Source organism: Roseateles sp. (assembly GCF_965229315.1).
Lineage (GTDB): Bacteria > Pseudomonadota > Gammaproteobacteria > Burkholderiales > Burkholderiaceae_C > Pelomonas.
On record NZ_CBDDJA010000002.1, the window covers coordinates 110493 to 167073 of the forward strand.

Consider the following 56581-nt stretch of genomic DNA (forward strand, 5'->3'; position numbering starts at 1 on the left):
TCAGCACGAGGTGGTCGGCCTGCAGTGCCAGGTGCAGTTCGTGCAGCACGCTGACGACGCTGTGGCCGGCCGCCACGCGCTCGCGCACCAGTGCCATCCATTCGGCCTGGTGCGGCGGGTCCAGGTGGGCCAGCGGCTCGTCCATCAGCGTCAGCGGCGCCTGCACGGCGAGTGCCCGGGCGAGCAGCACGCGCTGGCGTTCGCCGCCGGACAGCGAGCCCAGGCGGCGTTCGCGCCAGGCCCAGCTCTGCGTCGCCTCCATCGCCACCCGTGCGGCGTCGTGGTCGGCCGCAGTGGGCGGCACGAGCCAGGGGCGGTGCGGCAGGCGGCCCAGCAGCACCACGTCCAGCGCGGTCAGGTCGTCGGCGCCGGTCTCCTGCTGGCCCATCCAGGCGAGCTGGCGGGCACGTTCGCGCGGCGGCCATGCGTGCAGCGGCCGGCCGGCCAGCGTCGTCTCGCCGTCGCAGCGCTGCAGGCCGGCGATGGCGCGCAGCAGCGTGGACTTGCCCGCGCCGTTGGGGCCGACGATGGCCGTCCAGCGGCCCTGCGCAATGCTCAGGTCGATGTCGCGGATGAGGTCGCGCCCGTCGATGCGCACGCGCGTGATGCGGGCGTACAGCGCAGTCATGTCGGTTGCTTTCGCATGAATCCTGCGGGCCGAGCGCCGGGCCGCTCCCAAGCCGGTCCGCGCTGGCGATGGGCTTGCGGCTCCATGCCGCAAGCATCGCCACCCCCTCGAGGGACCGACCGGGCATGCGCGCGTGCAGCGCCGCAGGGCTGGGCGAGGGGCCTCATTTCCGGGGCGCTCCGCGGCGGTGCATCAGCACCAGCAGGTACACCCCGCCGACCAGCGCGGTGACCAGCCCCACCGGCAGCTCCTGTGGCCGGATGACGGCGCGGGCGATCACGTCCGCCGCCAGCAGCAGCGCGCCGCCGGCCGCGGCCGACAGCACGATCAGCCAGCCGTGCAGCGTGGCGCACACGGCACGCACGAGGTGGGGGGCGACGAGGCCGACGAAGGCGACGATGCCCGTCTGCGCCACGGCCGCGCCCACCGCGAGGGCGAACGCGAAGACGAGCAGCAGCCGCACGGTGGGCAGGCGCACGCCCAGCGACGCGGCGGTGGACTCGCCCAGCGTCAGTGCATCCAGCGCCGGGCTGGCCAGCAGGCCGACCAGCGCCGCCGCCACGCCGCAGGCCGCCATCACGGTCACGCTGCGCCAGCCCAGCAGCCCGGTGTTGCCGAGCAGGAAGGCCTGCATGGCGCGCAGGATGTCCGGCGACCACAGCGTGGCCAGGTTGGTCAGCGCGTTCAGCACCACGCCGACGACCACGCCCGCCAGCAGCAGCCGCAGCGTCTGCTCCACGCCGCGCGCGAGCACGAGCGTGAGGCTCACGCCGGCCAGCGTGCCGATGAAGGCCACGCCGGTCAGGCCCAGGTGCGTCAGCAGCGAGGCGTTGTGCGCGGCCGTGCCCGTCAGCGCAAGCGTGACGGCCACCGCCAGCTGCGCGCCGGACGCGCTGCCCAGCAGGTAGGGGTCGGCCAGCGGGTTGCGGAACAGGCCCTGCGAGATGGCGCCGGCCATGCCCAGCAGCGCGCCGGCCCACCACGCGCCGAGGGAGCGGGGCAGGCGGATCTCCCACAGGATCAGGCCCATGCCTTCGTCGCCGAGGTGGGCCCAGCCCGTGCTGCCGGTGGCCACGCCGGCGACGATGCCGAGCACACCGACGCCCAGCAGCAGCGCGAGCAGCAGGCCGGGGCGCAGGTTCACGGGGCCGCCTTCTCGCGCAGGCACTTGGCCATGATCTGCGCGGCCTCGGCCATGCGCGGGCCCGGGCGGGCGAGGATGTCGCCTTCCTCGGGCTTGAAGATGCAGATGCGGCCGCGCCGGACGGCGTCGATGCTGTGCCAGCCGGGGCGCTCGGTCAGGCCTTGCGCGCCGCGTGCACCGACCATGATGAGCGCCGGGTTGGCCTTGACGACGAACTCGGGGTTGATCTTGGGAAAGGGCCCGAGGTCGGGCGGAATGATGTTGCCCGCACCCAGCCGCGTCAGCGTCTCGCCCATGAAGGAGACCGTGCCGGCCGCGTACAGGCCGGGCGCGACCTCGTAGTACACGCGCAGGCCGCGCGCCTGGGCCGGTACGCTGGCGGCCGCGGCGGCGACGCCGGCCTCGATGTAGCGCCACACGCGCTGGGCGTCCGGCACGCCCAGCGCCAGGCCGATGGTGTCCAGCACGCGCTGCACGTCGCGGTAGCTGCGCGGCTCCAGCGCGATGACCTTCATGCCCAGCCCGCGCAGCCGGTCGGCCACGCGCGAGGACACGGCCACGAACACGACATCGGGCTTGAGCGACGCGATCAGCTCGACATTGGTGTCGTCCATGCCGCCCAGCTTGGGCAGCGCGTTCACGCTGGCGGGGAAGTTGGAATACCGGTCGACGCCGACCAGGCGCGCGCAGGCGCCCAGCTCGCAGACGGTCTCTGTCAGCGACGGCAGCAGGCTGACGATGCGCTGCGGCGGTGCGGCCAGCGTGGTCGTGTGGCCCAGGTCGTCCCTGATGTCGATGGCCCGGGCGGGCAGCGTGCAGGCGAGCAGCAGCGACAGGAACAAATGCTTAAGCATCGGAGGCTTCCTCGATGGTCCGGGTCCAGGGCTGGCCCGCGACCATCAGTGTCAGCTGGCCACAGCGGCGGGCCACGTCCTGGTTCAGCCGGCCGAGTTCGTCCACATAGTCGCGCACCTCGCGGCCCAGCGGCGAGATGCCCCAGCCGACCTCGTTGGACACGAAGACGACGGTGGACGAGAGCTCCGGCAGCAGCGCCAGCAGCGCGTCGCGTTCGGCGAGCCAGCCGGCCTCGTCGGGCGCGCCGTCCATGGGCATCAGCCAGTTCGTGAGCCACAGCGTCAGGCAGTCGACGATGACCAGCGTGCCGGCGTCGTCGACTTCTTGAAGGGCCGCGCTCAGGCGCAGCGGGGCTTCGAGCGTGTCGAAGCCCGCCGGCCGCGTGGCGCGGTGGTGGGCGATGCGCGCACGCATCTCGTCGTCGGCGGCCAGCGCGGTGGCGATGACCACCACGCGGCCGCCGCCGGCCTGCCAGCGCAGCGCCAGCCGCTCGGCCTGGCGCGACTTGCCGCTGCGCTGGCCGCCGACGATGAGGTCGTGCAAGCTCATCCTCTGCAGCTTAGAGCTGGGGGGACCAGCGCAGCGACACCAGCACCGTGCGCGGCGCGGACGCGTAGCCGTAGGCCGTCGTGTAGTCGCGGTCGAACGCGTTGTCGACGTTGAGCTGCATCTTCAGCTCGCGGCTGATCTTGTACTGCGCGCTCAGGTTCATCAGGCCGTAGCCGCCCAGCTTGCGGGTGTTGGCCGCGTTGTCGAAGCGCGCGCCCGACCACTGCACGCCGGCGCCCAGCAGCCAGTCGCCCAGCTCGGTGTCGGCGTTGACCGTGCCCAGCCGCTTGGCGCGGCGGGCCAGCAGCAGGCCGGTGTTGACGTCCTTGGGCGCCTGCAGGTCCAGCGTGGCCTTCAGGTTGACCATCGCGACCTTGGTGCCGCCGGCCAGGGTCAGGCCTTGCAGGCGTGCCAGCGCGACGTTCTGGTAGCAGCCGAAGCCATAACTGCAGGGGCCGGCGGCGCCGAAGATGATCAGGTTGCTGACGCGGTTGCGGTAGGCGGTGGCCGAGATCTCGTTGTCGCCCGCGGCGTACTTCAGGCCGAACTCGACGTTGTGGCCGTTCTCGGCCTCCAGCAGCGGCGTGCCGGGCTTGCTCAGCGGGCCGTAGAGGGACGCCTGCTGGTAGACCGTCGGCGCGCGGAAGGCGTTGCCGATGGAGCCGACGACACGCAGGCCGGGCGCCACTTCATAACCAGCCAACAGCGTGCCGGTGTCGACGCCGCCGAACTGGCTGTCGTCGTCGTGGCGGGCGTGGGCCTGGAAGCCGAACGCGCCGGCGTTCAGGATGTAGCCCGCGCCGACCGCGTTGCGGCTGCGCTTGCCGATCTTGTCGGTGGCGACCAGGCTGCTGTTCTCCAGCTTGTCCTCGTCGCGCTCGCCGGTGAAGGTGATCTGCTGGCCCTGCGCGAGCTGGTAGTAGCCGCTCAGCGCCAGGTTCTTGATGCGCGTGATGGTCAGGTAAGGCGACGGCGTCGTCTCGTAGCGGTCGCGCGATTCGCCGTAGCTCAGCTGCGTCTGCAGCGCGGGCGACCACTGCGCGGTCCAGGACAGGCGCGCGGCGTCGGTGTCCTGCAGCGTGTGGTCGTCGACCAGCGGCTTGCTCTTGGACGCGTCGTACTGGCCGTTGACGTGGCTGCGGATCGCGACGACCTCGGCGCGGTGGCCCTCGGCCAGCTGCGCGCCCAGGCGCGCGCTCGCCTCGTAGCGGCGGTAGCCGTCGCGGTCGGGCACGTAGCCGAAGGCGTTGTCCAGCGTCGTCGCGTTGAAGCCATCGCTGCGGTCGACACCGGCGGACAGCGCGTAGTCGAAGATGCCGGCGCTGCCGTAGACGGCGGCGTCGGCCTTGCGCGTGCCGAGGTTGCCGGCGGCCACGCCCAGGTCCAGCGCGGTCTTGCTGCCGCCCTTGCGGGTGAAGATCTGCACCACGCCGCCGACGGCGTCGGAGCCGTAGATGGCGCTGGCCGGGCCCTTCAGCACTTCGACGCGCTCGATCTGGCCGAGGGGGATGCCCTGCCAGCTCGCGCCGCCGGTGGACTGCGAGTCCACGCGCACGCCGTCGACCAGCACCAGCGTGTGGCGCGTCTCGGCGCCGCGCAGGTACAGCGACGTGGTCGAGGCCGGGCCGCCGTTGCGGACCATCTCGGCGCAGCCGTTGTTGCGCAGTAGGTCGCCGAGGCTGGCGGAGGCCTGGCGCTCGATGTCGGCGCGGGTGATGACGGTCAGGTCGGCCAGCACGTCGGCCAGGCGCTGCGGTGTGCGGGTGGCGGTGGTGACGACGGTGTCGAGCTTGTTCAGCGCCTGGGCGTGCGCGGATGCGGCCACGGCCAGGGTGGACAGTGCGAAAAGGACGGACGCGGGCCGACTGGCCGCGAGCAGGGTGTGGGACATGGAAATCAGACGCGAACGAACACTCAGCCGCGCTGACCCCCGCAGCAAGGCTGAAAAACGGCTGCTGCGTTATTGCGCGCGGCAGCCCCGTCGTTGGCCGGTATCCGGGCTGGCGAACCGCTGCTTGACGCCTTCCCAGTGCAGGCACCAGTGGCTTGTGGTCAAACAGAGAGGCCGTGAGGCCTCGTTCGCTTACCGTTGCGGGGACAGCTCAGGTTAGGTTCGCCACGGTGTGGGCCGCCCTCCTGATTCCCGTTGAACTGCACCCGGCTTGAGACCGGGCGCGAGCACCAACGGCGCGGATTCTATCGGCCGGTTGCGGAGGCCGCTTGGGCCGGTTTGGCCGGCTTGTGCGCGCGGGCCATGTGCGGGCGCCGGGGCGGCGCGGTCGTCGCGGTGGCGCTGGCGGCCGTGGCGGGCGGTGGCAGGCGTTGCAGGCCGACGGCAGCGGTGCGTTGGGCGCGCGCCTCGGCCTCGCTGGCGCGGCGGGCCTGCGCGAGGGCCGTGGCCTGCCGGGCCTCGGCGAGATGGCGTTCGCGGGCGGCCTTGCTGTCGGCCGCGCCGGGCTGGTCGTAGTCGACGCTGCTGGCCGCGCCCACGCCGGGGCAGGGCGAGTCGCGCAGGTCGCGGCCGTCCGGGCCGCAGCGGTAGACCTGGGCGCGCTTGACCTGCGTCTGCGCCGGCGCGGCCGGGGCGGCGAGCGCGGACAGGGCAACGACCAGGGCCGGCAGCAGGGGTTTCATGAGGCTGGAGTGTCCTGCGGCGGCTGCGGTTTGGGGGGCTTGGGGCGCGGCGGCTTGGCGTGAATTTTGGCCAAGGCCTTGTCCATCTCGCCGCGCAGCATCAGCTCGACGGCCCCGTAACTCTTCTCGATGCAGTCCTCCACCGCCTGGCGTTCGGCCAGCGGCGGGCGGCGCAGCACGTAGCCGGCCACCTCGTCGCGGTGCCCCGGGTGGCCGATGCCCAGCCGCAGCCGCCAGAAGTCGGCGCTGCCGAGCTGGGCCTGCATGTCCTTGAGCCCGTTGTGGCCGCCGTTGCCGCCGCCCTTCTTGAACTTCATCTCGCCGGGCGGCAGGTCCAGCTCGTCGTGGATGGCCAGGATCTCGTCCGGCGCGATCTTGAAGAAGCGCGCCAGCGCCGCCACCGATTTGCCGGAGAGGTTCATGTAGGTCATGGGCTGCAGCAGCCAGATCGGGCCGCTGGCACCCGGGGCGTTGTTGGCCCGCGCGACGAGGCCGTGGTAGGCCTTGTCCGGCGCCAGGCTGACCTTGAGGCCGCGCGCCAGGCCGTCAATCCACCAGAAGCCGGCGTTGTGGCGGGTGTCTTCGTATTCGGAGCCTGGGTTGCCCAGGCCGACAAGCAAACGGATCATGGCGTCATCCTAGGTCCTGTCGGGGTCCCGCCGGGTGCCGGAAGCCATGGTCGGCCAGCAATCCGCCAGCTACATTGCGGCGGGACACTGCACCACCGCTCCAGGAGTGAACTCGAACATGAAGAACAAGGATTCCAAGCGCAGCACGTCGACAGGCAAGGCCAGGACCTGGGTGCTGGTCGTCATCGTCGTCATCGGCGTGGCGCTGGCCGGCTGGTGGTGGAAGGGCCGCAGCAGCGAGGGGGCCGGCGGCCCGGCGGGTGCGGCCTCGGCGGCGTCGGGCGCCGGAGGCGGTGCCGGCCGCCCGGGTGGTGCCGGCGGTGCCGCTGGCGGCGGCCGCTTCGGCCGCACCGGTGCGCAGCCGGTGTCCGTCGCGGCCGTGCAGCGTCGCGACCTGCCGGTCGCGGTGGATGCCATCGGCAGCATCGCGGCGGCCAACACGGCCGTGGTGCGCGCCAAGGTCAGCGGCGAGCTGAAGGCCATCTACTTCAAGGAAGGCCAGCCGGTGAAGGCGGGCCAGGTGCTGGCGCTGATCGACCCGCGCGCCTTCGAGATCGCGCGCGACCAGGCCGCTGCGGCGCTCGCCCGCGACCAGGCGCAACTGGAGAACGCCCGCGCCGACCTGGTCCGCTACCAGGACCTGGTCGCCAAGGAAGCCGCGCCGCGCCAGCAGCTGGACACGCAGCAGGCGCTGGTGCGCCAGCTTGAGGCGACGCTGCTGTCCGACAAGGCGACGCTGGACAACGCCCGGCTGCAGCTGTCGTACACCAAGGTCACCGCACCGATCTCGGGCCAGGCCGGCCTGAAGCAGGCCGACCTCGGCAACAGCGTGACGCCCAGCGACGTCAACGGCCTGCTGACCATCGCGCAGACACAGCCCGCGGCCGTCGTCTTCGCCGTGCCCGATGCGCGGCTGGCGCGCATCCGCCAGCAGCTGGCTGACAAGCAGCCGCTGGCCGTGCAGGCCTGGGACCGCGAGCACAAGCAGATGCTGGCCCAGGGCCGCGTGGACAGCACCGACAACGCCATCGACGCCAGCACCGGCACCATCAAGGTGAAGGCGCTGTTCCCGAACAAGGACAACGCGCTGTTCTCCAACCAGTTCGTCAACGTGCGCCTGCAGCTGGACACGCTGAAGAACGTGCTCGTCGTGCCCACCGCGGCCGTGCAGCGTGGTTCGCCCGGCACCTTCGTCTACGTGGCCGCCGATGGCCAGGTCGCGCTGCGTCGCGTGCAGGTGCTTGCCGTGGATGGCGAGTCGACGGGCGTGCAGGGTGATCTGAAGGTTGGCGACCAGGTCGTCACCGATGGCGCTGACCGCCTGCGCGACGGTGGCAAGGCCGAGGTCATCAAGGCGCCGGCCGGCGGCGCCTCGGGCGCGGCCGGGGGCGACGGCGGCCGCCGCAACTGGATGGAGCGCGTGCCGCCGGAGATGGTGGACAAGCTCAAGGCCATGAGCCCCGAGGACCGCCGTGCGTGGATACAGCAGCATGCAGGCTCCGCGCCGGCTTCTGCATCCGCACCGGCCCAGCGCGAGGCCCGACCACCCGCCTACCCCGGCTCGGCGCCGGCCGCCCCGCTGCTCGGCGCCGCGCCGGGCGCCGCTTCGGGCGCACATGCCGAGGGCGAGCGCCCGCGCTGGATGGACCGCGTGCCGCCCGAGATGGTCGACAAGCTCAAGGCCATGAGCGACGAGGAGCGCCGCGCCTGGTTCCAGCAGCGCCGCGCCGCGTCCGCAGCCGCTGGCGGCCAGTGAGGCCCGCTCGATGAACCCGTCACGCCTCTTCATCGAGCGGCCGGTCGCGACCTCGCTGCTGATGCTGGCCATCGTGCTGGCCGGCGCGCTGGCCTACCGGCTGCTGCCGGTGTCGGCCCTGCCCGAGGTCGACTACCCGACCATGCAGGTCACGACGCTGTACCCCGGTGCGAGCCCGGACGTGATGACGTCCTCCGTCACCGCGCCGCTGGAGCGCCAGTTCGGCCAGATGCCGGGCCTGTCGCAGATGTCGTCCACCAGCTCGGGCGGCGCGTCGGTCATCACGCTGCGCTTCGACCTCAGCGTCACGCTGGACGTGGCCGAGCAGGAGGTGCAGGCGGCCATCAACGCCGGCAGCAACCTGCTGCCCACCGACCTGCCCATGCCGCCGGTCTACAGCAAGGTCAACCCGGCCGATGCGCCGGTGCTGACCATCGCCGTCAGCTCCACGACGCTGCCCGTGCCGCGCGTGCACGACCTCGTGGAAAGCCGGCTGGCGCAGAAGATCTCGCAGGTGCCGGGCGTGGGCATGGTGGCCATCGCCGGCGGCCGGCGGCCGGCCGTGCGCATCCAGGCCAACCCGGGCGCGCTGGCCACGCTGGGCCTGTCCATCGACGACGTGCGCACGGCCATCTCGGCCGCCAACGTCAACCAGTCCAAGGGCAGCTTCGACGGCCCGCTGCGCGCGTCCACGCTGGACGCCAACGACCAGTTGCGCAGTGCCGCCGAGTACGCCAGCCTCGTCATCGCCTACAAGAACGGCAACGCCGTGCGGCTCAAGGACGTGGCCCAGATCGTGGACGACGCCGAGAACCTGCGCCTGGCGGCCTGGGCCGGCCAGGCGGGCCAGGCGTCCACGTCGGCCGTCATCCTGAACGTGCAGCGCCAGCCGGGTGCTAACGTCATCGAGACGGTGGACCGCGTGCGCGCGGTGCTGCCGCAACTGCAGGCCAGCCTGCCGGCGTCGCTGGAGGTGCAGATCCTGTCGGACCGCACGACGACCATCCGCGCGTCGGTGACCGACGTGCAGCACGAGCTGCTGTTTGCTGTTGTGCTGGTCATCGGCGTCATCTTCGTGTTCCTGCGCAGCGTGCCGGCCACCGTCATCCCGGCCGTCGCGGTGCCGGTGTCGCTGGTGGGCACCTTCGGCGTCATGTACATGGCGGGGTTCTCGATCAACAACCTGACGCTGATGGCGCTGGTGATCTCCACGGGCTTCGTCGTCGACGACGCCATCGTCATGATCGAGAACATTGCCCGGCACCTCGAAGAGGGGCAGGGCCATGTCGGCGCCGCCGATGTGACGGGCGCGGAGGCGGGCGGTGGCAAGGTCACGCCCTTGCAGGCGGCGCTGGACGGCTCCCAGCAGATCGGCTTCACCATCATCTCGCTGACGGTGTCGCTGATCGCCGTGCTGATCCCGCTGCTGTTCATGGGCGACGTGGTGGGGCGCCTGTTCCACGAGTTCGCGATCACGCTGGCCGTGTCCATCCTGATCTCGGCCTTCGTGTCGCTGACGCTGACGCCCATGATGTGCGCGCGGCTGCTCAAGCATGAACGCGAGGAGGACCACGGCCGGCTGTGGCACCGCGTCGGCAAGGCCTTCGACGACACCATCGCCGCCTACGGCCGCATGCTGGACTGGGTGCTGGACCGCTCGGCCGCGACGCTGGTCGTCTTCCTGGCGACGCTGGTGCTGACCGGTGTGCTGTACCTGCTGGTGCCCAAGGGCTTCTTCCCGGTGCAGGACACGGGGCAGATCCAGGGCATCACGGAGGCGGCGCAGTCCACCTCGTTCGCCGCGATGGCCGAGCACCAGCAGCGCATCGCCGAGCGCGTGTTGAAGGACCCGGCCGTGCAGAGCGTGTCGTCCTTCATCGGCGTGGACGGCGGCAACACGACGCTGAACCAGGGGCGGCTGCAGATCACGCTCAAGCCCAAGGACGAGCGCGGCGAGAGCGCCGCGGCCATTTCGCGCCGGCTGACCGACGCGGTGGCCGAGGAGCCCGGCATCGCGCTGTTCCTGCAGCCGGTGCAGGACCTGACCATCGAGGACCGCATCGCCAAGACCCAGTACCAGTTCACGCTGAGTTCACCCGACGCGGCCGAGCTGAGCCGCTCGACGACGGCCGTGCTGGAGCGGCTGCACGACGTGAAGTCCATCGCCGACGTGGCCAGCGACCAGCAGGAAAAGGGCTTGCAGGCCTACGTGGACATCGACCGCGACGCGGCCGGGCGGCTGGGCGTCAGCGTGGCCGCCATCGACAGCGCGCTGTACAGCGCCTTCGGCCAGCGTCTCATCTCGACCATCTTCACGCAGAGCAACCAGTACCGCGTCGTGCTGGAGGTGGCGCCCGGCTACCGCCAGGGCCTGGACGGGCTGCAGCGGCTGTATGTGCCCGGCGCGAACAACACGCAGGTGCCGCTGAGCTCGGTCGCGCGCTTCAGCGAGCGGCTGTCGCCGCTGGCCGTCAATCACGTCGCGCAGTTCCCGGCCGCGACCATCTCGTTCAACCTCGCGCCCGGTGCGTCGCTGGGCGAGGCGGTCAAGGGCATCCGCGCCGAGGTCGATGCGCTGCAGCTGCCGCTGAGCGTGGAGACGCGCTTCGAGGGCGCGGCGCTGGCCTTCCAGGCCTCGCTCAGCAGCACGCTGCTGCTGATCCTGGCGGCCATCGTGACGATGTACATCGTGCTGGGCGTGCTCTACGAGAGCACCATCCACCCGCTGACCATCCTGTCCACGCTGCCGTCCGCGGGACTGGGCGCGCTGCTGGCGCTGCTGGCCTTCCGGCTGGATCTGGACATCATCGCCATCATCGGCATCGTGCTGCTGATCGGCATCGTCAAGAAGAACGCGATCATGATGATCGACTTCGCGCTGGAGGCCGAACGTGACCACGGCAAGTCGCCGCGCGAGGCCATCCACGAGGCCTGCCTGCTGCGCTTCCGCCCCATCCTGATGACCACGATGGCCGCGCTGCTGGGCGCGCTGCCGCTGATGCTGGGCACGGGCGTGGGCAGCGAGCTGCGCCACCCGCTGGGCGTCGTCATGGTGGGCGGCCTCATCGTCAGCCAGTTGCTCACGCTGTTCACCACGCCGGTCATCTACCTGGGCTTCAGCTCGATGGCCGCGCGGCTCAGGCGCCACCGCAACAAGGGTGACGGCAAGCCCGAGGCGGAGGCGGCGGCGTGAACCTGTCGCGCGTCTTCATCGAGCGCCCCATCGGCACGGCGCTGATCACCTGCGGCATCGCGCTGGCCGGCGCCATCGCCTACCTGCTGCTGCCCATCGCGCCGCTGCCGCAGGTCGAGTTCCCGACCATCTCGGTCAGCGCGTCGCTGCCCGGCGCCAGCCCCGACACGATGGCGGCCACCGTCGCCACGCCGCTGGAGCGCACGCTGGGCAGCATCGCCGGCGTCACCGAGATCACCTCGTCGTCGTCGCTGGGCAGCTCGCGCGTGACGCTGCAGTTCGACCTCAGCCGCGACATCGACGGCGCCGCCCGCGACGTGCAGGCTGGCATCAACGCGTCGCGCGCGCTGCTGCCCAGCGGCATGCCGAGCAACCCGACCTACCGCAAGGTCAACCCGGCCGACGCGCCCATCATGATCGTGTCGCTGACCTCGGACACGCTGACGCGCGGCCAGATGTACGACGCCGCGAGCACGGTGCTCGCGCAGCGGCTGTCGCAGGTGGAGGGCGTGGGCCAGGTCACCGTGGGCGGCGGCGCGCTGCCGGCGGTGCGCATCGAGCTGGACCCGAACAAGCTGTCGGCCAACGGCATCTCGCTGGAGCAGGTGCGCTCTGCCGTCGTCGCGACGAACGCGAACCGCCCCAAGGGCATGCTGGAGGACGACAGTCGCTACTGGCAGATCGTCGCCAATGACCAGGCCAAGCAGGCCAGCGAGTACGCGCCGCTGGTGCTGAGCTACAAGAACGGCGCGGCGCTGCGGCTGCGCGACGTGGCCGACATCCAGGACAGCGTGCAGGACATCCGCAACGACGGCCTGGCCGACGGCAAGTCCGCCGTGCTGCTGATCCTGAACAAGGCGCCGAGTGCCAACATCATCAAGACGGTCGACACCGTGCGCAGCCTGCTGCCGCAGCTGCGTGCATCCATCTCGCCCAGCATCGACGTCAACGTCGTCATGGACCGCACGACCACCATCCGCGGCAGCATCCAGGAGGTGCAGCGCACGCTGGCGATCTCGTTCGGCCTGGTCATCGTGGTGGTGTTCGTCTTCCTGCGCCGGCTGCGCGCGGCGCTGCTGCCGGCGGTGGCCGTGCCGGTGTCGCTGGCGGGCACCTGCGGCTTCATGTACCTGCTGGGCTACAGCGTCGACAACCTGTCGCTGATGGCCATGACGGTGGCCACCGGCTTCGTCGTGGACGATGCCATCGTCGTGCTGGAGAACATCTCGCGCCACATCGAGCGCGGCATGGCGCCGCGCGACGCGGCGCTCAAGGGCGCACGCGAGATCGGCTTCACCGTCGTGTCCATCTCGCTGAGCCTGATCGCCGTGTTCATCCCCATCCTGGCGATGGGCGGCATCGTCGGGCGGCTGTTCCGCGAGTTCGCGGTCGTGCTGTCGGTGGCCATCCTCGTGTCCATGGTGGTGTCGCTGACGACCACGCCGATGATGGCCGCCACGCTGCTGCGCCCGCACGCCGAGGCCAAGCCGCCGGGCCGCTTCGGTCGTGCCGTCGGCCGGGTCGGCGCCTGGCTGGCGCGGGGTTACCGCAGCACGCTGCGCTGGACGCTGCGCCACCAGCCGCTGGCACTGGGGGTGCTGGCCGGCGTCGTCGCGCTGAACGTGCACCTGTACATGACCATCCCCAAGGGCTTCTTCCCGCAGCAGGACACCGGGCTGATGATCGGCGGCGTGCAGGCCGACCAGGCCAGCTCCTTCCAGGCCATGCAGCTCAAGCTGCGCACCTTCAGCGACATCGTGCGCGCCGACCCGGCCGTGGCCCACGTGACCGGCTTCACCGGCGGCGGCCAGCGCAACAGCGCCAACATGTTCATCAGCCTGAAGCCCCGCAGCGAGCGCAAGGAGAGCGTGGACGACGTCATCAACCGGCTGCGCGGCAAGCTGGCCAGGGTGCCGGGGGCCAACCTGTTCCTCGCGCCGGTGCAGGACATCCGCGTCGGCGGCCGGCAGTCCAACGCGGCCTGGCAGTACACGCTGCAGGCCGACGACCTCGCCGACCTGCGCACCTGGGAGCCGCGCATCCGCCGCGCGCTGACCGAGATCCCGGAGGTCACCGACGTCAACACCGACCAGCAGGACAAGGGCACGCAGACTTCGCTGGTCGTCGATCGCGACGCGCTGGCGCGGCTGGGCATCACGATGGGTGCGTTCGACAGCGTGCTCAACGACGCCTTCGGCCAGCGCCAGGTCGGCGTCATCTACAACCCGCTGAACCAGTACCGCGTCGTCATGGAGCTGGCGCCCGTCTGGCTGCAGAGCCCGCAGACGCTGGACCGCCTGTTGCTGACCAGCAGCGGCGGCCAGCAGGTGCCGCTGTCGAGCGTGGCGCGGGTGGAGACGACGAGCACGCCGCTGGCCGTCAGCCACCAGAGCGGCACGCCGGCCAGCACCATCAGCTTCAACCTCGCGGCCGGCGTGTCGCTGTCGGACGCGGTGACCGCGGTCAACGACGCGGTGGCCGGCAGCGGTGCGCCGGTGTCGGTGCGCGGCAGCTTCCAGGGCACGGCCCAGGTCTTCCAGGCGTCGCTGAAGTCGCAGCCGCTGCTCATCCTCGCGGCCATCGTGACCATCTACCTGGTGCTGGGCATGCTCTACGAGAGCCTCATCCACCCGATCACCATCCTGTCCACGCTGCCGTCGGCCGGCGTGGGCGCGCTGCTGGCGCTGCTGGCTTTCAAGACCGACTTCTCCATCATTGCGCTGATCGGCGTCATCCTGCTGATCGGCATCGTGAAGAAGAACGCCATCATGATGCTGGACTTCGCCATCTCGGCCCGCCGCGAGGCCGAGCTGCGCGGCGGGCACCTGACGGCGGGTGCCGCCATCTACCGCGCCGCGCTGCTGCGGCTGCGGCCCATCCTGATGACGACCGTGGCCGCCGTCTTCGGCGCCGTGCCGCTGGCGGTGGGCCAGGGCGAAGGCGCCGAGCTGCGCGTGCCGCTGGGCATCTCCATCGTCGGCGGCCTGCTGCTCAGCCAGTTGCTGACCCTCTACACCACCCCTGTCGTGTTCTGCTGCATGGACCGGTTGAGCCGCAAGAAGCGCCGTGCGCCCGCGGCCCTGCCTGTCATCCAAGCCACGATCTGAACCCATGCCCAAGACTTCGCTCGCCCCGCTGACGCTGGCCCTGCTGCTTGCCGGCTGCGCCGTGACTTCGCAGCACCCGCCCGCCGACAACCCGCCCCCCGCGAGCTTCAAGGGCTCCACCGACTGGCAGCGCGTGCCTGCCGACGTGGCCGTGCCCGAGGCCTGGTGGACGATGTTCCGCGACCCGGTGCTGGACGGCCTGCAGGCCGACCTGGTCGTCGGCAACCAGAACCTCGCCGCGGCGCTCGCGCAGGTCGCATCGGCGCGCGCGGTGCTGCAGGCCAGCAGCGCGGCCATCTGGCCCACGCTGTCGCTGGGCGCCGGCACCACGCGTTCGGCCAGCGAGAACAACGGCAATCGCAGCATCTCGACGGCGAACTCGCTGACGGCCAACGCCGGTTGGGAGCTGGACCTGTGGGGGCGCCTGTCGCAAGGCATCAAGGCCGCGGGCGCCAGCTACCGGGCCAGCGAGGCCGACCTCGCGGCGCTGCGCCTGTCGGCCCAGGCGACGCTGACGCAGAGCTACTTCTCGCTGCGCGCCGCCGAGGCCCAGCAGGCGTTGCTGGTGCGCACGGAAGCCGCCAACCAGCGCGCGCTGGACCTCACGCAAGTGCGCTACACGAGCGGCGTCGCCGCGCAGTCGGACGTGCTGCAGGCGCGCACGCAGCTGCGCAGCGTGCAGTCCCAGCTCAGCGACGCCCGCGCGCAGCGCGCCCAGCTCGAACATGCGATCGCGGCGCAGCTCGGCAAGCCGCCGGCGCAGTTGGAGCTGCCGCCCAGCGCCCGGCTGCCGGAGCTGCCGCCGGTGCCCAGCCTGGTGCCGTCCACCGTGCTGGCCCAGCGGCCGGACATTGCGGCGGCGCGGGCCCGCCAGGTGGCGGCGTATGCGCAGATCGGCATTGCCGACGCGGCCTTCTTCCCGTCGTTGAGCCTGTCGGCCAGCGGCGGCTACCGCGGCGCGTCCTGGTCCAACCTCGTGTCGGCGCCCAACCTGCTGTGGTCCATCGGCGCGGCGGTGGCCGCACCCATCCTGGACGGCGGCCAGCGCCGGCTCGCCAGCGACCAGGCGCGCGCATCGGCCGACGTGGCGACAGCCAACTACCGCCAGGCGGTGCTGACGGCCTTCCAGGAGGTCGAGGACAACCTCGTGCTGCTGGCCGAGTCCGGCGTCTCGCTGGCGCTGCAGCGCGACGCCTACGAGGCCGCCCAGCAGAACCTGGACATCGTCATGGCGCAGTACCGTGCCGGCACGGTCAGCTACCTGAACGTCAGCACGGCGCAGACCGCGCTGCTGTCGGCCGAGGCCAACGTGATCTCGTCGCGCAACCGCCAGCTCGCAGCGGCCAGCCTGCTGCTGAAGAACCTGGGCGGGCGGCTGCCCCCGGCCGGCACGCCATGAAAAAGGGCTCCTTGCGGAGCCCTTCGTCGTCGGCGTGAAGCCAGCGGAAGAATTACTTCTTCTTCTTCTTCTTGCCGTCGTCGGCCACCGGGGCGGCAACGACGATGACTTCTTCGGCAGCAGGCGCCACCGGCGTCGCGATGACGGGGTTGGGCTTGCCGTGCGTGACGACCTTGACGCCTGCAGGCAGCTTGATGTCGTTGACGTGCAGCGAGTGACCGGCGGTCAGGCCGGACAGGTCCACCTCGATGAACTCGGGCAGCTGCTGGGCCAGGCAGGTGATTTCCAGCTCGGTGATGACGTGGTTGACCGTGTTCTTGTCGGTCTTCACGGCCACGGAGTTCTCTTCACCGACGAAGTGCAGCGGCACCTTCTTCGTGATCTTGGTGGTGCCGTCCACGCGCTGGAAGTCGATGTGCTGGACTTGCGGCTTGTAGGGGTGCATCTGGAAGTCACGCAGCAGAACCTGCGTCACGGCGCCGTTCAGCTCCATGTCCAGCAGGGAGCTGTGGAAGGCTTCCTTCTTGAGGGCGTGGTACAGCGCGTTGTGATCGACTTCGATCAGTGCGGGCTCACCAGCGCCATAAACGATACCGGGCACCTTGCCGGCGACTCGCAGGCGGCGGCTCGCTCCGGTCCCCTGCAGCTTGCGCTCAAAAGCGACGAACTTCATGGTTTTCTCCAAAAAGAGAAACGGCACCCGCGACCAGGCGCCGTTGGAAATGCGGTCTTGCGACCGCGGCGGAATCCGGATCAGAAGTTGTTGTTCTGTTCCGAAAAGAGGGAGGTGACCGACTCGCCGTCGGAAATGCGGCGGATGGTCTCGGCGAACAGGAAGGCCACCGACAGCTGGCGGATCTTCTTGCAGGCCTTGGCCGCGTCGGTCAGCGGAATGGTGTTGGTGATGACGACTTCGTCGAGCTGCGAGCCGGCGATGCGCTCGATGGCCGGGCCCGACAGGATGGGGTGGGTGCAGTAGGCGAACACGCTCTTGGCGCCGCGCGCCTTGAGCACCTCGGCGGCCTTCACCAGCGTGCCGGCGGTGTCGATCATGTCGTCCATGATGACGCAGTTGCGGCCGTCGATCTCGCCGATGACGTGCATCACCTCGGACACGTTGGCGGCAGGGCGGCGCTTGTCGATGATGGCCAGGTCGCAGCCCAGCTGCTTGGCCAGGGCACGGGCGCGCACGACGCCGCCGACGTCGGGGCTGACGACGACGAGGTCCTGGTAGTTGCGGCTCTTCAGGTCCGACAGCAGCACGGGCGACGCGTAGATGTTGTCGACCGGGATGTTGAAGAAGCCCTGGATCTGGTCGGCATGCAGGTCCATCGTCAGCACGCGCTCGACGCCGACCGTCTCAAGGCAGTTGGCAACGACCTTGGCCGAGATGGGCACGCGGGTGGAACGCGGGCGGCGGTCCTGGCGGGCGTAGCCGTAGTAGGGGATCACGGCCGTGATGCGGCGGGCGCTGGCGCGCTTGAGCGCGTCGACCATGATCAGCAGCTCCATCAGGTTCTCGTTCGTCGGTGCGCAGGTGGGCTGCACGACGAAGACGTCACGGGCGCGGACGTTCTGCTGGATCTCGACGGTCACCTCGCCATCCGAGAAACGGCCGACCACGGCCTTGCCGAGCTCAAGCCCGAGGTGGGTGGCGATTTCCTGGGAGAGGACCGGGTTCGCGTTGCCGGTGAAGAGAACCGTGTTGAGCAGCACTGGGAGCCTCTGGGGAAGTCAGTGGCTCGCTGAGCGCCGAGCCGGTTCAGCGAAGTACGGAAAAAATCTGGCAGGGGAGGAAGGACTCGAACCCTCGCATGTCGGAATCAAAATCCGATGCCTTGACCAACTTGGCGACTCCCCTACACAGGACCCGGCCGAGCGGCCGAACCCCATAAACCTTCTCAGTCGGCCCAGCCCGCGAGCGGGTGTCGAGCCAAGCTGCGGCAGATTCGACCGGTCCACCCCTCAGGCCTGGCCTGAAGCAATGTCGCCAGGGACTGGTCGTCCTTGCCATTTCTTCCATCCCCGGCGAGTACCGAAAACACGGCAGCACCAGAACCCGTCATCCGGGCGTTGCCGAAAACTCCGGACAACTGGGCCAACGCATCTCGCACGTCACTGCTGATTCCTTCGGCGGCGGGCTGGAGGTCATTGTGACCAAAGCCGTTCACCAGGTTTTCTGCAGTTCCAGCCAGGGCGGGAAAGCCCGCGACTATAGCCAGGTTTTCGGACCTTGCCAAGAGAGGGCTTGAAAAGATGTCCTTGGTCGCCAGTCCGGCCGGTCCTTTGAGCACGGCAAAGCGCTGCTCCGGCAGGTCCACGGGGTGCAGGATTTCGCCGATGCCCTCCACGAAGGCCGGCCCGCCGCCGAGGAAGAACGGCACGTCGGCGCCCAGCGTCAGGCCCAGCGCCATGAGCCGCGCGAGCGGCAGGCGCAGGTCCCACAGCCGGTTCAGCGCGAGCAGCGTGGTGGCCGCGTCGGACGAGCCGCCGCCCATGCCGGCACCGGCGGGCAGGCGCTTTTCGAGGTGGATGTCGGCGCCTCGCGTGCAGCCGGTTTCAGATTGCAGCAGCCGTGCGGCGCGCAGGCAGAGATCGTCGGCGGGTAGGTCATGCCGATGAGCGCCACCCAGCACGTCGTGGCGGGCAAGCTTGCCGTCGGCGCGAACCTCGACATGCAGCGTGTCCGCCCAGTCCACCAGCACGAAGACCGACTGCAGCAGGTGGTAGCCGTCGGCCCGCTTGCCGACGACATGCAGGAACAGGTTCAGCTTGGCCGGTGCGGCCAGGTCATGGAGCGCCTTCATCGCCTCCATCCAGCCTGGCGCGCAGCGTCACGGTGGGCGGGGCCAGCCGCGTGGCCACCAGCGAGGGCAGCCGGGGCTCGATGCGCCAGCCCAGCTGCTCGAAGCCGCTGGCGGTCTGCTGGTGCGGCACGGCCGGCCAGGGGCGCGCGCTGAGCCAGTCGAACAGCGCCGCCACGGGCACCGGCTCGCCGAGCAGTTCGCGCGTCAGCGCATCGAGGTCGGCGAAACGGCGCTCGTCGCCCGGCGTCTGCATCGTCACCATGCCGGGCTGCCAGCTCGCGCGGGCCACCAGCGCACCCAGCGGCGAGGTCAGCTCCAGCCGGCCAGCCTCGGGGCCGCCGAACAGCTCGAAGCTGGCTGCGCCGCCGGTGCCGCGGTTGTGCACGTCGCCGGCCACGGTCACGCTGATGCGGCCGCTGAGACGGGCTTCCGTGGTCGTCGCGCGCGGAGCCTTCGGCAGTTGCGCGCAGCCCGACAGGGCCATCGCGAGGACCAGTGCCACCCACCTCACAGCTTGACCTTCAGCCGGTCCAGCGTCTCGCGCAGCGCCTCGTTCTTCGGGTCGCGCTTGTCGGCTTCCTGCCAGACCCGGCGCGCCTCGTCCTGCTCGCCGCTGGCCCACAGCACCTCGCCCAGGTGGGCCGCGATCTCGGCGTCGGGCCGGCCGCCGTGGGCCTGGCGCAGCAGCTTGGCGGCTTCGGGCAGGTTGCCCAGGCGGAACTCCACCCAGCCCAGGCTGTCGACGAGGAAGGGCTCGCCCGGCGCGAGCTGCAGCGCGCGCTCGATGAGCTGCTTGGCCTCGGGCAGGCGCTGGTTGCGCTCGGCCAGCGAATAGCCCAGCGCGTTGTAGGCGTGGTGGTAGTCGGGCTTGAGCTCGATGACCTTGCGCAGCAGCGTCTCCATGACGTCGAACTTGCCCACCTTCTCGGCCATCATGGCCTGCTCGTAGGTCAGGTCGGGGTCGTTGGCGAAGCGCTCCGTCGCGGTCGTCAGCACGGCCAGCGAGCCGGCGAAGTCGCGCTGGTCGCGCAGCAGCTGGGCCTCGGCCAGCAGCAGCGCGCGCACGTCGGCGTCGCTCGCGTCAGCGGCCGGGCGCAGCAGCTTGCGCGCGTCGGCGAGCTTGCCCTGGCGAGCCAGCAGGCTGGCGCGGCGGTACTGCACCTCCAGCGCGCTGCTGTCCACCTTCTGCAGCGCCGCCTCGGCCGCCTTCAGGTCGCCGCGCTGCTCGGCCGCCTGCGACAGCATCAGCCAGGCCTGCTGGCGGCCCTCGGCGCGGGCCTTGATCTCGGCATCGCTGCCGGCGGCCGGCGTGTCCAGGCGCTTGAGCGCCTCGCGCAGCGCCGTTTCACTGGCGGCCGGGTGCTTGAGCTCCAGCTCGATGGCGCCCAGCGCCAGCCAGGCCGCCGGGTTGTCGGGCGTGTACTCGGTCAGCAGCCGGAACTCGCGTGCCGCGTCGGCCGGGCGCTGGGCCTTGACGAGCGCCCGGCCGTAGGCCTGGCGCAGCGCATGCTGGTCGGGCTTTTGCTGCAGGCGCGTGGTGATGAGGATCTCGGCCTGCGGCGCGACGGGCAGCAGGTCGACGGCGAGCTGCATCGCGTCGTCGCTGTCGGGCAGCGCCTCGGCCAGGTCGCGGGTCAGCGCCAGCGCGCGGGCGTTGTCGCCCGCGTTGATCGCCAGCCGCGCCTCGGTGTACATCGCCACCGGCTTCATGTTGCCGGTCTGGGCCTGCAGCACCGGGGCGAAGGCGGCGAGCACGCTCTTGGGGTCGGGCGAACGCTGGAACAGGCGGGGCAGCGCCAGCATGAGGCCGGGGCGCTGCGCGTCGGACGCGATGCGCAGCAGGTTCGCCAGCGGCTCGCGGGCCTCGGCGGGCCGGTTCAGCAGCGAAAGCAGTTGCACGACGGACTGGCCCGCGTCGACCGAAGTCGGTACGGTCTCGGCCCAGGCGCGCGCGGCCATCAAGGCCTGGTCGCCCGCACGGGCCTGCACGGCGATGTTGATCACGCGCTTGAACAGCGCTTCATCGCTGGTGCGGCGCGCGGCGTCCAGCAGCACCTGGAAGGCCACGCCGGCCTGGCCGTTCTGCAGCTCCAGCTCGCCGATCAGCAGTTGGTAGAACAGCGGCGCATCCATCGCCGAGTTGGTGGGCGTCTCGATGATGGACGTGGGCGCCTCGGTGGTCTGGGCGTGGGCTTGAAGGCCGGCAGTGACCAGGGTGGCGGCCACGATGGCCCGGCGGGCGCGGCGGGAAGACAGAGGCATTCGGACTCCAGATGCAGGCGCTGATTATGATTTCCGTCTCATGCCCGAGTTGCCCGAAGTCGAAGTCACGCGCCGCAGCTTTGCGAGTGCCATCCACGGAGCCCGGGTGACCGGCCTGCGCCTGGGAAAACCGCTGCGCTGGCCCATCGGCGTGGACCCCGAAACCCTGCTCGGCGGCCTCGTCGGCGACGTGCAACGGCGTGGTAAATATTTGTGGCTTCCGCTTCACGAGCGCGGCGGCCTGCTGATGCACCTGGGCATGTCCGGCTCGCTGGCCTTCCTGGACGCGACGCCGGCACCCGGCGCGCACGACCATTTCGACCTGCACACCGACCGCGGCCTGCTGCGGCTGACCGACCCGCGCCGCTTCGGTGCGGTCGTCTGGGGCGCGGCGCTGGACGCGGAACCCGTGGCGACGCTGCTGGCCGGCCTGGGCCTGGAGCCCTTCGACGAGCGCTTCGACGGCCCGCACCTGCATGCCGCCTTGAGCGGCCGGCGCGTGGCCATCAAGCAGGCGCTGCTGGCCGGGGACATCGTCGTGGGCGCCGGCAACATCTACGCCTGCGAGGCGCTGTTCATGGCCGGCATCGACCCGCGCCTGCCGGCTGGCAAGCTGAGCCGCCCGCGGGCGGACAGGCTCGCTGTCGCCGTGCGCACCGTGCTGGGCAACGCGCTGGCGGCCGGTGGCACGACGCTGCGCGACTTCCGCGATGCGCACGGCGTGGCGGGCAGCTTCCAGATGCAGGCCCAGGTCTACGGCCGCGAGGGCCAGGCCTGCCGGGTCTGCGGCACGGCCATCCGGCGCATCGTGCAGGGCGCGCGCTCCACCTTCTTCTGCCCGCAATGCCAGAGACGATGACGCCACCGGCGCCGGCGGCCGATCTCGCCGACTTCGCCGACTTCGCCACGACCCTCGTCGCCTGGCAGCGCCGCCACGGCCGCCACACGCTGCCGTGGCAGAACACGCGCGACCCTTACCGCGTCTGGCTGTCGGAAATCATGCTGCAGCAGACGCAGGTGGTCACGGTGCTGGGCTACTACGAACGCTTCCTGGCGCGCTGGCCGCGCGTCACCGACCTGGCCGCGGCGACGCTGGACGAGGTGCTGGCGCAGTGGGCGGGCCTGGGCTACTACAGCCGGGCGCGCAACCTGCACGCCTGTGCCAAGGCGGTGGCCGAGCTGCATGGCGGCGAGTTCCCGCCCACGGCCGCCGCGCTGCAGACGCTGCCCGGCATCGGCCGCTCCACCGCGGCGGCCATCGCGGCGTTCTGCTTCGGCGAGCGCGTGGCCATCCTGGACGGCAACGTGAAGCGCGTGCTCGGCCGCGTGCTGGCCTTCGACGGCGACCTCGCCAGCAGCGCGGCCGAGAAGCGCCTGTGGAACCATGCCACCGAGCTGCTGCCCGGGCAGGACGTGGACCGCTACACGCAAGGGTTGATGGACCTCGGCGCCACGGTCTGCACCGCGCGTTCGCCCGACTGCCTGCAGTGCCCCGTCCAGCCCATGTGCCGCGCGCAGCATGCGGGCGACCCGACGCGCTACCCCGTCAAGACCCGCAAGCTCAAGCGCGGCCGGCGCGAGAACTGGTGGCTGTGGCTGGAGCGGCAGGGCCAGGTGTTGCTGCAGCAGCGCCCCGCCACAGGCGTTTGGGCGGGCTTGTGGACGCTGCCCATGTTCGACGACGAAGGCGCCGCGCGCGCCGCGCTGCCCGGCGTCGCGCTGGAGACGCTGCCGCGCCTGCAGCATGCGTTGACGCATTTCGACTGGGTGCTGCACACGCTGCGTGCCGAGGTGGGCGATGCCGCCTCGCCCGGCGGCACGTGGGTCGCCCGGGAGACACTGGGCGCCTATGCGCTGCCTGCGCCGCTCAAGAAACTGATCGAGGAAAGCTGAATGAAGGTGCTCCCCGCGCTCGTCGTCGCCACTGGCCTGCCGGTGCCGACATGAAGCCCCACATCAAGAGCGGCATCGAGTACGCGCTGATCACGCTGGTGGTGGCCGGCTTCTGCCTGTGGCAGATCATCGGCCACGCGCAGGACGGCGACCCGCCCGCGGGCCTGCTGGTGCTGGCGGGCCTGGGGCTGGTCGTGGCGACGTCCATGCACTGCGTCTTCGTGATGCAGCTCGTGCGCCGCAGCGGGCGGTCGTTCTGGCCATGGTTCGGCGCGGTGGTCCTGCTGTGGCCCATTGGCACCGCCGTGCTGCTGGCGCTGCTGCTCAGCGAAGCGGACGCGCCGGAAAGCTGACTATTCACGCTCTGCGCCTGGCGGCGCATTGCCTGCCCGTGGCGAAACGGGCAAAGTCCCCGCACTACAAGAGGGGACTGCCGTGGATGCACTGAAGAACCTGCGCGTCGGGGCGCGTCTGGCGCTTGCCTTTGCGGTGCTGCTGGCGCTGATGCTCGCGATGGCCGGCGTCGGCGCACTGCAGGCGCACCAGATCAACAGCTACGCCGAGTACTACCCCGAGGACATCCTGCCCTCGCTGCGCGTGGTGCACCAGATCGACGCCAACCTGGCCGAGGCGCGCCGCCTGGAATCCCAGCATGTGCTGACCGACGACGACAAGGAGAAGAAGGCCCTCGCGGCCCGCATCGCCAAGGCCCGCGACGGCGTGATGAAGAGCCTCAAGGCCTACGAACCCTTGGTGTCCGACGACACCGACCGGGCCTTGTTGAAGACGGTGAGAGAGCAGACGCTGGCCTACCTGGCCTACGGGGACAAGTTGCTGAAGGCGTCCGACGACAGCGCCTCCGACCCGACGCAGGGCACCGCCGCGCGCGAGATGCTGTTCGGCCCCATGCTGACGGCGTTCAACGCGCTGCGTGACGACACCAGCAAGTGGTGGGACTACAACGAGAAGCTGGCCGCCAACACGACCCAGTCCGCCGTGGCGGCCTACAGGCGCGTGCTGTGGGTGTTCGCGATCGCGACGCTGGTAGCGCTGGCCATCGGCATCGTGGCCGCGCTGACGATCACGCGCTCCATCGTCGGCCCGCTCAGGCGCGCGTCCGAATCGGTGCGCGCCGTGGCCGCCGGCGACCTGACGCAACGCGTCACCGGCAACTCTCGCGACGAGCTGGGCCAACTGCTGACCATGCTGGACGAGATGACGCAGAACCTTGCGCGCATGGTGTCCGGCGTGCGCACCGGCTGCGAGCAGATCAACGTGGCGGCCGCCGAGATCGCGCAGGGCAACGGTGACCTGTCCGCCCGCACCGAGAGCCAGGCATCCAACCTGGAAGAGACGGCGGCCTCCGTCGAGCAGATGGCCGCGCAGATCAAGGCCAATGCCGACAACGCCCACCAGGCCGACCAACTGGCCAACCATGCGTCCGAAGTCGCGCAGGCCGGCGGTGTGGCGGTCGGCGAGGTGGTCAAGACGATGGACGCCATCTCGGCCTCCAGCCGCAAGATCTCCGACATCATCGGCACCATCGACGGCATCGCCTTCCAGACCAACATCCTGGCGTTGAACGCCGCGGTGGAGGCGGCCCGCGCGGGCGAACAGGGCCGCGGCTTCGCGGTCGTGGCCGGCGAGGTGCGCAGCCTCGCGCAGCGCAGCGCCGAAGCGGCCAAGGAGATCAAGGCGCTCATCGGCGACAGCGTCACCAAGGTCGAGAGCGGCAGCACGCAGGTGCTGGCCGCGCGCGAGACCATCGCCCAGATGGTGACCGAGGTGCGCAAGGTGACGGACCTGGTTGGCGAGATCACCGTGTCCAGCCGCGAGCAGTCCGAGGGCGTCACGCAGATCAACGCGGCCGTCAGCCAGCTCGACCAGGCGACGCAGCAGAACGCCGCGCTGGTGGAGCAGACCGCCGCCGCCGCGGAGAGCATGCGCCAGCAGGCCGACAAGCTCAACGAGGCCGTCGCGGCCTTCCGGGTGGACTCGGGCGCGGCGGCACGCCCCTTGGCCAAGCCGGTGCCCCGGCCTGCCGCCACGGCGCCCAGACCGGCCTCGCCGAAGTCTGTACCGAAGACGCCCGCGACGCCGGCTGCCAAGCCCGCCGCCAGGCCTGTCGCCCGCTCTGTGGCCAAGGCAGCGCCCGCGCCCGTGGTCAAGCCCGCCGCGGCGCCCAGGCCCGTGGCTGCCGCAGCGGGCAGCAGCGCGGCGGAGGGCGACTGGGAAACCTTCTGACGGCAAGCCGCCCTGGCAGGCCGGGCGCAGGCGTCAGTCGGCGGCCTCGGTCACGGCCTGCAGGATGGACCAGGCCGCCTCGACCCGCGCCGGAATCGGGTAGTTGCGATTCGCCAGCATGACCAGGCCCACCCGTTGCGAGGGCACGAACGCCAGATAGGCGCCGAAGCCGCCGGTCGAGCCCGTCTTGTTGAAGAGGCGAGGTCCGTGCGCCGTCGCGCCGGGCAGCCGTTGCGCGGGCTGGGCCTGCATGACCATTTCCTCCGCATTGCCGCCCAGCAGCCATTCGCGAGACACGGGGTAGGGGTACTGCTCCCATCCCAGGCCTTGGACGAGCAACCCTGACCTGAAATGCCCGGCCTGCGTGGCCTCCACGGCGCGGCGCATCGCTGGCGCCAGCGAGCCCGGCGCCAAGTTGGCCTGCACGAAGCGCAGCAGGTCAGAGGCGGTCGTCCGCACGCCGTAGGTCGGCTCGGCGAGCGGCCCCGGCTGCATGCGCACCTGCCGGCCGTCCCGATGGCCCCAGGCGTAGTCCTGCATCGCCGCCTCGGGCATGCGGACGTGGCTGTGGGCCATGCTGAACGCAGGAAACAGCTGGGTCTGCATCGCCTGCGCGAAGTCCTGGCCGAGGGCTTTGGCCGTGACGAGCCCCAGCAGGCCCAGGCTCGGGTTGGAATAGCTGCGCACGGCACCCGGCGCGGCCGTCGGCCGCCAGTGGCGAAAGTAGGCGAGCGTCGCCGTGTCGCCTGCCACCGTGTCCGGGAACTGCAGCGGCAGGCCGCCGGCGGTGTAGGTGGCCAGGTGCAGCACCGTGGCCTTGTCGATGGCGGTGCCCTTCAGCTCAGGCAGGTAGCGGCTGGGGTGGTCGCTCATGGACAGCTTGCCGGTGCTCGCCGCGTAGGCGGCCAGCGTGGCGGTCAAGGTCTTGGTCACGGAGCCCACTTCGAACAGCGTGGTGTCCGTGACGGGCGCCCGGCCTTGCACTGCGGTGACGCCGAAGTTGAAGACGTAGGCCCGGCCGTCCACGGTCAAGGCCACGGCCATGCCGGGAATGTCGTGGCGCGACATCAAGGGACGGATCGCGTCATCGACGGCGGCGCGGATGCGGGCTTCATCCACGGCATGCGCCGCGGTGGCGCCAAGGCAGGCGCAGATGACGAGGCCGGCGCGGGTCAAGCGGTGCATGTGGGGCCCTTTGTCATCTTTGTCCCTTTTCTCAGAACAGTGCGGCCAGCCGCTGCACGGCGGCCTCGGACAGCGCGCGGTCCGGTGTGAGGTCGGTGCTGCCGAAATCGTGCTCGCCCATGGCCTGCACCAGCAGTCCGTCGCGGCGCGGCACGACGACCACGTTCTGCCCACGGTAGATCAGCGCGTAGTCCACCTCGGGCTGCGGGATCAGCCGCGCCGTCTGGCCGCGCACGGGAGTCAAGGTCTTGTCGGCCAGCAGTGTGCGGGCGCCATCGCCGGTGCAGTTGACGATCAGCTTCTCGGGCAGCCTTGCGAACTCGCGGGGCGCGCGGAACTCGCGCTGCACCAGCTCGCCACCGTCGCGGGCGAAATCCTCCAGCAGCAGGCGCTGGTAGGCCGGGATGTTGAAGACGAGCTGCGTGAAACGGCGGGCGTGGGCGACGCGAAACGGGTGCTCCCCCGGCGCCAGCGCCTTGCCGCGTGGACGCAGGTCGGCGATGCGGTCGCCGATGTCGGGGTAGTCGGGCTCGTCGTCGTGGCCATGCAGCGGCGTGTCGAAGCCGTCGTCCGACACGACATAGCCGTCATGCCATTCGACCGGCCCCGAGGGCAGGCCCAGGTAGCTCTGGTGCACCTTGAACGAGGCGCGCGCCATGGCCTCCCAGCCGGCGGTCCAGACCCCGTCCGCATGCGCGCTGGCGACGATGCGCGACTCCGGCGTCCACAACCCCGTGGCGGCGCAGGAGTGCACGCGCGGCGGGCGGTCCTTGGCGTACAGGCGCACCTTGTAGCCGGCCTGCTGCGCCGTGCGCGCCGTCGTCAGGCCGATGGCGCCGCAGCCGATGACGGCGATGCGCTCGCCGGGCCTGGCGCCGCCGGCCTGCACCAGCGCGAGCGTCCGCTGCGCCGAGCCCCAGGACAGCGACCAGCCGCTGCCGCCGTGGCCGTAGTGGTGCACCACCGTTTTGCCGGCGATGCGCTCGGCCTCGATGCGCGGCCCCAGCGCGCGGAAAGGGCGTATGCCCACGACGATGTCGATCAGGCGGTCCGCACTCGCGCGTATCGCGGCTGGCGCGTGTGGCGCGACGAAGTCGAGGGCGTGGACGGGTGATTGGACGGGCAGCGCGAGCGTGGCGCTGCCCGCCATCAGCAGATGGCGTCGTTGCATGGAACTCTCCGGGTCAGGCCGGGTGGCGGGACAGCAGGGACTTGCGGATCAGCGCCGCATCGCGAAGCCGGTTGGCGGAGCCGTCGGCATCCAGCAGCACGACGGTGACAGGGCGCTTGCCGTTCATCATGCGCATCGCCAGGCAGCGGCCCGCTTCCTCGGTGTAGCCGGTCTTGGAGACGCGGATGTCCCAGCCCTTGGCACCCACCAGCCGGTTGGTGTTGTGCAGCTCGCGCGTGCGGCCGTCCACCGGCACCTTGGCCTTCTTGACGCTGGTGATGCGCTCGATCTCGCCGTAGCGCGCGGCGGCTGCGGTGATGGTGGCCATCTCGCTGGCGGTGGACGTGTTGGCCGGCGACAGCCCCGTGGGGTCGGTGATGGACGTGCGGCGCAGGCCCAGCGTGCGGATCTTGGCCTGCATGGCCTTGGCGAAGCCCGCCTCGCCGCCCGGGTAGGTGCGGGCCAGCGCGAAGGCGGCGCGGTTCTCGGACTCCATCAGCGCCATCTCCAGCGCGGCCTGGCGCGTCATCTGCGTGCCCACGCGCACCCGCGAGCGGCTGTGCTTGAGCGTGTCCACGTCGTCACTGGAGATGCGCAGCTTTTCCTTGGGGTCGAGCTTGGCGTCCAGCACCACCATGGCGGTCAGCAGCTTGGTCAGCGACGCGATGGGCACCACGGTGTCGGCGTCGCGCGCCATCAGCACGCGGCCCGTGATGTCGTCCACGACCAGCACATGCTTGGCGTTCACGGGCAGGCGCAGCACCTGGGCGGCCGCGCTGTCGGGCGTGATGCCGGGCTGGGCGGCCGGCGCCGCCGTCACGGCGGTCACAGTTGGTGGAGGCGCCTCAGGCGCATTGCGCGCCTTGGCCTGCACGACGAAGCTGGTCGCGGCGATCAGCAGCGCCGGCAGGGCCAGCTTCCAGCCCGTGGCCTGCGGGCGTGGTGCGAGCAGGCGCTCGATGCGCACAAGCAGGTCGCCGCCGCGGGCTGCTGGTGCCAGCCTGGGCGACGTGCCGTCCTGGTCCAGCTCGGCCAACGCGTGCAGCGCGACGGCCATGCGGCGCCCGCCGCCGTCCTTGTCGCCCAGCAGTACCGCCGAGATCTCGTCGGCCACCAGCTCGCGCTCGGCGCGCAGGCGCGCCGACAGCCACCAGACGACCGGGTGGAAGAACAACAGCGCCTCCACCGCGCTCTGCAGCAGGTTGGCGAGGTAGTCCCAGCGGCGCACGTGCGCCAGCTCGTGGGCCAGCAGTGCCTCCAGCAGGTCCACCGGTAGCCGGGTCAGCAGCGCGGCGGGCAGCAGCACGCAGGGCTTGAGCATGCCCAGCGCGATGGGCCCGGCCAGCTCGGGCAGCAGGCGCAGGCTGACCGGGCGGCGCAGGCCCAGCCGGCGCGCCAGCGCGTCCAGCCGCGCCTGCCATTCGGCCGGTGCCGGCGTGCTGCGGCTGCGGGCTCGGCCCACCCAGACGAGCCCGAGCGCCAGGCGCGCCAGCATCAGCGCCGTGCCCAGCGCCCATGCGGTGACGAGCGCCGGCATCTGCTCGGCCAGCGGCTGCAGCTCGACGATCAGCTCGCCGCCGTCGCCGGGGCTGGCCATGTCCAGGCAATGCCACAGCGGCAGGCCCAGGCACAGCGCGAGGCCCAGCGCGCAGACGGCGTAGCGCCAGCGGGCGGGCGCGCCGCGCAGCACGGCCAGCAGCAGCGCCGCCACGGCACCGACCGCCGCGCCTTGCCAGACGAAATTCAACAGGGCCCAGCCCCAGGCGTTCATCGCGATGTCCAGGCTCATGCCGTGCCGTCTCCGGTGTTCCTGGCCAGCAATTGGCGAATTTCCGCGCGTTCCTTGGCGCTGACGTGGCTCTTCAGCGCCGCCAGCACCAGCGCCTTGCCGGAGCCGGCAAACGCCTTGGCGATGAAGTCCTTCATCAGCGACTGCTGCAGCTTGTCCTGCGCGTGCACCGGCGCATACAACTGCGGGCGCTGGCTCTCGTCGCGGCTCAGCAGGCCCTTGCCGTGCATCACCTGCAGCTGGCGCAGCACGGTGGCGTAGGTGGCGTCGGGGCGGTCGGGCAGCAGGGCCTCGTGCACGGTCTTGGCGTCGGCGGGGCCCAGGCGCCACAGCACCTGCAGCAGGTCCAGCTCGGCGGCCGTGGGCCGCGAGGTGGGGGCAGGGGTCTTGGTGCTCATGCTTTTCAGCATAAGCGTTCTAGAACTCAATGTCTAGAACAATGATTCTGATCAGCGTGCATCCAACTCGCGGTGGCGCTTCAGCACGTGGCCATGGTGGCTGAACTGCCGGGCCAGCATCTCGACGAGGTAGACCGAGCGGTGCTGGCCGCCCGTGCAGCCGATGGCGACCGTCAGGTAGCTGCGCTGGTCGGCCGCGAAGTTGGGCAGCCAGCGCGACAGGAAGCCGGCGATCTGGCCCATCATCAGCCCGACCTCGGGCTGCGCCGCGAGGTAGGCGGCCACCGGCGCGTCGCGCCCGGTCAGCGGCCGCAGCTCGCGGTCGTAGTAGGGGTTGGGCAGCACGCGCACGTCGAAGACGAAGTCCGCATCGCTGGGCACGCCGTGCTTGAACGCGAAGCTCTCGAACACCAGCGTCAGCTTGGTGCCGGCGTTGGGGCCCACCAGCCCCGACAGCCAGGCGCGCAGCTGCGCGGGGCGCAACTGGCTGGTGTCGATGACGGTGGACTCGGCCTTCAGCCCGCCCAGCAGCTCGCGCTCCAGCTTGATGGCGTCCAGCAGCAGGCGGTGGCTGTCCTCGGCGGTGCCGTCCAGCGAACCGAAACTGGTGTCGCGGTCTTCGCGCAGCGGGTGCGGACGGCGCGTCTCGGAGAAGCGCCGCATCAGCGCGTCGTCGTTGGCGTCCAGGAAGAACGACCGCACGGCCACGCCCTTGGCGCGCAGCTCCTTGAGCAGCGGCAGCAGCAAGGGCAGCGAGCCGGCCGAGCGCACGTCCACCGCGATGGCCACGCGCCGCTCGCCGCGCTGCTGCTCCAGCGTCAGGAAGTCCAGCAGCAGCTCGGCGGGCAGGTTGTCGACACAGAAGTAGCCGGCGTCCTCCAGCGCATGCATGGCCACCGACTTGCCGCCGCCGGACATGCCGGTCAGCAGCACCACGTCACCCTGCAGTTCGGCGGTCGTCATGACCGGGCCTTGCGCGGCTTGGCCGCCGTGGTTGCCGCTTCTGCCGTGGCCGCGGTGGTGGACGCGTCCAGCATCTCCTGCGCATGCGCCAGGCTGGTGGACGACAGCCGCTCGCCGCCCAGCATGCGCGCGACCTCGGCCACGCGGGCCTCGCCCGTCACGGCGCTGACCGAGCTGACCGTGCTGCCGCCCTGCAGCGCCTTGGCGACGACGAGGTGGTGGTCCGCGCAGGCGGCCACCTGCGGCAGGTGCGTCACGGCCAGCACCTGGCGCTGTTGGTCCGACGGATGGCCCAGCTGCTTCATCAGGCGGCCTACGGTCTCGGCCACGGCGCCGCCGATGCCGACATCGATCTCGTCGAAGATCAGCGTGCCCGGCGCGTGGTCGGCCGCGTTCTGGCTGGTCGTCACGGCGATGGCCAGCGAGATGCGCGACAGCTCGCCGCCCGACGCCACCTTGGCCAGCGGCCGCGGCGTGCTGCCGGCATGGCCGGCGACCAGGAACTCGGCGGACTCCAGCCCGTAGCTCTGCGGCGCGTCGGTGGGCAGCAGCGCGATGTCGAAGCGGCCGCCGGCCATGCCGAGCTGCTGCATCGCCGCGGTGACGGCAGCGGCGAGCCGGGGCGCGGCGTCCTTGCGGGCGCGGGTGGCGGCCCTGGCCTCGGTGTCGAAGGCCTTGCGCGCGGCGGCCAGTGCCGCTTCGAGCTGCTCGGGGTTGCTGGCGGCGTCGAGCGCGGCCAGCTCCGCGCGCCACTGCGCCAGCAGCGCCGGCAGGTCCTGCGGCTGGCGGCGGTAGCGGCGCGCCAGTGTCACCCAGGCCGACACGCGCTCGTCCAGCTCGGCCATGCGCGACGGGTCCAGGTCGGTCTTGTGCAGGTAGGCGGCCAGGGTGTGGCTGGCGTCCTGCAACTGGGCCTGCACGTCGCGCAGCGCCTGCACGGCGGGCAGCAGCCGGGCGTCGTGGTCCAGCACGCGCTCCAGCTGGTCCAGCGCACCGGACGCCAGCGACTGCGCGCTGGGCTCGGCCTCGTCCAGCGCGTCGAGCGCCGAGCGCGCCGCGTCCAGCAGCGACTGGCCGTGCGACAGCCGCTCGTGCTCGGCGTTCAGCTCGGGCCACTCGCCCTCGACGGGCGCCAGGCCGTCCAGCTCGCCGATCTGCCAGGCCAGCCGCTCGCGCTCGCGCAGCGCCTCGACCTGCAGGCCTTGCGCCTTCTCCAGCGCTTCGGCGGCCTGCTTCCACGCGGCATGCGCGCGGGCCAGCGATGCGGTGTCCAGGCCGGCAAAACCGTCCAGCAGCTCGCGCACGGCGGCCGGGCGGGTCAGGCCTTGCCAGGCGTGCTGGCCGTGGATGTCCAGCAGGTGGTCGGCCAGCTCGCGCAGCTGCGTGGCCGTGGCCGCACCGCCGTTGATCCACGCGCGGCTCTTGCCGGCGGCGTCGATGACGCGGCGCAGCAGCAGCGAGTCGTCGGCATCGAACCCCGCGTCGTCCAGCCAGGGGCGCACCTGCGCCGGCGTGTCGAACTCGGCCGTGATCTCGGCCTTGGCCGCGCCCTCGCGCACCACGCCCGCGTCGCCGCGGCCGCCCAGTGCGAGCTGCAGCGCGTCGATCAGGATGGACTTGCCGGCGCCGGTCTCGCCGGTCAGCACCGCGAAGCCGGGCTCGAAGTCGAGTTCGAGCGACGGGACGATGACGAAGTCTTTGAGGGACAGATGCCTGAGCATGATCAGAGGTACCAGCGAAGCTTGCGACGCAGCGTCGCGTAATAGCTCCAGCCTTGCGGGTGCAGGAAGCGGACCTGGTGCTGGCTGCGCCGCACGGTGATGGTGTCGCCATGCAGCAGGCTGGCCAGGCTTTGCATGTCGAAGTTCACCGACGCGTCGCGGCCGGCGAGGATCTCCATGCGCACCTCGCCGCTGTCGGGCAGCACGATGGGCCGGTTGGACAACGTGTGCGGGGCGATGGGCGCCAGCAGCCAGCCGGCGATGCTCGGATGCATGATGGGGCCGCCCGCCGACAGCGCATAGGCGGTGGAGCCGGTGGGCGAGGCCACGATGATGCCGTCGGCCCGCATGTTGGCGACGAACTGGTCGCCCACGTCGATCTTGAGTTCCACCATGCCCGACGTTCCGCCCCGGCTGACGACGACGTCGTTGAGCGCCAGGCCCGAGAAGATGGACTCGCCGTCGCGCCACACGGCGCCTTCCAGCATCGCGCGCGGCTCCACCTCGTAGTCGCCGGCCAGGATGGGCGCCAGAGATTCGCGCCAGCGCTCGATGGGGATGTCGGTGATGAAGCCCAGCCGCCCCTGGTTGATGCCCACCAGCGGGATGCCGTGGCGGGCCATCTCGCGCGCAAAGCCCAGCATCGTGCCGTCGCCGCCGACGACCACCGCCAAGTCGCAGGCGCGGCCCAGTTCGTCGTGGGAGAGCGCGTCGTAGCCGGTCAGGCCGGTGTTCTGCGCGGTGCCGGCTTCCAGCGAGACATCCAGCCCCTGGCTGCACAAAAACTGGGCAATCTCCTCCAGCACCGGCCGGATGCCAGGCGCCTGATGTTTGCCCACGATGGCGACATGTTTGAAGCGCTCGGCCATGCGACAAATTACACCACAGGGGTCCTGGCGCTCATGGGGCAAACCGGGGCTGTTTTGCCGTGCATCGCAAGGCCCGCCCGCAGCGCCGGTCCGCCCGGCACGCACGACATAAGATCGCCCCATGCTCGACGAGCGATCCAAATCCCTGCTGAAAACCCTGGTTGAGCGTTACATCGCCGATGGCCAGCCGGTGGGCTCGCGCACGCTCTCCAAGGCCTCGGGCCTGGAACTCAGCCCCGCCACCATCCGCAACGTGATGGCCGACCTGGAAGAACTGGGCCTCATCGCCAGCCCGCACACCAGCGCCGGCCGCATCCCGACGGCGCGCGGCTACCGCCTGTTCGTCGACACCATGCTGACGGCGCAGCCCGGCCTGATCGGCGTCGAGACCGCGCGGCTGCAGCCCGACCAGCCGCAGCGCGTCATCGCCAGCGCGGCGCAGATGCTGTCCAACCTGTCGAGCTTCGTCGGCGTCGTCACGTCGCCCAAGAAGCCCAGCGTCTTCCACCACATCGAGTTCCTGCGCCTGGGCGAACGGCGCGTGCTGGTCATCCTCGTGTCGCCCGACGGCGACGTGCAGAACCGCGTCATCTTCACCGCGCAAGACCTGACCCAGGCCGAGCTGGCCGAAGCCAGCAACCGCCTGAACGCCAACTACGCCGGCCTCACGCTCGAAGCCGTGCGCGAGCGCCTGCGCCACGAGGTGGACGAACTGCGCGGCGAGATTGCCGGCCTGATGAGCGCGGCCGTGCAGGCCGGCACCGACGCCATGACGCAGGAGGACGACCAGGTCATCGTCTCCGGCGAGCGCAACCTCCTGACCGTTCAGGACTTCAGCCATGACATGGGGTCACTGCGCCGCCTGTTTGACCTGTTCGAGCAGAAGACCCAGCTCATGCGCCTGCTCGACACCTCCAGCCGCGCCGAGGGCGTGCGCATCTACATCGGCGGCGAGAGCCAGGTCGTGCCCTACGAGGAACTGTCCATCGTCTCGGCACCCTACGAGGTCGACGGCCAGGTGGTGGGCACGCTGGGCGTCATCGGTCCCACGCGCATGGCCTACGACCGCATGATCCAGATCGTGGACATCACGTCGCGGATGGTGGGGCAGGCGCTGTCGCAGCGCTGAGCGCGGCGCGCGGCCCGCGCTGACTGGCATCCGCGACTCCTGGGCACAAACCGCCAGCGTTGTGCCTCAAACCCAGCGCAAGGATTCCGGGCGCCAGGTGGCCAGGTTGCCGGTCACTGAGTCACCGCCTCAAGGTAGGGCTGCATGACACTTTCGACGCGGTTGATCCGGGCAAAGTGGCTCAGCTCGGCCATCGTGACCTTGCGGCTGCGCCAGGCATCCTTGAGCGCCTCCAGCGCCACGTCCAGGCCGATCTTGTTCCTGAACTTGAAGCAGTCCGTCACCGTCTTGGCGGGGCTGTATACGCGGATGGGCGCGCCGTGCTCGGTCAGCGTCTGAATGCCCTCGCTGTACGCGGCGCCACGCAGGCGAGTGACCCGCAGCGCCGGGTAGCCCGGTGCCGGCGTCTGCGTCGCCTCCGGCAGCGCGACCCAGACGTCATGAGTCAGTTGCGTGCCGATCTCGTGGAACTGCAGCGCGCTCAGCAGGCACAGCACGGCCTTGGGCACGCGCTGGCACACCTCGATCAGCGTCTGGTGTTCGGTCACTTCGGCGTCGGGCAGCCCGTACAGGCCACGTGCGAGCCGTTGCAGCTTGCCGGCCCGGTGAAGCTGCAGCAGAAGCTGCGGCGACCAACCTTGCTTGCGCACATCCGCCGCCCGCAGCACGCGCCGGTGCCGGGCCAGTTCGAGGATGTGGTCGGACTGGTTCATGCGGGCGGAAGTTTAATATTCGCATTACTTGTTTTCAAGTGATGCGGATTTCAATGAACGAGGGCGCTTGCGACCTTTCAGATCGTTAGCCCTGCGGCAGGGCGAGCGGGGGGCGCGCTGGCCATCCTCGCTCCGACCCATGGCGGCGTGCAGACGCGCATGCCTCGCTCGCACTGACTAGAATCCGCGCCTCCTCTCCCGGGGGCCGTTAGCTCAGTTGGTCAGAGCAGAGGACTCATAATCCTTTGGTCATTGGTTCAAGTCCAATACGGCCTACCAATAAAATCAATTATTTACAGTGAGATTCCGTTCCAGTTGAAGGGCGGCTGGTGGCGCGTGTAGCCGCTATGTAGCCAACAGTGCGGCGACGTGCGGGTAGGGGTGCGCGCGGCGTACAAGTCGTGGTGCGAACGAGCAGATGGCTTCGCCGACTCGTGGCTTGGTTGCGCTTAACACCGCAACCTTGAGGAGTCACGCAAAGCGGGCCTTGGTCGGCGCTGGACCATTCATTGCCACGATTGCGCAGATGCACAACCGTTGACTAATGGCCCAAGTTGGAACACCTGACAGGTGTAGGCCGTCACGGGCAATTCCCACATGCGATGCCGGTAACGGCACAAGGTTGGGAGCGGAGTCTGGCGTTGCACGCGCCGCTCAGCTCAACCGGTAGGCTTCGAACCTGCGCGTGGTGGAGAGACTTATCTCTCTGCTCCGCTCAATCCATTGCTGACGCCTGCCCGACTTGTCGGCCCTACTCGATTCTTGAAGCCTGCGTCCACAGGTCATCTTTGGACGTTGTCATCTGGCTCATGATTGCCCGAACGCGACCTGCGAAGCTTCTATCGGGAATGTACAGCGCCTCGAAAGCTCCCTTCACTTTGCCGCAAAAGCGCTCCTTTATCAGCAGTGTCATGACCTTCTCGCATACGCGCTTCGTGGTCGAGTCGCCATAACCTTTGTACATGCTGGACTCGCGCCGACCCGATCCAGGCTGGAGGAACAGTTTCCTCAGACTCGATAATAAAAAGGTTTGTGCTACTGACAGACCGGCCTCTCGAATAGCGACCAACGTCTTAAGATTCTGAAAGTCTTCTATCAGACAATCAACAATCCATGAAGGCAAATGCTCCGGCGAGGTGACGCCCGACATTCTGGTAATAACAGACTCGGAAATCTTGACACCGACTGGCTCCGCATCAGTCAAGTCCAATGAGTCAAACGCTGAATCCAGAATGCTTATATTTCGGACTCTCGAGTCGCCCAGTTCAATATGATGGAATTTGCCGCCCTCGAAAACCATTCCACCGAGGTCAAGGTCACCTTCATTCAAACGAAACAGGGCAGAAAGAAAGTCAGACACAATTATCTTGTTTTCTCTGTCCGCATTTCTCTGCACAAAGGATGATGCCATCCCGACTTGCTTGTTTGTCGTCAGTCGAGTAGCGATGTAGAACGCCCCAAAATCCTCTACAGGATTCTTCCAAACAGCATCCAGCCAGCTTCCATCAACTTGCCCAAGCAAGCTAATTGAGTCCTCAGCTTTTAATCCGTCGAGGATAAAACTGTCGACGAACTGCCTATCCAAACTCTCCGCGCCGATTCTTCCCAAACCAGGGAGGCGCTGCAGGATTATCGCTGACTCGTCTGTAGGCGGCCTACCGGTCGTCTCCTCAAAAGCATCATTGATCTGCTTGATAGAGATAGGCCCGAGCGCCGTCTGAGTGGTTCGGGATAGCCTCCCGATTTTTGTATACAACTCTCTGATAATGGTCTGATCCAGAATCGCATTAATATTGGCTTCGCGCTCGCAGAACGAATCAATGAGAAGATTCCAGAAGTCGATTTGCCCTGATGCCGTCTTGAGTATTGGATCAAATACATGCTGATCGATATCTCTAATTATGCTTGCTATGAGGGGCTTCTTTGGCATCCAATCGGGGAACTCCGGGGACTCTCGCCCTATCATTTCTGCGAACTGGACTGCAGAGAGTTCTTGGTTGCATCGCAAGAAGAGCGGATTCTTCTTATCCAATCCTAAACAGGTAAGCAACTCTGCATCATTGTTGAAGTAGTGCTCCCTACCAGTCACCAAGACTCCGCCTCGCGCCTTGTCGATGAGGTCTTTTACGCCAACCAGCGACTGTCTTCTAATTGCGACGAGTTTCGTCGGATCGTCACTCCAGGTTTGTGCTCCAATCTCATCAAACCCGTCGAGCAGATAGATCGCAGACGGAGAGTACGCAACCTTAAGCGCGTCGGAAACCTGGTTCTCCAATCCAATGTCAGTGAAGTGGCGCGTAATAATTTCAGACGCCCGCTTCAGTCCCCAGTTGTCTCTGAGATTTATTGCGACGGTGTGTCTGTAATTTGTCTTTTGCTGCGATTGTAGTAACTCAAAGAGTTCCTTAACGCACCGACTCTTACCCGCTCCGTAATCTCCAATCAGCACAATCGTTCTATTGTTAAGCAGCTCTTGTGCAATTCGCTCCGTACTAAATGCGTTTCCAGCCTCGTCGAAGTAATTAACCTTTACGTACTTTGTTTGATCTGGTTGTCCGGAGTAGATATCAACTGCCGAACCAAATGGCTTCGTTTGGCGAATGGTGCTATACGTAAGTGTTCCAAAGAGATAATTCAGGAACTGCAGAATCGACTGCACATCAACGAAGTTCGCCTTGCCCGACTCAATCAACGATTCGGTCGGTTCATCAAGCGTTATGAAATAGCACCTCGGAAATATTCCCTTCCCGAAGAAATGGGGACGGAGGACGTTGAACTTCGCGAGGTCAGTTCTCAGCTTCTCTAGCGTGTTCTCCTTGCTGATCTCAACAAGCACGACGCTTCCGTTATGGAGATCGATTACGCAGTCGCACTTGACGCCAGCAATGGTCTCCGCCCTCGCTCGCGCACCGAACTTAGCCTCCGCGCCAGACCGTACGATTGCTTCTAGTTCCTGCCAAGTGACCTTCGCGGACGGTCTCGCAACGCCTCCGTCGCCTGGACTAGCCTTCGGTTTCTCGTCAGTCGAGTCGGGCTCGGTCGCCACATACGAAGGCTTCAACGGGGCTGTCTTAATGGCTGGCGCGGGCGCGGGCGCCGCCTTTTCGGCCCCTGTTGCCTTCTTAACACCTAGTATGGGCCTACGGTTCGGCTTTGATGTCGAGTCATTCATCCGCTGTCCTTCTTGCGCAAAGGCCTCACCGCGCATTCCCTCACGTCGCGCAGGACAGAGGGCGGTCGCCCGGAGAATAGAACATGTTCGAGTGTCATGACGCGCGCCCGGGGCAGCGTCCTGAATGCATGCGGGCAAAGCCTATTGAGGCACGATCCGCAGCGACACCTCTCGCTCAGACTCAGCTCAAAAGGCGAGACACGGCTTTCCGGCGAGCTACCAACAACATTTGACTGTGCTGCTCTGAGCGCATTGCTGCGGCATTAATACGTCCGCGGCCGTCTGCAATCGCTGCATGGCCGCCGGTCATGCGGCTGCGGTAAGTGACGGCAGAAGGACGCAACCGTCCTTCCGGCGCATTTGATGCAAGCGATCCTGACTTCTTCGGCAGGCTCCTTGGTGACTTCAAACTTGACGGACATGATGTTCAGAGTTGCCGTGTGGTGGGGGCATCCTGCCTGGAAATTCTTATCCCTAATTCCGGGTTTGCGCTGAAAGAAGGGTACCCGGGCGGTTTCCGCTTGTGGGGCTCTATCCTTTGAATGCTCCCCCTCCCCGCGTGGCGGCGGTCCAGGCGGCAAGCAGGGCTGCCACTAGATAGGCACAGGCTGGGCGATCAGACGGTGAGGCAGGGGCAGGGTAGGCCACCGCATTTTGAGTGGCTCCTGAACCCAGGATGCCTGAGTCTGATCACAGCCGCGTTTGGCTGCCGCGCGGTCGAGTGAGCCGCTATAACGGCTCGACCGCTACTCGCGCTGGAGGCCGTCAGCTCATCCGAAGTGACCCGCACGAGAGTTACCTCCCGCGCGCGAGCCGAGTTTTCTTCTCGTGTCGTGCTCGGCGTTCTGCGGTTTCGATTCGCAACTCACACACTCGCTCCTCCGAAAACCTCAGCGCATTGATGACAGGCACCAGCGTCGCCTGGACCGCGCCGGCAATGTCGGGATCGCCAAGGCTGTGATGTGCCCTCTCGGTGATGGCGTCGAGCAGTGAGTTCAAGGCCATCAATTCCGACCACGCCCAACTGACCAACGCGCTGGGTAGCGCCTGGTCATTGAAGATGACTGCGGGCGGTTCGTCCTCGTCGAAGTCGGCGCGAATGCCGTTCTGGCCATCTGGCATCGCGCAGAACTTGCGCTGCCAAGTCTTCGGCGTTTCGGGGGAGTGCTTCGCGCCCTCTGCGGGCGCGGATGGGGTGCTTGATCCAGCCATGACGGCTCCTTGTGTGTGGACAAGGCTGCCGTCACTGCTTCCAAACAATGGTGGCAGCCCGAAACGAGGTTGGAAGACCGGACACAAGGAACCGGCAGGCCCGAAGACCTCCCCGCCCGGACCGCCGTAAAGCGGTCGAGCGAGCACACCCCGGCAACGAGGCGTGCTGACGCGCAAAAAAGGCCGCTTGTAGGCGGCCGCGCGCCTTGTGTTTGCGGGCTTCCAAACCCGGCCCCGACGGTGCCGGGGCGCGACCAATGTAGCACTGCAGGTCGAGCCATCGCAATCGCGCCAAAGGCCCGTCTTGCACTCCCACCCGGTTGCCTCTTCCCGCTATCCGCGCCAGCATCGCTGCAACTCGTCGCAGCAGTGCCGCGCAGCAGGCGGAGGTTTCTTAGAGTGCAGGCATTGAGCGAGCGGCCCAGCTCCCCGCCTGACAGGACCACGCATGCGCCCCCTCTCCAGCATCTCGCGCCTCTCCCGCTTCTTCCTCCTCCTGGTCGCCCTGTCCTGCAGCCGGCTCGCCATCGCGCAGGACAACTACCAGGCGATCATCGACCGCGCCGTGGCATCGGACGGCTTCAATGGCGTGGCGCTGGTGGGTGTCGGGGCGAAGGTGGTGGCGCTGCAGGCGCGCGGCGTGGCGGATGCCGAGGCGCGCGTCGTGATGGCGCCGGACAGCCTGTTCGAGGTCGGGTCGATCTCCAAGCGCGTCGCGGCCATCGTGGTGCTGCGCCTGGTGGACCAAGGCACGCTGAACCTCGACGCGCCCATCACGCGCTACCTGCCCGACTACCGCGCCGACAGCGGCGCCAAGCTCACGCTGCGCACGCTGATGAGCCATTCGAGCGGCGTGCCGAACGACATCAACGCCGCGCGCCAGCGCGACCCGGCGATCCGCGGCGTGGAACTCGACCCGATGGAGGCGGTGCGCCGCTACGCCAGCGGCGACCTGGCGTTCGAGCCCGGCACGGCCTGGGACTACTCGCATTCCAACTGGATTCTCGTCAAGGCGGTCGTCGAGCGCGCAACGGGCCGTGACTACGCGCGGCTGGTGGACGACCTCCTGGTCCGCCCGCTGGGCCTGAAGCACAGCGGTGTGCTGCCCGGCGCGGCCATCAAGCCGGCGCATCTTGCGGCCAGCTACGCGGCCCTCGCACCGGCGCCGGTGGTCAAGGAGAGCCTGCTGCCCCGGTACATGGCCATGGCCGGCGGCTTCTACACGTCGGCGGGTGACCTGCTGCAGTTGATGGACGCCGTGTTCGGCAGCGACCGGGTGCTGCAGCCGGCCTCCCGCCGCGCGTTGACGACGGTGAGCATGCCCAGGCAGCACTACGCGCTGGGCGCCGCACGCGCACGGTCCTGATCGCGGGCCGCGAACGCGAAGCGGTGTGGGACGACGGCAGCAACGCCGGCTACCGCACGGTGGCCCGCCGCGTGGCCGAGGACGGGCACACCGTCATCGTCATGACCAACGCCAGCTTCGACCATCAAGCGCTCGGCCGTCTGGCGGACGCGCTGATGGAGGCCAGCTACGACCCCACTCCCTGACGAAGCCGTCGCGCCGGTCTCCGAAGCTGGCAGCGCCTGGCTGTTGCGGGCTGGGCTGAGCGGGCTCAGCAGCGTGGGCGCGCGATCCGGACGGCCGCGCGCCTTGTAACGCTGCATCGAGCGGCCCGTGTCCGCGCATTTTTCACTTGCCCTGCAGCGGTGCATCGCAAGAATCGGCGCTCCGCTACCGACAGGACGCCGCTATGCCCACGGATCGCTTTTCCCGCATGTTCGGTGCCTTCGTGCTGCTGGGGGCGGCGACTGCCGCCCATGCCGCCGAGATCACGCTGCCGGTGAAGGAGGCCTGGTTCGAGGGCCAGATCGTCCACTACGTCAGCACCGACATTTCCGACGCCGGCATCGCCAGGAAGCAGGGCATCAACTTCGTGCCCGCGCTGGCCGACACGCTGAAGACCGGCGGGCCGGTGGAGCGTGCCTACAAGTTCCCGAACGAGGAGCAGGCGGCCGTGCTGCCGTCCATCCCGCGTCCGGTCGGCGGCAGCAACGCCGACCCGACCTACAGCCCGCTGTGGGTGCTGGTGATGGTGCGCTGGCGCCCGGGCGTCACGCCGTACACGCTCAAGTCCGAGGAAGCCGTGCTGGCCGCGCAGGACAAGGGCGAGGTGGAGCTGACGCGCACGAAGATCGTCGCCAACTGGCCCGTCGTGCGGGCCGGCGGCGCCACGCTGCAGGGCGCTCGCTGAGGTCAGCCGTTTGACGGGGCGGGGCGACTGCCGAAAGCGCCAGCGCTGAACGGACGGCGGTTGTTCAGGGGCTCTGCACGCCGGTCGGCGGCGTGATGGCGGGCGTGATGGCGGGCGTGTCCGCCATGCTCGCGACCGTGTCCGTCGGGGCCGGCGTCTTGCCCAGCTCCCAGCGTCCGCCCCCGGTCAGCTTGAGCACGCGGCGGTGGAAGCTGGCGACGGCCGCGCGGTGGGCGATGCTGATCAACGTGGTGCCGCGCTCGCGCAGCCGCTCGTACAGGCGCCGCTGGTTGGCGTCGTCCAGCGCGCTGGTGGCTTCGTCCAGGATGGCCACCTTGGGCGCCTGCACCAGCAGCCGCGCGAACGCCAGTCGCTGCTGCTCGCCGCCGCTGAGCAGCTTCTCCCAGTCCTCGCTGCGGTCAAGGCCGCCGTCGCTGTCGGCCAGGTGGCGCAGCTGCACTTCGTCCAGCACCTTCAGCAGCGCGTCGTCGTCCAGCTTGGACTGGGTGCTCGGGTAGATGAGCTGGCTACGCAGCGTACCGGTCTGCAGGTAGGGGCGCTGGGGCAGGAAGAACACATCCTCCTGCGGCGGGTGGTCGATGGTGCCGCTGCCCTGCGTCCACAGCCCGGCGATGGCGCGCAGCAGCGAGCTCTTGCCGCAGCCGCTGGCCCCGGTGATGAGCAGCGACTCGCCGGCCGCCAGCGTCAGCGACAGGTTCTCCACCAGCACGCGCTCGCTGTCCGGCGCCTTGACCGTCACGCCTGAGAGCTTCAGGTCCTGCGCGGCATTGCGCGCGATGCCGCCTTCGGCCGGCGCCGTCTTCAGCGCCGCGGCCATCACGTGCAGCCGGTCGATGCCGGCGACGAAGCGCGACAGGCTCTCGAAGTTGTCGACGATCAGCGACACGGCGCTGAGCACCGCCGCGAACGCGCCGCCCGCCTGCACGGCCCGGCCCACCTCCAGCTCGCCTGCCAGCACCTGGCCGGCCAGCACGACGAAGGGCACCAGCAGGCTCAGTTGGCTGAACGAGCGCTGGAACAGGTTCAGCATGAACTGCATGCGGATCAGCTTCTTGGTGTTCAGCAGCGCGGCGCGCAGGCGCTGGTCGAGCTGGTGGCGCTCCTGCTGCTCGCCGCGGTAGAAGGCGATGGACTCGGCGTTCTCGCGCAGCCGCATCAGGCGGAAGCGGAAGTCCGCCTCGCGCTTGAGCTGCCAGAAGTTCAGCCGGATCAGCGGCCGGCCGAACAGCAGCATGGACAGGCCCGTGCCCAGCAGCGCATAGACGACGAGGAAGCCCACCAGCATCTTGGACAGGCCCCACAGCACCGTGCTGAAGGCCACCAGCTGCATCAGCGAGCCGAGCAGGATCAGCAGGAAGTTCAGCGAGCGGCTGGTGAAGGTGTTGACGTCGTCGGCGATGCGCTGGTCGGGGTTGTCCACGCCGGCCAGGCGGAAGTAGGCGCGGTCGCCGAGGTAGGCATCCAGGAAGCGCCGCGTGAGCCAGCGGCGCCAGTCGTTGGCGTAGGCGTCGCGCGAGGCGTAGTACAGCGCGTACACCGGCACCGCGAAGCCCACCACCCACAGCATGCCGCGCACGGCGGTCCAGAAGCGGTCTTCGTCGCGCCCCGCGAGCGCCGAGGTCAGCTCGCCGGTCTTCTCGTTGATGAGCACGGCGAACTGCGTGTCCAACAGCATCAGCACGATCAGGCCCGCCAGCCAGGCCCAGGCGACGAGGCGCCGGTCACCCGCCCAGTACGGACGGGCGACGACGAGGAAGCGACCCCAGGAGGAGTCGGTGTCTGCAGCGGGTGGGGTCACGGGGGCTCTTGTGGGGTCGTTGACGCCGACAAGGCTAGGTCCGCGCCGGCCGCTGCACTGTCGGACGACGCGCCGCGGCTGCGTCGCCGGCCGGCGTGACCCGCACAGCCCGTCACAGTTCTGACACACGGTGACGCGACCATGCCGGCTTTGCTGGCGTGGACCGCATGAGACTTCTTTACCTGTTGGTCGTGGCGGTGCTGATCGCGTTGCCCGCTTCGGCACAGACGGCGGCCCAGCCCGCCGCGCCTGTCGAGTTGCGCTTTGCCGACTTCTTCGCCCAGCCCATCGGCCCGCGCGGCCTGGAGCCATCGGCCGCGCTGCTGGCTGCCCGCGGTCGCGACGTGCGCCTGGTGGGGTTCATGGTGCAGCGCGAGCTGCCGCAGGCCGGCCGCTTCCTGTTGACGCCGCGCCCGGTGGCCATGTCCGAGCATGCCGACGGCGACGCCGACGACCTGCCGGCAGCCACCGTCACCGTGCTGCTGCCCGAGTCGCAGCGCGAGCGCTTCGTCGCCCACCAGCCCGGGCCGGTCATGCTGACGGGCCGGCTCGACTACGGCCCGGCCGAGGACGACACCGGCCGCGTGTCCTGGCTGCGCCTGCACCTGGCGCCCGGCGCCCTGGCCGAGCAGGCATCTGCCGCGGCAACCCATTCGCATTGAGTCATCGCCGATGAAACACCACACCGTTCTCCTTGCCGCTCTCGCGGCCTTCGCCGCCGGCTCTGCCGCTGCCGCGCCCACCGTGACGCGCCTCACGCCGCCCAGCGAGCTGTTCGCCAGCGGCCGTGCCGACCCGGTCATCGCGCGCTTCCTGCCCGGCCAGCGCTTCGACCTGCAGGCCACCATCAAACCCGACGCCGGCCAGAAGATCACGGCCGCGCGCTTCCTCGTCGACGGCAGGCCGGTGGGCGTCACCGTCGCGCTGCGTGATTGCACGACCGGCTGCGTGAAGGGCGCGAGCGCCGAGACGGCCATCGCCACCGTGCGCGCCGTCAGCAGCGACGCCGCCGGCAAGCACGTGTTCAGCGTCGAAGCCACGCAGGCCGATGGCCAGAAGGTCGTCGCCCAGGGCAACTTCGAGGTCGTGCCGTTCACCAGCGCGATGGGTCCGAAGGTGAAGAACATCATCATCCTGCTCGGCGACGGCATGGGCGCCTCGCAGCGCACCGCCGCGCGCATCGTGCACGGCTATGCGCAGGGCAAGGCGCTGCAGCCGCTGGCGATGGACACGTTCTCGGCCACGGCGCTGGTCAAGACCTCGTCGCTGAACTCCATCGTCACGGACTCGTCGCCCGGCATGACCAGCTACGTCAGCGGCAACAAGAACAACAACAACGAGGAGGGCGTGTTCCCCGACGACACGACCGACCCGTTCGACAACCCGCGCGTCGAGTACCTGTCCGAGTACCTGCACCGCACGCAGGGCAAGCAGCTGGGCATCGTCACGACGGCTGACGTGTTCGACGCCACGCCCGCCGGCAACGCGGTGCACACCAGCAACCGCGGCGCGGGCACCGGCATCGTCGACCAGTTCTTCGACGACCGCAGCCACACCGGCCTGACCGTGCTGATGGGCGGCGGCCGCAAGTGGTTCCTGCCGGCCGGTACACCGGGCTCGGCGCGCACCGAGAGCAACGACTACGCCTTCTCGGCGAGCGACCCGCACACGGCCGAGATCGTCAAGCGCTGGGGCGTGTCCGCCGGCGCGCTGGACAAGGGCCGCGACCTGATCCGCGAGTTCCAGTCCGCCGGCTTCGGCTACGTGGCCACCAAGGCGGACCTGGACAAGGCCGATGCCACCAAGCCGCTGCTGGGCCTGTTCGCGTTCTCCAACATGAACGTGGCGCTGGACAAGATCAACGGCCGCCGCGGCGCGGACAAGAACGGTCTCTCTGGCGCCAGCGTCGTCGACGACTTCGGCCTGCCCGACCAGCCCATGCTGGACGAGATGGCCGCCAAGGCGATCAACGTGCTGAAGAAGTCACCCAAGGGCTTCGTGCTGATGATCGAAGGCGCGTCCATCGACAAGCAGGCGCACAACATGGACACCGAGCGCTGGATGCTGGACACGCTGGAGTTCGACCGCGCCGTGCGCGTGGCGCAGGACTTCGCGGCCGAACAGGGCGACACGATCGTCATCGTCACGGCCGACCACGAATGCTCCGGCGCCGCGCTGATCGGCGGGTCCACGGTCACCGACAAGGCGCTGGTGGACCTGGCCACCAAGAAGGGTGTGGCCAACCTGCGCAACGGCGTGGTCGGCACCTACGAGAAGGCTGGCTTCCCGCATTACCGCCTGGCCGCCGACGGCTACCCCGAGACCACCGACATCGACTATCGCCTGCTGGTGGGCTATGGCGCCAACGCCGACCGCTACGAAGACTGGCGCACCAAGAAGACGCCGCAGCGCGACAGCCAGCAGCCGTTCGCGGTCGAGGCGCCGCTGAAGTGGTACCCCGCCAACGCGGCCGAGCGCGACGACGCGCTGGGCGAGTACCTCGTCACCGGCCAGGTGCCCGGCGAGCAGGCCGTGCACACGGCCACCGACGTGCCGCTGTCGGCCTACGGCCCGGGCGCGCTCGCGTTCACCGGCGTCATCGACAACACGGACGTGTTCTTCAAGCTCGCGCAGGCGGCCGTGAAGGGCGTCGTCGCGCCGGCCGATTCGAGCGGCGCGAAACGTCCACCAAAGCCGAAGCGCTGATGCCGCGCGGGCGGTTCGGCTGACCTTCGGCAGGGTCATGGCGCAGGCGGGATACTGGCCCGCACCAAGGAGACCCCTGCCCATGAAGAACCCGCTCATCGCCCTCGCGCTGGTTGCCGTCGCGGCTGCCGCCCAAGCCCAGTCCGCCGACCCGCTGAAGGCGGCCGTCGCGGCCGACCACCGCAGCGTCGGCAACGTCGCGCGCGACCCGGCGCGCCACCCCTACGAAACGCTGAGCTTCTTCGGCATCAAGCCCGGCGACACGGTTGTCGAGCTGTCGCCCGGCGGCGGCTGGTACACCGAGATCCTGGCGCCCTACCTGCGCGAGGGCGGCCAGCTCTATGCCGCCGGAGGCGGTGCCCGCTTCAAGGCCAAGATGGACTCGGCCGCCGTCTACGGCAAGGTCAAGATCACCACCTTCGACCCGGCCAAGGGCCAGCTCGACATCGCCCCGCCCGGCAGCGCCGACGCGGTGCTGACCTTCCGCAACGTGCACAACTGGATGAACGACGGCAGTGCGCAGGCCGTGTTCGACGCCGCGTTCAAGGCGCTCAAGTCCGGCGGCACGCTGGGCGTCGAGGAGCACCGCCTGCCGGCCGCGCGCACGCAGGACGCCAAGGCCAGCACCGGCTACGTGCACGAGGCCACCGTCATCAAGTTCGCCGAGGCCGCGGGCTTCAAGCTGGCTGGTCGCAGCGAGGTCAACGCCAACCCCAAGGACACGGCCGACCACCCCGAAGGCGTGTGGACGCTGCCACCCACCTACGCGCTGAAGGACAAGGATCGCGCGAAGTACCAGGCCATCGGCGAGAGCGACCGCATGACGCTGAAGTTCGTCAAGCCCTGACCGGCGTGGAGCGCCTCACGCCGGAGGCCGCTCGCCCCGGCCGGCCCGTGGCCCATGCCGTGATCGGGTATGGCCGGCTGGCGCGGGCGCTGGTGCCGGCGTTGCAGGCGGCGGGTGAGCGCGTGCTCATCGGCCGCCGTTCAGCGCGCGGCGGCGAACTCACAGCCGCCGACGCGGCTGCGCAGGCCGACTGGGTCTGGCTGACCGTGCCCGACGACCACATCGCCGCGACGGCTGCGGCCTTGCCGTGGCGAGTCGGGCAGCTGGCGCTGCACTGCAGCGGCGCGACGCCGCTCGCCGCGCTGGCGCCCGCGCCTGCCGCGGCGGGCTTTCATCCGTTGAAGCTGCTGGCGGGCGATGCAGGGCTTGCCGGCGCGCATGTGGGCATCGAGGCGGGTGACGCGCACCGGCCCGCCCTGCTGGCGCTGGCCCGGGCGCTCGGCCTGGTGCCGCTGCCGTTGCCGTCGCCGATGGGTGCCGGCGCGCGGGCCGCGTACCACGCCGCGGCCAACCTGGCCGCCAGCGGCGTGCTGGCCGTGCTGGCCGAGGCCCAGGCGCTGTGGACCGCCGCGGGGCTGGACTCGGCCGAGGCCTTGCCGGCGTTGGCACCGCTGACCCGCGGCGCGCTGGACGCCGCGCTCGCCCGCGGCCTGGCTGGGGCCGTCTCCGGCCCCATCGCGCGCGGCGATGCCGGTGTGCTGGCCCGGCACTTGGAGGCGCTGGCGGTCGCGGGGCTGGACGCCGGCCTGCTGCGCGAACTGGGCCTGCGGCAACTCGCGCTCGCCACTGCGGCCGGCCGGCTGGACGTGGCGCAGGCCACGGCGCTGCGTGCGCTGCTGCAGGGCCGCTGAATGCGTGGGCGGCGGCCGTGACAAAGGCCGCGTTCGGCCGCCGCCGAGGTGCGCGTGCGGCAGGGGTGCGGTCCTAAACTGCCTCGTGCCGGACGTTGTGCCCGGCTTTGCCCCAAGGGAGTCCCGCATGTCCGACGCGTCCATCCAGACCTTGATCCGAGCCGATGCGGCCCAGATCCTGCACAACGTGGTGGACGAGCTGCCCGATGCGCGCGAGCGCCTGCAGTACGTGCGCAGCATGACGGAGCAGGCCGCCACCAAGGTGCTCAACCTCGTGGAGGCCGCGCAGGAAGACGCCGAGGCCGTGCGCAAGAAGGGCCGCGAGCTGTCGGACGCGCTGAACCGCCTGGCGCTGTCCAGCAACATCAGCCAGGAGCGTGCGCGCGCGCTGATGAAGCTGTGCGCCGCCTACGCGTCCGATGCGGCGAGCTTTGCGGCGCGCGAGAAGTCGCTGCACACCGAGATCATGATGTCGCAGGACTTCCAGGATCTCTCCGGCCAGGTCATCAACAAGGTCAGCAAGATGCTGGAGCGCGCCGAGCCGCCGCTCAAGGACCTGATCTCCTCGCTGCCCGCGCCCGTCGCAGCCGCCGCGCCGCAGGAACTGGGCGGCGTGCAGACGCCGGACAAGGCGCTCAAGCAGGACGACGTGGACGACCTGCTGGCCAGCCTGGGCTTCTGATCCCGGTGGCCTAGCGGCCGGCGAACCGCGTGAGCGCCTGCTTGAGGGCGGGCGCCACGACCTCGGATGAATACCGCTCGACGATGATCTGCCGGCCCGTGCGGCCATAGGCCCGGGCCAGGCTGCGTTCGCGCAGCAGCATGGTCAGCGCATCGACCCAGTCATCCACGCTGCGCGCACCCAGGCCGCAATCGCCGGCTGCGAGCACGTCGGCATTCATGCCAACCGGCGTGGCGACGACCGGAACGCCGCAGGCCATGTAGGTCAGCATCTTGAAGCTGCACTTGCCACGGGCCCAAGGGGTGTCCAGCAAGGGCATGATTCCCACGCTCATCCCCTGGATGGCGGTGACCTCGTTGTCGGGCGACCACGGGATGTATTCGATGCGTTCAGGGGGAATGTGCGTGAACGTGGGCGGGCGGTCGGAGACGATACGCAGTCGCGCCTCCGGAAAGCGCTGCAAGACGGCAGCGAAGGCAGTCTCGATAGGCCGGAAGTATTCGTAGCCACCGCTCGTGCCCGACCAGCCGATGACGAGTTCATCGCTGGGGGGCGCTGGCGTGAAACGCCGGGTGTCCACCGCCGTCGGGACGATGGCGATGTTGGGGTTCCATCGCTCGAAGTTCTCGGCCAGATAGCTGTTGCCGCAGATGACACCGGCGCACAGGCGCGCAAGCTTGGGGGCGAAGCGGCCCGGCCGGTAGAGCCAGATTGCGTCGTCCACGTCCAACACGCGCGGTGCGCGCGTCAGCGGCTCCAGCGTCACGTACTTGGACAGCATCTCGCGCTGCAACCAAGTCATGTCGAAACCGTGCGAGCGCACGATGCCCGGCAGCCGGGCCGCGAGCGTGGCCACGCCCCACAAAGGGCGGGCGAGCCGGCTGCGCGGCGGGTACATGCCCAGCGGCGCGGCGAACTCGGTCAGATCGACGCCGAGAGCCTGCAGCGCGGGAATATGCTGCCGGATCCTGAAGCGGGCGCCCGGGACATTTTCTCCGCCGGTGAAGGCGGCAACTTTCAACATGGTGGACGGCGCAATCAGGTCAGGTCTTGTCGAAGACGAATTCGTTGCAACCCATGCGACCGCCCACGGTCCGGAGTTTTTCGAGTCGGAAACCGTGCCGCTTGTAAAAGTCGAAAATCTCTTCGGGCTTTGAAACCTCGAAGGGATATCCGCCCAGCCAGTCGTGCAGATCGTGCCAGGGGTTCATGCCGCGATCATATTTTTGGCCACGCGCCAGTTTCAGCAGAATGCTGGGCAGCATGGGATAAATGGCGTGGATTGCGAAGATCAGCGGCCGTGTGATTTTCAGCCTGTTGTATGCGCGCTTCATGGCGGTCCAGTAACGGCTGGCAAAGGGCTGATAGTTGTACAGCGCGATGAAGAGCTTGCCATCGTCGCGCACCGGCAGAGTCGCGTTCTCTAGCGCCAGCCACATGTTTCCGGTGTGGTGGAGCACGCCCCACGAATAGACGATATCGAACTTTCCTAGGCCGTTGACGTAGTCGACGTCCAATGCGGAGCCCGTTTGGATGTGCCAGTTCGTGTCGTCCTTGAAGAATCGGTTCTTCAGTTCCTGCGTGCAGGCCACGGACTGCGGGTCGTAATCAAAGGACATCACGGCGGCGCCCAGGCGCCGCGCCGCCAGCGAAAACAGGCCGCTGCCGCTGCCGATGTCGAGAAAGGTCTTGCCGGCCAGGTCGGAGATCGCCAGCATCTTCTTCAGGCTTGCCTCTGCTTCGAGGATCTTTTGCTCGTTCAGGGTGCGCAGGAAGCGTGCCCAATTGGCGCCGAACTCATAGCGATCACCTGATTTCAGTTCCTCGGCATGAGAAGCATCCGTGCGAACAGGCGAGATGTGGGACATGGCAGTTGTGGTTTGAGGAATGAAAGTCGCCAGGGCGATGGCCGTGAGGTTACGGGGTCATCCCCGCGGCGCCCGGCAGGCCGCGCCTGAGCTGGATTGCCTCGGCCATATGAGCGGCGCCGATGGCTTCGGCGCGGCCCAAGTCGGCCACGGTGCGGGCCACGCGCAGCACGCGGTGGAAGCTGCGTGCCGACCAGCCCAGGCGTTCTGCAGAGCGCTCCAGCAAGGCCTTCGCGGCGGGCTCCAGCGCGGCATGGGTGGCCAAGTTCTGCGCCTGCAACTGCGCGTTGGCGACGCCCTGGCGTGCGATCGCCTGTTCGCGTGCCGCCGCAACGCGTGCCGCGACGGCGGTGCTGCGTTCGCCCGGTGCCAGATCCTGCAGCTCGCGCGCCGGGATCATGGGCACCTCGATGAGCAGGTCGATGCGGTCCAGGAAGGGCCCGCTGAGCCGGCCCTGGTAGCGCGACACCTGGTCGGGCGTGCAGCGGCAGGCGCGCAAGGGGTTGCCCAGGTGGCCGCAGGGGCAGGGGTTCATGGCGGCGACCAGCTGGAAGCGCGCCGGGAACTCGGCCTGGCGTGCGGCGCGCGAGATCAGGATGCGGCCGGTCTCCAGCGGCTCGCGCAGCGCTTCCAGCGCCGCGCGCGGGAACTCTGGCAGCTCGTCGAGGAAGAGCACCCCGTGCTGAGCCAGCGAAATCTCGCCCGGCCGAGGTGGTGAGCCGCCGCCGACGAGGGCTACGCTGGAGGCCGAATGGTGGGGCGCGCGCATGGGGCGCTGTCCCCAGCGTGTGATGTCGAAGTGGCCTGCCAAGCTGAGCACGGCGGCGGACTCCAGGGCTGCCTCGTCGTCCAGCGGTGGCAGCAGGCTGGCCAGCCTCTGGGCCAGCATGGACTTGCCCGTGCCGGGCGGGCCCACCATCAGCAGGCTGTGGTTTCCGGCAGCGGCGATCTCCAGCGCGCGCTTGGGCGCGGCCTGGCCCTTGATGTCGGCAAGGTCGGGCAGGCCGGCCGGGCGCTCCCGTGGCAGGGCGGCCGCGCGGGGCAGGGTCTCGCCCTCGGGCTGCAGCGCGGCGACGACGTCGAGCAGGTGCCTGGCCTGGCGCACTACGAGCCCGTCGACGAGCGCGGCCTCGGCGGCGCTGGTCTCGGGCAGCAGCAGTTCGCGCTGCCCGCCGTCTTGGCGCAGCGCCAGCGCCATGGCGAGCGCGCCGCGCACCGGGCGCAGTTCGCCGGCCAGCGACAGCTCACCGGCACACTCGAAGCGTGCCAGCCGCGCGGCGTCGATCTGGCCATTGGCCGCGAGCAGGCCCAGCGCCATCGGCAGGTCGAAGCGGCCGCCTTCCTTGGGCAGGTCGGCCGGCGCGAGGTTGACCGTGATGCGCTTGTTGGTTGGAAAAGACAGCCCGCTGTTCTGCAGCGCCGCCCGCACGCGCTCGCGGGCTTCCTTCACTTCCGTGTCCGCCAGGCCCACGACGGTGAACGACGGCAGTCCGTTGGCCAGGTGCACCTCCACCGTGACCGGCGCGGCAGCCAGGCCGTCGAGGGCGCGGGAGTGGACGGTGGCGAGGCTCATCGGTCGGCGAGCAGGTGCAGGCGCGGGTTGAAAAACCAGTCTAGCCGCGGGGTGTCTCGTCCGGGCCGGAGCTTTTCCCATGTGCGCACTTCAATGGTGCATCGGCGGCGCTGGTTGTGTTCGATTTGGTGCGCTCGCCTGGGGCGGCGGTGCAGCCGGCCCGGATTCGTGCGGCACGGCGGCATGCGGCGCTTGGCACGGAAGCTGCAAATGACCCACCGGACTTGGTTCTTACCCACTTTTCAACAGGAGATCCCGCCATGAAGTTGTCCCCTTCGCTGCTCGTCCTGGCCCTGGCTGCGGTGGCACTGCCCGCGCTGGCCGACGAGCCGGCGCCGGACCCGCTGTCGTTCAATGTCGGCGCCGTGACCGAGTACCGCTATCGCGGCATCTCCCAGACCCGCCTGAAGCCCGCCCTGCAAGGCGGCATCGACTACGCGGACCCGAGCGGCTTCTACGTCGGTACCTGGGCCTCCACGATCAAGTGGATCAAGGACGCCGGCGGCGATGCCGACTTCGAGCTGGACCTGTACGGCGGCTACAAGACCGAGATCTCCAAGGGCCTGACGCTGGACGTGGGGGTGCTGCAGTACCTGTACCCCAGCAACAAGCTCAACCCGAGCGCCAACACGCTGGAGGTCTATGGCGCGCTGAGCTACGGGCCCTTCACGGCCAAGTATTCGCACAGCACGACCAACCTGTTCGGCTTCCCGTCCAGCAAGAACTCCGGCTACCTCGACGTGTCGGCCAACGTCGACCTCGGCGACGGCCTGACGCTGACGCCGCACGTGGGCCACCAGACGGTCAAGCACAACTCGGCGGCCTCGTACACCGATTACTCGCTGACGCTGGCCAAGGACTTCGCCGGGCTGGTGCTCAGCGGCGCCATCGTCGGCACCGATGCGAACAAGACGGCCTATGCCAGCCCGGTGAACGGCAAGTTCATGGGCAAGACGACCTTCGTGGTCGGCCTGAAGAAGACCTTCTGATTCAAGGGAGCGCGACATGAAACTGATCACTGCCGTCATCAAGCCGTTCAAGCTCGACGAGGTGCGTGAGGCGCTGAGCGCGATCGGCGTGCAGGGCCTGACGGTCACCGAGGTCAAGGGCTTCGGCCGCCAGAAAGGCCACACCGAGCTGTACCGGGGCGCCGAGTACGTCGTCGACTTCCTGCCCAAGGTCAAGATCGAGGCGGCCGTCAACGAGGACGTCGTCGAGCGCGTCATCGAGGCCATCGAATCCTCGGCGCGCACCGGCAAGATCGGCGACGGCAAGATCTTCGTGTCGCCGCTGGACCAGGTCGTTCGCATTCGCACGGGTGAGACGGGCAACGACGCCCTCTGACCCAGACCGCAACACGTTGGAGCAAGCACAAATGAAGAAACTCCTCGCCGGCCTCGCCTTCGCGGCGGCCGCGCTCGTCCCGGTCGCTGTCTGGGCCCAGGACGCTGCATCCGCCCCTGCGGCCACCGCCGCTGTCGCCGCCGCCTCGGCGGTGGTCGACGCCGCGGCCTCTGCGCCGGCCGTGGCCGCCTCTGCCGCGGCCGAAGCAGCCTCCGCCCCGGCCCCCGTGCCCAACAAGGGCGACACCGCGTGGATGCTGTTGTCCACGCTGCTCGTCATCATGATGACGGTGCCCGGCCTCGCGCTGTTTTACGGCGGCCTGGTGCGCAGCAAGAACATGCTGTCGGTGCTGATGCAGGTCACGGTCGGCTTCTCGCTGATCGTCGTGCTGTGGGTGCTGTACGGCTACAGCTTCGCGTTCACCGAAGGCAACAGGTTCATCGGCGGCACGGACCGGCTGTTCATGAAGGGCCTGTGGGACAACGTCGCAGGCACCTTCGCCACCGGCGCGACCTTCAGCAAGGGCACGCCGATGTACGAGATCGTGTTCGCGGGCTTCCAGGCGACCTTCGCCGGCATCACCGCCTGCCTGATCATCGGCGCCTTCGCCGAACGCATGAAGTTCTCCGCCGTGCTCGCATTCCTGGCGCTGTGGTTCACCTTCAGCTACATCCCGATGGCCCACATGGTCTGGTTCTGGATGGGCCCGGACGCCTACACGGCCGCGGGTGTCGTCGACGAGATGAACAGCAAGGCCGGCCTGATCTGGCAGTGGGGCGCGCTGGACTTCGCCGGTGGCACGGTCGTGCACATCAACGCCGCCGTCGCGGGCCTGGTGGGTGCCTTCATGGTCGGCAAGCGCATCGGCTACGGCAAGGAGTCGTTCACGCCGCACAGCCTGACGCTGACGATGGTCGGTGCCGCGCTGCTGTGGGTGGGCTGGTTCGGGTTCAACGCCGGCTCCGCGCTGGAAGCCAACGGCTTCGCGGCCCTGGCCTTCTTCAACACGCTGGCGGCCACGGCTGCCGCCGTGCTGGCCTGGTGCGTGGGTGAGGCGCTGCTGAAGGGCAAGGCCTCGATGCTGGGTGCCGCGTCGGGTGCCGTCGCCGGCCTCGTCGCGATCACGCCGGCCGCCGGCAACGTCGGCATCGGTGGCGGTCTGGTCATCGGCATCGTCGCCGGCTTCGCCTGCCTGTGGGGCGTGACCGGCCTGAAGAAGCTGCTGGGTGCGGACGACTCGCTGGACGTGTTCGGCGTCCACGGTGTCGGTGGCATCGTCGGCGCACTGCTGACGGGCGTGTTCAACAGCCCGTCGCTGGGCGGCCCGAGCGCCGTCGGCGACTGGGTCACGGCCACGGCCATCACGCCGGAGGCCTACTCCATCGCCACCCAGTTCATCGCCCAGGCCAAGGCCGTCGGCCTGACGCTGGTGTGGTCCGGCGTGGTGTCCGTGATCGCCTACAAGCTGGTCGACCTGACCATCGGCCTGCGTGTCACCGAAGAGGAAGAGCGCGAAGGCCTGGACATCTCGTCGCACGGCGAGACGGCCTATCACAAGTGACGCCCGAGTGACCGACGAGTGATCTCCCTGCGGCCGGGCCTGCTCGCCGGCCGCCGCTCAAGTGGAGCCGCCCCTCGGGGCGGCTTTTTTCATGGCGGTGGCGGCCTTATGCTGATCGCGCGCCAACGCGCCCGGCGCATCTTGTGTTCCGCCCGGCCGCCCCCAAGTGCGTCGCCCGGTCCGTCTGACTCTGAGATCATCCCGTCATGGTTCCCCATCTGATCACCGCCCTGAGCGGCCCCATCAACGAGCTGGAGGCCCGCGTCCTGGAATCCATGCCGGCCACGGAACGCTGGTTCAGGCTGGAGTGGATGGAGCACACGCCCACGTTCTACGCGTCGGTGGACCTGCGCAACGCCGGTTTCAAGCTGGCGCCGGTGGACACCAACCTCTTTCCCGGCGGCTTCAACCACCTCACCGCGCAGATGCTGCCCCAGGCCGTGCAGGCGGCCATGGCGGCCATCGAGAAGATCTGCCCGGAGGCGCGCAACCTGCTTGTCATCCCCGAGACCGGCGCGAAGTGCAGCTTCTACCTGGACAACCTGGCCACGCTGGCGCGCATCTTCACGCAGGCCGGCCTGAACGTGCGCTTCGGCACGCTGGACACCACGGTCACCGAGCCCACCGAGTTGCCCATCGCCAACGGCGGCAGCATCACCCTCGAGCCCCTGGTGCGCAAGCGCGGCCGGCTGATGCTCAAGGGTTTCGATCCCTGCACCGTGCTGCTCAACAACGACTTGTCGGCCGGCACGCCGCCGCAGCTGATGGGCCTGCACGAGCAATACCTGCTGCCGCCGCTGCATGCCGGCTGGACGGTGCGGCGCAAGAGCCAGCACTTCCGCGCCTACGAGGAAGTGGCCAAGCGCTTCGGCAAGCTGCTGGGCATGGACCCCTGGCTGATCACGCCCATGTCCACCAGCGTGGACCTGCACGGCCGATCGGGCCTGGAGGCACTGCAGACCGCCGCCGACGCCCAGCTCACCAAGGTGCGCCGCAAGTACAAGGAATACGGCATCAACGAGAAGCCCTTCGTCATCATCAAGAGCGACGTGGGCAGCTACGGCAAGGGCGTGATGACGGTGCGCGACGCCAAGGACATCGAGGCCCTGGCCGAGCACCTGCCCGAGAACCTCGGCCAGCAAGTCATCGTGCAGGAGGGCGTGCCCACGCACGAGCGCGTGCACGAGGCCGTGGCCGAGCCGGTCGTCTACATGATGGACCGCTACGTCGTGGGCGGCTTCTACCGCGTGCACGCCGGCCGCGGCATCGACGAGAACCTGAACACGCCGGGCGCCAGCTACGTGCCGCTGGCCTTCGCCGAATCGCCCCACCTGCCCCGTCCCGGCGAGAAGCCGGGCGTCAGTGCCCCCAACCGCTTCTACATGTATGGCGTCATCGGCCGCCTGGCGATGCTGGCGGCCAGCTACGAGCTGGAGGCGACCGACCCGCAGGCCGAAGCCGAGGCGGCCTGACGGCGCGGCTGACGCGCCATTACGCCGCGAGCAGGGCGGGCGTCAAGCCCCGGCCCTGTGGTTTTGCTGCATTGCACCAATCACGGGAACCGGGCGCAGAATCCGCACTTTCGAACAAACGCCACCCCAAGCCGGTGGTGCTCTCGACGTGAGTTCTTCCCACGCGGCCCGCAGCCCCTCG

Annotated in this window: 47 protein-coding genes, 2 tRNA genes and 1 riboswitch (1 of these 50 running past the window's edge); of the genes, 22 read left to right on the forward strand and 27 right to left on the reverse strand. The window is 69.2% G+C overall.

Features of this window, described 5'->3' with window-relative positions:
• The 7 genes from ACO07H_RS05245 to pth all read right to left on the reverse strand — a co-directional run.
• Positions 1–628 carry the 5' portion of an ABC transporter ATP-binding protein gene (locus ACO07H_RS05245; protein WP_422011868.1) on the reverse strand. It extends 131 nt beyond the left edge of the window, so only the first 628 of its 759 coding nucleotides appear in the window; the start codon lies at positions 626–628; its stop codon lies off the left edge, out of view.
• A gap of 163 nt (positions 629–791) precedes the next feature.
• Positions 792–1772 (reverse strand): FecCD family ABC transporter permease, encoded by a 981-nt coding sequence (locus ACO07H_RS05250; RefSeq protein WP_422011870.1) that lies wholly within the window; start codon positions 1770–1772, stop codon positions 792–794.
• Positions 1769–2626, reverse strand: a complete 858-nt coding sequence (locus ACO07H_RS05255; RefSeq protein ID WP_422011872.1) for an ABC transporter substrate-binding protein — start codon at positions 2624–2626, stop codon at positions 1769–1771. Before ACO07H_RS05255 ends, ACO07H_RS05250 begins: the two co-directional genes overlap by 4 nt.
• The gene (gene cobU, locus ACO07H_RS05260; protein ID WP_422011874.1) at positions 2619–3176 is read right to left on the reverse strand and encodes a bifunctional adenosylcobinamide kinase/adenosylcobinamide-phosphate guanylyltransferase; all 558 of its coding nucleotides are present in this window, start codon (positions 3174–3176) and stop codon (positions 2619–2621) included. The genes ACO07H_RS05255 and cobU overlap by 8 nt, the downstream gene beginning before the upstream one ends.
• Before the next feature lie 10 nt (positions 3177–3186).
• Positions 3187–5067, reverse strand: coding sequence for a TonB-dependent receptor plug domain-containing protein (locus tag ACO07H_RS05265; protein WP_422011876.1), 1881 nt, complete (start codon positions 5065–5067; stop codon positions 3187–3189).
• Positions 5068–5145: 78 nt separating this feature from the next.
• A riboswitch (cobalamin riboswitch) is annotated at positions 5146–5377 on the reverse strand.
• Positions 5373–5810: a hypothetical protein gene (locus tag ACO07H_RS05270; protein WP_422011878.1), complete on the reverse strand. Its 438-nt coding sequence runs from the start codon at positions 5808–5810 to the stop codon at positions 5373–5375. It overlaps the preceding riboswitch by 5 nt.
• Positions 5807–6439 carry an aminoacyl-tRNA hydrolase gene (gene pth / locus ACO07H_RS05275; RefSeq protein ID WP_422011880.1) on the reverse strand — a complete coding sequence of 211 codons (633 nt, stop codon included), beginning with the start codon at positions 6437–6439 and terminating at the stop codon, positions 5807–5809. Before pth ends, ACO07H_RS05270 begins: the two co-directional genes overlap by 4 nt.
• Before the next feature lie 118 nt (positions 6440–6557).
• Between pth and ACO07H_RS05280 the strand changes: the two genes are divergently transcribed.
• The 4 genes from ACO07H_RS05280 to ACO07H_RS05295 are packed head-to-tail and all read left to right on the forward strand — an operon-like array spanning position 6558 to position 15894.
• A complete protein-coding gene (locus ACO07H_RS05280) occupies positions 6558–8195 on the forward strand; it encodes an MdtA/MuxA family multidrug efflux RND transporter periplasmic adaptor subunit (RefSeq protein ID WP_422011882.1) in 1638 nt (545 codons plus the stop codon).
• A gap of 10 nt (positions 8196–8205) precedes the next feature.
• Positions 8206–11388 carry a multidrug efflux RND transporter permease subunit gene (locus tag ACO07H_RS05285; protein ID WP_422011884.1) on the forward strand — a complete coding sequence of 1061 codons (3183 nt, stop codon included), beginning with the start codon at positions 8206–8208 and terminating at the stop codon, positions 11386–11388.
• Positions 11385–14495, forward strand: coding sequence for a multidrug efflux RND transporter permease subunit (locus ACO07H_RS05290; protein WP_422011886.1), 3111 nt, complete (start codon positions 11385–11387; stop codon positions 14493–14495). The genes ACO07H_RS05285 and ACO07H_RS05290 overlap by 4 nt, the downstream gene beginning before the upstream one ends.
• A gap of 4 nt (positions 14496–14499) precedes the next feature.
• On the forward strand, positions 14500–15894 hold the full coding sequence (locus ACO07H_RS05295) for an efflux transporter outer membrane subunit (RefSeq protein ID WP_422011888.1): 1395 nt from the start codon (positions 14500–14502) through the stop codon (positions 15892–15894).
• 52 nt (positions 15895–15946) lie between these two features.
• Here ACO07H_RS05295 and ACO07H_RS05300 read toward each other — a convergent pair whose 3' ends face one another.
• From ACO07H_RS05300 to ACO07H_RS05325, 6 genes are all read right to left on the reverse strand, one after another.
• Complete coding sequence (locus tag ACO07H_RS05300) at positions 15947–16567, reverse strand: 50S ribosomal protein L25/general stress protein Ctc (RefSeq protein WP_422011890.1); 621 nt, start codon at positions 16565–16567, stop codon at positions 15947–15949.
• Positions 16568–16647: 80 nt separating this feature from the next.
• Complete coding sequence (locus ACO07H_RS05305) at positions 16648–17610, reverse strand: ribose-phosphate pyrophosphokinase (protein WP_422011892.1); 963 nt, start codon at positions 17608–17610, stop codon at positions 16648–16650.
• Positions 17611–17678: 68 nt separating this feature from the next.
• Positions 17679–17755 (reverse strand) — tRNA-Gln (locus ACO07H_RS05310).
• A 40-nt stretch (positions 17756–17795) separates the two neighbouring features.
• Entirely contained in the window at positions 17796–18701 is a 906-nt protein-coding gene (gene ispE, locus ACO07H_RS05315; protein WP_422011894.1) for a 4-(cytidine 5'-diphospho)-2-C-methyl-D-erythritol kinase, read from the reverse strand.
• Entirely contained in the window at positions 18685–19203 is a 519-nt protein-coding gene (locus ACO07H_RS05320; RefSeq protein ID WP_422011896.1) for a lipoprotein insertase outer membrane protein LolB, read from the reverse strand. The genes ispE and ACO07H_RS05320 overlap by 17 nt, the downstream gene beginning before the upstream one ends.
• A gap of 5 nt (positions 19204–19208) precedes the next feature.
• On the reverse strand, positions 19209–20963 hold the full coding sequence (locus ACO07H_RS05325) for a tetratricopeptide repeat protein (RefSeq protein WP_422011898.1): 1755 nt from the start codon (positions 20961–20963) through the stop codon (positions 19209–19211).
• A 40-nt stretch (positions 20964–21003) separates the two neighbouring features.
• On the opposite strand from ACO07H_RS05325, the gene mutM reads away from it, so the two are divergent.
• The 4 genes from mutM to ACO07H_RS05345 all read left to right on the forward strand — a co-directional run bounded on the left by mutM (position 21004) and on the right by ACO07H_RS05345 (position 25100).
• Positions 21004–21822 (forward strand): bifunctional DNA-formamidopyrimidine glycosylase/DNA-(apurinic or apyrimidinic site) lyase, encoded by an 819-nt coding sequence (gene mutM / locus ACO07H_RS05330; protein WP_422011900.1) that lies wholly within the window; start codon positions 21004–21006, stop codon positions 21820–21822.
• Positions 21819–22856, forward strand: a complete 1038-nt coding sequence (gene mutY, locus ACO07H_RS05335; protein WP_422011902.1) for an A/G-specific adenine glycosylase — start codon at positions 21819–21821, stop codon at positions 22854–22856. Before mutM ends, mutY begins: the two co-directional genes overlap by 4 nt.
• Before the next feature lie 50 nt (positions 22857–22906).
• Positions 22907–23209 carry a hypothetical protein gene (locus ACO07H_RS05340; protein WP_422011904.1) on the forward strand — a complete coding sequence of 101 codons (303 nt, stop codon included), beginning with the start codon at positions 22907–22909 and terminating at the stop codon, positions 23207–23209.
• Between the two features lie 82 nt (positions 23210–23291).
• Complete coding sequence (locus tag ACO07H_RS05345; protein ID WP_422011906.1) at positions 23292–25100, forward strand: methyl-accepting chemotaxis protein; 1809 nt, start codon at positions 23292–23294, stop codon at positions 25098–25100.
• Between the two features lie 33 nt (positions 25101–25133).
• Here ACO07H_RS05345 and ampC read toward each other — a convergent pair whose 3' ends face one another.
• The 7 genes from ampC to ACO07H_RS05380 are packed head-to-tail and all read right to left on the reverse strand — an operon-like array spanning position 25134 to position 33196.
• Positions 25134–26285, reverse strand: a complete 1152-nt coding sequence (gene ampC, locus ACO07H_RS05350; RefSeq protein ID WP_422011908.1) for a class C beta-lactamase — start codon at positions 26283–26285, stop codon at positions 25134–25136.
• Positions 26286–26316: 31 nt separating this feature from the next.
• A complete protein-coding gene (locus ACO07H_RS05355) occupies positions 26317–27456 on the reverse strand; it encodes an FAD-dependent oxidoreductase (RefSeq protein ID WP_422011910.1) in 1140 nt (379 codons plus the stop codon).
• A 13-nt stretch (positions 27457–27469) separates the two neighbouring features.
• Positions 27470–29245: a M56 family metallopeptidase gene (locus ACO07H_RS05360; RefSeq protein ID WP_422011912.1), complete on the reverse strand. Its 1776-nt coding sequence runs from the start codon at positions 29243–29245 to the stop codon at positions 27470–27472.
• Positions 29242–29643 (reverse strand): BlaI/MecI/CopY family transcriptional regulator, encoded by a 402-nt coding sequence (locus tag ACO07H_RS05365; RefSeq protein WP_422011913.1) that lies wholly within the window; start codon positions 29641–29643, stop codon positions 29242–29244. Before ACO07H_RS05365 ends, ACO07H_RS05360 begins: the two co-directional genes overlap by 4 nt.
• A 51-nt stretch (positions 29644–29694) precedes the next feature.
• The gene (gene rapZ, locus ACO07H_RS05370) at positions 29695–30606 is read right to left on the reverse strand and encodes an RNase adapter RapZ (RefSeq protein ID WP_422011915.1); all 912 of its coding nucleotides are present in this window, start codon (positions 30604–30606) and stop codon (positions 29695–29697) included.
• Positions 30603–32327 carry a DNA repair protein RecN gene (gene recN / locus ACO07H_RS05375; RefSeq protein ID WP_422011917.1) on the reverse strand — a complete coding sequence of 575 codons (1725 nt, stop codon included), beginning with the start codon at positions 32325–32327 and terminating at the stop codon, positions 30603–30605. The genes rapZ and recN overlap by 4 nt, the downstream gene beginning before the upstream one ends.
• Positions 32328–32329: 2 nt before the next feature.
• Positions 32330–33196, reverse strand: a complete 867-nt coding sequence (locus ACO07H_RS05380) for an NAD kinase (RefSeq protein ID WP_422011919.1) — start codon at positions 33194–33196, stop codon at positions 32330–32332.
• Between the two features lie 121 nt (positions 33197–33317).
• On the opposite strand from ACO07H_RS05380, the gene hrcA reads away from it, so the two are divergent.
• Positions 33318–34325, forward strand: coding sequence for a heat-inducible transcriptional repressor HrcA (gene hrcA, locus ACO07H_RS05385; protein WP_422011921.1), 1008 nt, complete (start codon positions 33318–33320; stop codon positions 34323–34325).
• 113 nt (positions 34326–34438) lie between these two features.
• Here the strand turns inward: hrcA and ACO07H_RS05390 are convergent, their stop codons facing one another.
• Positions 34439–35038, reverse strand: coding sequence for a type IV toxin-antitoxin system AbiEi family antitoxin domain-containing protein (locus ACO07H_RS05390; protein WP_422011923.1), 600 nt, complete (start codon positions 35036–35038; stop codon positions 34439–34441).
• Between the two features lie 202 nt (positions 35039–35240).
• Here ACO07H_RS05390 and ACO07H_RS05395 point away from each other — a divergent pair.
• Positions 35241–35317 (forward strand) — tRNA-Ile (locus ACO07H_RS05395).
• 472 nt (positions 35318–35789) lie between these two features.
• Here the strand turns inward: ACO07H_RS05395 and ACO07H_RS05400 are convergent.
• Positions 35790–38210: a hypothetical protein gene (locus ACO07H_RS05400; RefSeq protein WP_422011925.1), complete on the reverse strand. Its 2421-nt coding sequence runs from the start codon at positions 38208–38210 to the stop codon at positions 35790–35792.
• Positions 38211–39005: 795 nt separating this feature from the next.
• On the reverse strand, positions 39006–39422 hold the full coding sequence (locus ACO07H_RS05405) for a hypothetical protein (protein WP_422011927.1): 417 nt from the start codon (positions 39420–39422) through the stop codon (positions 39006–39008).
• Positions 39423–39870: 448 nt separating this feature from the next.
• Here ACO07H_RS05405 and ACO07H_RS05410 point away from each other — a divergent pair, with 448 nt between their 5' ends.
• From ACO07H_RS05410 to ACO07H_RS05420, 3 genes are all read left to right on the forward strand, one after another.
• Positions 39871–40788 carry a serine hydrolase domain-containing protein gene (locus tag ACO07H_RS05410; RefSeq protein WP_422011929.1) on the forward strand — a complete coding sequence of 306 codons (918 nt, stop codon included), beginning with the start codon at positions 39871–39873 and terminating at the stop codon, positions 40786–40788.
• A gap of 23 nt (positions 40789–40811) precedes the next feature.
• Positions 40812–40973, forward strand: a complete 162-nt coding sequence (locus ACO07H_RS05415; RefSeq protein ID WP_422011931.1) for a hypothetical protein — start codon at positions 40812–40814, stop codon at positions 40971–40973.
• A 203-nt stretch (positions 40974–41176) separates the two neighbouring features.
• A complete protein-coding gene (locus tag ACO07H_RS05420; RefSeq protein WP_422011933.1) occupies positions 41177–41677 on the forward strand; it encodes a DUF7482 domain-containing protein in 501 nt (166 codons plus the stop codon).
• A 64-nt stretch (positions 41678–41741) separates the two neighbouring features.
• On the opposite strand, the gene ACO07H_RS05425 is transcribed toward ACO07H_RS05420, so the two are convergent.
• Positions 41742–43496, reverse strand: a complete 1755-nt coding sequence (locus tag ACO07H_RS05425; protein ID WP_422011935.1) for an ABC transporter ATP-binding protein/permease — start codon at positions 43494–43496, stop codon at positions 41742–41744.
• 167 nt (positions 43497–43663) lie between these two features.
• Here ACO07H_RS05425 and ACO07H_RS05430 point away from each other — a divergent pair, with 167 nt between their 5' ends.
• The 5 genes from ACO07H_RS05430 to ACO07H_RS05450 all read left to right on the forward strand — a co-directional run bounded on the left by ACO07H_RS05430 (position 43664) and on the right by ACO07H_RS05450 (position 48582).
• A complete protein-coding gene (locus tag ACO07H_RS05430) occupies positions 43664–44158 on the forward strand; it encodes a hypothetical protein (RefSeq protein WP_422011937.1) in 495 nt (164 codons plus the stop codon).
• A 10-nt stretch (positions 44159–44168) separates the two neighbouring features.
• Positions 44169–46202, forward strand: coding sequence for an alkaline phosphatase (locus ACO07H_RS05435; RefSeq protein WP_422011939.1), 2034 nt, complete (start codon positions 44169–44171; stop codon positions 46200–46202).
• An 82-nt stretch (positions 46203–46284) separates the two neighbouring features.
• The gene (locus ACO07H_RS05440) at positions 46285–47049 is read left to right on the forward strand and encodes a class I SAM-dependent methyltransferase (protein ID WP_422011941.1); all 765 of its coding nucleotides are present in this window, start codon (positions 46285–46287) and stop codon (positions 47047–47049) included.
• Between the two features lie 5 nt (positions 47050–47054).
• Positions 47055–47900 (forward strand): DUF2520 domain-containing protein, encoded by an 846-nt coding sequence (locus ACO07H_RS05445; protein ID WP_422011943.1) that lies wholly within the window; start codon positions 47055–47057, stop codon positions 47898–47900.
• Between the two features lie 127 nt (positions 47901–48027).
• Positions 48028–48582: a protein phosphatase CheZ gene (locus tag ACO07H_RS05450; protein WP_422011945.1), complete on the forward strand. Its 555-nt coding sequence runs from the start codon at positions 48028–48030 to the stop codon at positions 48580–48582.
• Between the two features lie 10 nt (positions 48583–48592).
• On the opposite strand, the gene ACO07H_RS05455 is transcribed toward ACO07H_RS05450, so the two are convergent.
• The 3 genes from ACO07H_RS05455 to ACO07H_RS05465 are packed head-to-tail and all read right to left on the reverse strand — an operon-like array spanning position 48593 to position 52023.
• Entirely contained in the window at positions 48593–49606 is a 1014-nt protein-coding gene (locus tag ACO07H_RS05455; protein ID WP_422011947.1) for a glycosyltransferase family 4 protein, read from the reverse strand.
• Between the two features lie 19 nt (positions 49607–49625).
• Entirely contained in the window at positions 49626–50450 is an 825-nt protein-coding gene (locus ACO07H_RS05460) for a class I SAM-dependent methyltransferase (protein WP_422011949.1), read from the reverse strand.
• A 49-nt stretch (positions 50451–50499) separates the two neighbouring features.
• Complete coding sequence (locus ACO07H_RS05465) at positions 50500–52023, reverse strand: YifB family Mg chelatase-like AAA ATPase (RefSeq protein ID WP_422011951.1); 1524 nt, start codon at positions 52021–52023, stop codon at positions 50500–50502.
• Positions 52024–52283: 260 nt separating this feature from the next.
• Here ACO07H_RS05465 and ACO07H_RS05470 point away from each other — a divergent pair, with 260 nt between their 5' ends.
• The 4 genes from ACO07H_RS05470 (at position 52284) to gshA (ending at position 56400) form a co-directional block, all read left to right on the forward strand.
• Entirely contained in the window at positions 52284–53012 is a 729-nt protein-coding gene (locus ACO07H_RS05470; RefSeq protein ID WP_422011953.1) for a TorF family putative porin, read from the forward strand.
• Positions 53013–53028: 16 nt separating this feature from the next.
• Positions 53029–53367: a P-II family nitrogen regulator gene (glnK, locus tag ACO07H_RS05475; protein WP_119041111.1), complete on the forward strand. Its 339-nt coding sequence runs from the start codon at positions 53029–53031 to the stop codon at positions 53365–53367.
• Positions 53368–53398: 31 nt separating this feature from the next.
• Positions 53399–54928 carry an ammonium transporter gene (locus ACO07H_RS05480; protein WP_422011956.1) on the forward strand — a complete coding sequence of 510 codons (1530 nt, stop codon included), beginning with the start codon at positions 53399–53401 and terminating at the stop codon, positions 54926–54928.
• A gap of 206 nt (positions 54929–55134) precedes the next feature.
• Positions 55135–56400 (forward strand): glutamate--cysteine ligase, encoded by a 1266-nt coding sequence (gene gshA, locus ACO07H_RS05485; RefSeq protein ID WP_422011958.1) that lies wholly within the window; start codon positions 55135–55137, stop codon positions 56398–56400.
• Positions 56401–56581: the final 181 nt, after the last annotated feature.

Coding starts and splice junctions, on each gene's coding strand:
- ACO07H_RS05255 (WP_422011872.1), bottom strand. CDS start 2,626: ATGCTTAAGCATTTGTTCCTGTCGCTGCTGCTCGCCTGCACGCTGCCC.
- cobU (WP_422011874.1), bottom strand. CDS start 3,176: ATGAGCTTGCACGACCTCATCGTCGGCGGCCAGCGCAGCGGCAAGTCG.
- ACO07H_RS05265 (WP_422011876.1), bottom strand. CDS start 5,067: ATGTCCCACACCCTGCTCGCGGCCAGTCGGCCCGCGTCCGTCCTTTTC.
- ACO07H_RS05270 (WP_422011878.1), bottom strand. CDS start 5,810: ATGAAACCCCTGCTGCCGGCCCTGGTCGTTGCCCTGTCCGCGCTCGCC.
- pth (WP_422011880.1), bottom strand. CDS start 6,439: ATGATCCGTTTGCTTGTCGGCCTGGGCAACCCAGGCTCCGAATACGAA.
- ACO07H_RS05280 (WP_422011882.1), top strand. CDS start 6,558: ATGAAGAACAAGGATTCCAAGCGCAGCACGTCGACAGGCAAGGCCAGG.
- ACO07H_RS05285 (WP_422011884.1), top strand. CDS start 8,206: ATGAACCCGTCACGCCTCTTCATCGAGCGGCCGGTCGCGACCTCGCTG.
- ACO07H_RS05295 (WP_422011888.1), top strand. CDS start 14,500: ATGCCCAAGACTTCGCTCGCCCCGCTGACGCTGGCCCTGCTGCTTGCC.
- ACO07H_RS05300 (WP_422011890.1), bottom strand. CDS start 16,567: ATGAAGTTCGTCGCTTTTGAGCGCAAGCTGCAGGGGACCGGAGCGAGC.
- ispE (WP_422011894.1), bottom strand. CDS start 18,701: ATGAAGGCGCTCCATGACCTGGCCGCACCGGCCAAGCTGAACCTGTTC.
- ACO07H_RS05325 (WP_422011898.1), bottom strand. CDS start 20,963: ATGCCTCTGTCTTCCCGCCGCGCCCGCCGGGCCATCGTGGCCGCCACC.
- mutM (WP_422011900.1), top strand. CDS start 21,004: ATGCCCGAGTTGCCCGAAGTCGAAGTCACGCGCCGCAGCTTTGCGAGT.
- mutY (WP_422011902.1), top strand. CDS start 21,819: ATGACGCCACCGGCGCCGGCGGCCGATCTCGCCGACTTCGCCGACTTC.
- ACO07H_RS05340 (WP_422011904.1), top strand. CDS start 22,907: ATGAAGCCCCACATCAAGAGCGGCATCGAGTACGCGCTGATCACGCTG.
- ampC (WP_422011908.1), bottom strand. CDS start 26,285: ATGCACCGCTTGACCCGCGCCGGCCTCGTCATCTGCGCCTGCCTTGGC.
- ACO07H_RS05355 (WP_422011910.1), bottom strand. CDS start 27,456: ATGCAACGACGCCATCTGCTGATGGCGGGCAGCGCCACGCTCGCGCTG.
- ACO07H_RS05360 (WP_422011912.1), bottom strand. CDS start 29,245: ATGAGCCTGGACATCGCGATGAACGCCTGGGGCTGGGCCCTGTTGAAT.
- ACO07H_RS05365 (WP_422011913.1), bottom strand. CDS start 29,643: ATGAGCACCAAGACCCCTGCCCCCACCTCGCGGCCCACGGCCGCCGAG.
- rapZ (WP_422011915.1), bottom strand. CDS start 30,606: ATGACGACCGCCGAACTGCAGGGTGACGTGGTGCTGCTGACCGGCATG.
- recN (WP_422011917.1), bottom strand. CDS start 32,327: ATGCTCAGGCATCTGTCCCTCAAAGACTTCGTCATCGTCCCGTCGCTC.
- ACO07H_RS05380 (WP_422011919.1), bottom strand. CDS start 33,196: ATGGCCGAGCGCTTCAAACATGTCGCCATCGTGGGCAAACATCAGGCG.
- hrcA (WP_422011921.1), top strand. CDS start 33,318: ATGCTCGACGAGCGATCCAAATCCCTGCTGAAAACCCTGGTTGAGCGT.
- ACO07H_RS05390 (WP_422011923.1), bottom strand. CDS start 35,038: ATGAACCAGTCCGACCACATCCTCGAACTGGCCCGGCACCGGCGCGTG.
- ACO07H_RS05400 (WP_422011925.1), bottom strand. CDS start 38,210: ATGAATGACTCGACATCAAAGCCGAACCGTAGGCCCATACTAGGTGTT.
- ACO07H_RS05405 (WP_422011927.1), bottom strand. CDS start 39,422: ATGGCTGGATCAAGCACCCCATCCGCGCCCGCAGAGGGCGCGAAGCAC.
- ACO07H_RS05410 (WP_422011929.1), top strand. CDS start 39,871: ATGCGCCCCCTCTCCAGCATCTCGCGCCTCTCCCGCTTCTTCCTCCTC.
- ACO07H_RS05420 (WP_422011933.1), top strand. CDS start 41,177: ATGCCCACGGATCGCTTTTCCCGCATGTTCGGTGCCTTCGTGCTGCTG.
- ACO07H_RS05430 (WP_422011937.1), top strand. CDS start 43,664: ATGAGACTTCTTTACCTGTTGGTCGTGGCGGTGCTGATCGCGTTGCCC.
- ACO07H_RS05435 (WP_422011939.1), top strand. CDS start 44,169: ATGAAACACCACACCGTTCTCCTTGCCGCTCTCGCGGCCTTCGCCGCC.
- ACO07H_RS05440 (WP_422011941.1), top strand. CDS start 46,285: ATGAAGAACCCGCTCATCGCCCTCGCGCTGGTTGCCGTCGCGGCTGCC.
- ACO07H_RS05450 (WP_422011945.1), top strand. CDS start 48,028: ATGTCCGACGCGTCCATCCAGACCTTGATCCGAGCCGATGCGGCCCAG.
- ACO07H_RS05455 (WP_422011947.1), bottom strand. CDS start 49,606: ATGTTGAAAGTTGCCGCCTTCACCGGCGGAGAAAATGTCCCGGGCGCC.
- ACO07H_RS05460 (WP_422011949.1), bottom strand. CDS start 50,450: ATGTCCCACATCTCGCCTGTTCGCACGGATGCTTCTCATGCCGAGGAA.
- ACO07H_RS05465 (WP_422011951.1), bottom strand. CDS start 52,023: ATGAGCCTCGCCACCGTCCACTCCCGCGCCCTCGACGGCCTGGCTGCC.
- ACO07H_RS05470 (WP_422011953.1), top strand. CDS start 52,284: ATGAAGTTGTCCCCTTCGCTGCTCGTCCTGGCCCTGGCTGCGGTGGCA.
- glnK (WP_119041111.1), top strand. CDS start 53,029: ATGAAACTGATCACTGCCGTCATCAAGCCGTTCAAGCTCGACGAGGTG.
- ACO07H_RS05480 (WP_422011956.1), top strand. CDS start 53,399: ATGAAGAAACTCCTCGCCGGCCTCGCCTTCGCGGCGGCCGCGCTCGTC.
- gshA (WP_422011958.1), top strand. CDS start 55,135: ATGGTTCCCCATCTGATCACCGCCCTGAGCGGCCCCATCAACGAGCTG.